This window comes from Sphingomonas sanxanigenens DSM 19645 = NX02, from assembly GCF_000512205.2.
In the GTDB taxonomy this organism is placed as follows: domain Bacteria; phylum Pseudomonadota; class Alphaproteobacteria; order Sphingomonadales; family Sphingomonadaceae; genus Sphingomonas_D; species Sphingomonas_D sanxanigenens.
On the sequence record NZ_CP006644.1, the window covers coordinates 6050001 to 6103637 of the forward strand.

Annotated in this window: 58 protein-coding genes, 1 tRNA gene and 2 rRNA genes (1 of these 61 cut by a window edge); 37 read left to right on the forward strand and 24 right to left on the reverse strand. The window is 66.9% G+C overall.

Annotated elements, in window-relative coordinates; all coding sequences use genetic code 11:
- Window positions 1-81: 81 nt before the first annotated feature.
- The 5 genes from NX02_RS27755 to NX02_RS27775 all read left to right on the forward strand — a co-directional run bounded on the left by NX02_RS27755 (window position 82) and on the right by NX02_RS27775 (window position 4203).
- Window positions 82-2871, forward strand: a 23S ribosomal RNA gene (locus NX02_RS27755).
- Window positions 2872-2972: 101 nt separating this feature from the next.
- A 5S ribosomal RNA gene (gene rrf / locus NX02_RS27760) occupies window positions 2973-3087 on the forward strand.
- Window positions 3088-3167: 80 nt separating this feature from the next.
- Window positions 3168-3244: transfer RNA gene (locus NX02_RS27765), tRNA-Met, on the forward strand.
- A gap of 135 nt (window positions 3245-3379) precedes the next feature.
- Complete coding sequence (locus tag NX02_RS27770; protein WP_025295432.1) at window positions 3380-3838, forward strand: hypothetical protein; 459 nt, start codon at window positions 3380-3382, stop codon at window positions 3836-3838.
- A 41-nt stretch (window positions 3839-3879) separates the two neighbouring features.
- On the forward strand, window positions 3880-4203 hold the full coding sequence (locus NX02_RS27775) for a hypothetical protein (protein WP_025295433.1): 324 nt from the start codon (window positions 3880-3882) through the stop codon (window positions 4201-4203).
- A gap of 9 nt (window positions 4204-4212) precedes the next feature.
- On the opposite strand, the gene NX02_RS27780 is transcribed toward NX02_RS27775, so the two are convergent.
- The 3 genes from NX02_RS27780 to NX02_RS27790 all read right to left on the reverse strand — a co-directional run bounded on the left by NX02_RS27780 (window position 4213) and on the right by NX02_RS27790 (window position 6762).
- A complete protein-coding gene (locus NX02_RS27780) occupies window positions 4213-5430 on the reverse strand; it encodes a sulfotransferase family protein (RefSeq protein WP_025295434.1) in 1218 nt (405 codons plus the stop codon).
- Window positions 5431-5488: 58 nt separating this feature from the next.
- The gene (locus tag NX02_RS27785) at window positions 5489-5710 is read right to left on the reverse strand and encodes a hypothetical protein (protein ID WP_025295435.1); all 222 of its coding nucleotides are present in this window, start codon (window positions 5708-5710) and stop codon (window positions 5489-5491) included.
- Window positions 5711-5847: 137 nt separating this feature from the next.
- Window positions 5848-6762, reverse strand: coding sequence for an alpha/beta hydrolase family protein (locus NX02_RS27790; RefSeq protein ID WP_025295436.1), 915 nt, complete (start codon window positions 6760-6762; stop codon window positions 5848-5850).
- Window positions 6763-6825: 63 nt separating this feature from the next.
- Between NX02_RS27790 and NX02_RS27795 the strand changes: the two genes are divergently transcribed.
- The gene (locus NX02_RS27795) at window positions 6826-7761 is read left to right on the forward strand and encodes a glutaminase (protein ID WP_025295437.1); all 936 of its coding nucleotides are present in this window, start codon (window positions 6826-6828) and stop codon (window positions 7759-7761) included.
- A gap of 7 nt (window positions 7762-7768) precedes the next feature.
- Here the strand turns inward: NX02_RS27795 and NX02_RS27800 are convergent, their stop codons facing one another.
- On the reverse strand, window positions 7769-7951 hold the full coding sequence (locus tag NX02_RS27800) for a hypothetical protein (RefSeq protein WP_025295438.1): 183 nt from the start codon (window positions 7949-7951) through the stop codon (window positions 7769-7771).
- Window positions 7952-8076: 125 nt separating this feature from the next.
- Here NX02_RS27800 and NX02_RS27805 point away from each other — a divergent pair, with 125 nt between their 5' ends.
- The 8 genes from NX02_RS27805 to NX02_RS27840 all read left to right on the forward strand — a co-directional run bounded on the left by NX02_RS27805 (window position 8077) and on the right by NX02_RS27840 (window position 17326).
- Window positions 8077-9003 (forward strand): LysR substrate-binding domain-containing protein, encoded by a 927-nt coding sequence (locus tag NX02_RS27805; protein WP_025295439.1) that lies wholly within the window; start codon window positions 8077-8079, stop codon window positions 9001-9003.
- Between the two features lie 74 nt (window positions 9004-9077).
- On the forward strand, window positions 9078-9692 hold the full coding sequence (locus NX02_RS31060) for a hypothetical protein (RefSeq protein ID WP_025295440.1): 615 nt from the start codon (window positions 9078-9080) through the stop codon (window positions 9690-9692).
- A 46-nt stretch (window positions 9693-9738) separates the two neighbouring features.
- Window positions 9739-12000: a DNA topoisomerase IV subunit A gene (gene parC / locus NX02_RS27815; protein WP_025295441.1), complete on the forward strand. Its 2262-nt coding sequence runs from the start codon at window positions 9739-9741 to the stop codon at window positions 11998-12000.
- Window positions 12001-12134: 134 nt separating this feature from the next.
- Entirely contained in the window at window positions 12135-13784 is a 1650-nt protein-coding gene (locus NX02_RS27820; protein WP_025295442.1) for a putative bifunctional diguanylate cyclase/phosphodiesterase, read from the forward strand.
- Between the two features lie 114 nt (window positions 13785-13898).
- Complete coding sequence (gene lptB / locus NX02_RS27825) at window positions 13899-14678, forward strand: LPS export ABC transporter ATP-binding protein (protein WP_025295443.1); 780 nt, start codon at window positions 13899-13901, stop codon at window positions 14676-14678.
- A 10-nt stretch (window positions 14679-14688) separates the two neighbouring features.
- Complete coding sequence (rpoN, locus tag NX02_RS27830; protein WP_025295444.1) at window positions 14689-16245, forward strand: RNA polymerase factor sigma-54; 1557 nt, start codon at window positions 14689-14691, stop codon at window positions 16243-16245.
- 177 nt (window positions 16246-16422) lie between these two features.
- Window positions 16423-16629, forward strand: coding sequence for a 30S ribosomal protein S21 (rpsU, locus tag NX02_RS27835; RefSeq protein WP_025295445.1), 207 nt, complete (start codon window positions 16423-16425; stop codon window positions 16627-16629).
- A gap of 88 nt (window positions 16630-16717) precedes the next feature.
- Window positions 16718-17326 (forward strand): FKBP-type peptidyl-prolyl cis-trans isomerase, encoded by a 609-nt coding sequence (locus NX02_RS27840; protein ID WP_025295446.1) that lies wholly within the window; start codon window positions 16718-16720, stop codon window positions 17324-17326.
- 150 nt (window positions 17327-17476) lie between these two features.
- On the opposite strand, the gene NX02_RS27845 is transcribed toward NX02_RS27840, so the two are convergent.
- Both NX02_RS27845 and NX02_RS27850 read right to left on the reverse strand, forming a co-directional pair.
- Complete coding sequence (locus NX02_RS27845; RefSeq protein WP_039996886.1) at window positions 17477-18241, reverse strand: TIGR02186 family protein; 765 nt, start codon at window positions 18239-18241, stop codon at window positions 17477-17479.
- Window positions 18235-19149, reverse strand: coding sequence for a sulfite exporter TauE/SafE family protein (locus NX02_RS27850; RefSeq protein WP_025295448.1), 915 nt, complete (start codon window positions 19147-19149; stop codon window positions 18235-18237). Before NX02_RS27850 ends, NX02_RS27845 begins: the two co-directional genes overlap by 7 nt.
- 137 nt (window positions 19150-19286) lie before the next feature.
- Here NX02_RS27850 and NX02_RS27855 point away from each other — a divergent pair, with 137 nt between their 5' ends.
- The 3 genes from NX02_RS27855 to NX02_RS27865 are packed head-to-tail and all read left to right on the forward strand — an operon-like array spanning window position 19287 to window position 20658.
- Complete coding sequence (locus NX02_RS27855) at window positions 19287-20186, forward strand: SPFH domain-containing protein (protein ID WP_025295449.1); 900 nt, start codon at window positions 19287-19289, stop codon at window positions 20184-20186.
- Window positions 20187-20195: 9 nt separating this feature from the next.
- Entirely contained in the window at window positions 20196-20402 is a 207-nt protein-coding gene (locus tag NX02_RS27860) for a type II toxin-antitoxin system antitoxin (RefSeq protein WP_025295450.1), read from the forward strand.
- Window positions 20403-20415: 13 nt separating this feature from the next.
- Entirely contained in the window at window positions 20416-20658 is a 243-nt protein-coding gene (locus NX02_RS27865; RefSeq protein ID WP_025295451.1) for a hypothetical protein, read from the forward strand.
- Between the two features lie 57 nt (window positions 20659-20715).
- On the opposite strand, the gene NX02_RS27870 is transcribed toward NX02_RS27865, so the two are convergent.
- Entirely contained in the window at window positions 20716-21573 is an 858-nt protein-coding gene (locus tag NX02_RS27870; RefSeq protein WP_025295452.1) for a S1/P1 nuclease, read from the reverse strand.
- Window positions 21570-22514, reverse strand: coding sequence for an isoaspartyl peptidase/L-asparaginase family protein (locus tag NX02_RS27875; protein ID WP_025295453.1), 945 nt, complete (start codon window positions 22512-22514; stop codon window positions 21570-21572). Before NX02_RS27875 ends, NX02_RS27870 begins: the two co-directional genes overlap by 4 nt.
- 110 nt (window positions 22515-22624) lie before the next feature.
- Between NX02_RS27875 and ispG the strand changes: the two genes are divergently transcribed.
- The 5 genes from ispG (at window position 22625) to ruvB (ending at window position 26520) form a co-directional block, all read left to right on the forward strand.
- Window positions 22625-23752: a flavodoxin-dependent (E)-4-hydroxy-3-methylbut-2-enyl-diphosphate synthase gene (gene ispG, locus NX02_RS27880; protein WP_025295454.1), complete on the forward strand. Its 1128-nt coding sequence runs from the start codon at window positions 22625-22627 to the stop codon at window positions 23750-23752.
- On the forward strand, window positions 23749-24069 hold the full coding sequence (locus tag NX02_RS27885; protein ID WP_025295455.1) for a hypothetical protein: 321 nt from the start codon (window positions 23749-23751) through the stop codon (window positions 24067-24069). The genes ispG and NX02_RS27885 overlap by 4 nt, the downstream gene beginning before the upstream one ends.
- Window positions 24070-24963 (forward strand): DMT family transporter, encoded by an 894-nt coding sequence (locus tag NX02_RS27890; protein WP_025295456.1) that lies wholly within the window; start codon window positions 24070-24072, stop codon window positions 24961-24963.
- Complete coding sequence (locus tag NX02_RS27895; protein WP_039996888.1) at window positions 24960-25430, forward strand: GNAT family N-acetyltransferase; 471 nt, start codon at window positions 24960-24962, stop codon at window positions 25428-25430. The genes NX02_RS27890 and NX02_RS27895 overlap by 4 nt, the downstream gene beginning before the upstream one ends.
- Before the next feature lie 64 nt (window positions 25431-25494).
- A complete protein-coding gene (gene ruvB / locus NX02_RS27900) occupies window positions 25495-26520 on the forward strand; it encodes a Holliday junction branch migration DNA helicase RuvB (RefSeq protein WP_025295457.1) in 1026 nt (341 codons plus the stop codon).
- A gap of 143 nt (window positions 26521-26663) precedes the next feature.
- Here ruvB and NX02_RS27905 read toward each other — a convergent pair whose 3' ends face one another.
- From NX02_RS27905 to hflK, 3 genes are all read right to left on the reverse strand, one after another.
- Entirely contained in the window at window positions 26664-28190 is a 1527-nt protein-coding gene (locus tag NX02_RS27905; protein WP_025295458.1) for a Do family serine endopeptidase, read from the reverse strand.
- A gap of 112 nt (window positions 28191-28302) precedes the next feature.
- On the reverse strand, window positions 28303-29160 hold the full coding sequence (hflC, locus tag NX02_RS27910; protein WP_025295459.1) for a protease modulator HflC: 858 nt from the start codon (window positions 29158-29160) through the stop codon (window positions 28303-28305).
- A complete protein-coding gene (hflK, locus tag NX02_RS27915; protein WP_025295460.1) occupies window positions 29157-30278 on the reverse strand; it encodes an FtsH protease activity modulator HflK in 1122 nt (373 codons plus the stop codon). Before hflK ends, hflC begins: the two co-directional genes overlap by 4 nt.
- Window positions 30279-30415: 137 nt before the next feature.
- On the opposite strand from hflK, the gene NX02_RS27920 reads away from it, so the two are divergent.
- Together NX02_RS27920 and NX02_RS27925 are read left to right on the forward strand one after the other, a co-directional pair.
- Window positions 30416-31384 (forward strand): Mrp/NBP35 family ATP-binding protein, encoded by a 969-nt coding sequence (locus NX02_RS27920; RefSeq protein WP_025295461.1) that lies wholly within the window; start codon window positions 30416-30418, stop codon window positions 31382-31384.
- Window positions 31385-31419: 35 nt separating this feature from the next.
- Complete coding sequence (locus NX02_RS27925) at window positions 31420-31848, forward strand: CoA-binding protein (protein WP_025295462.1); 429 nt, start codon at window positions 31420-31422, stop codon at window positions 31846-31848.
- Window positions 31849-31884: 36 nt separating this feature from the next.
- Here the strand turns inward: NX02_RS27925 and NX02_RS27930 are convergent, their stop codons facing one another.
- Window positions 31885-32916, reverse strand: a complete 1032-nt coding sequence (locus NX02_RS27930; protein ID WP_025295463.1) for a cation diffusion facilitator family transporter — start codon at window positions 32914-32916, stop codon at window positions 31885-31887.
- Between the two features lie 87 nt (window positions 32917-33003).
- Here NX02_RS27930 and NX02_RS27935 point away from each other — a divergent pair, with 87 nt between their 5' ends.
- Together NX02_RS27935 and NX02_RS27940 are read left to right on the forward strand one after the other, a co-directional pair.
- Complete coding sequence (locus NX02_RS27935) at window positions 33004-33234, forward strand: hypothetical protein (protein WP_025295464.1); 231 nt, start codon at window positions 33004-33006, stop codon at window positions 33232-33234.
- Between the two features lie 152 nt (window positions 33235-33386).
- Window positions 33387-34922 (forward strand): amino acid permease, encoded by a 1536-nt coding sequence (locus NX02_RS27940; protein ID WP_245648719.1) that lies wholly within the window; start codon window positions 33387-33389, stop codon window positions 34920-34922.
- Between the two features lie 92 nt (window positions 34923-35014).
- Here NX02_RS27940 and NX02_RS27945 read toward each other — a convergent pair whose 3' ends face one another.
- Window positions 35015-36013 (reverse strand): adenosine kinase, encoded by a 999-nt coding sequence (locus NX02_RS27945; RefSeq protein WP_025295466.1) that lies wholly within the window; start codon window positions 36011-36013, stop codon window positions 35015-35017.
- A 134-nt stretch (window positions 36014-36147) separates the two neighbouring features.
- Here NX02_RS27945 and NX02_RS27950 point away from each other — a divergent pair, with 134 nt between their 5' ends.
- Together NX02_RS27950 and ppa are read left to right on the forward strand one after the other, a co-directional pair.
- The gene (locus NX02_RS27950) at window positions 36148-38055 is read left to right on the forward strand and encodes a M61 family metallopeptidase (protein ID WP_025295467.1); all 1908 of its coding nucleotides are present in this window, start codon (window positions 36148-36150) and stop codon (window positions 38053-38055) included.
- A 140-nt stretch (window positions 38056-38195) separates the two neighbouring features.
- On the forward strand, window positions 38196-38741 hold the full coding sequence (gene ppa, locus NX02_RS27955; protein ID WP_025295468.1) for an inorganic diphosphatase: 546 nt from the start codon (window positions 38196-38198) through the stop codon (window positions 38739-38741).
- A gap of 12 nt (window positions 38742-38753) precedes the next feature.
- Here the strand turns inward: ppa and NX02_RS27960 are convergent, their stop codons facing one another.
- Window positions 38754-39119, reverse strand: a complete 366-nt coding sequence (locus NX02_RS27960) for a TfoX/Sxy family protein (RefSeq protein ID WP_025295469.1) — start codon at window positions 39117-39119, stop codon at window positions 38754-38756.
- The gene (locus tag NX02_RS27965) at window positions 39119-39433 is read right to left on the reverse strand and encodes a DMT family transporter (RefSeq protein ID WP_025295470.1); all 315 of its coding nucleotides are present in this window, start codon (window positions 39431-39433) and stop codon (window positions 39119-39121) included. Before NX02_RS27965 ends, NX02_RS27960 begins: the two co-directional genes overlap by 1 nt.
- 65 nt (window positions 39434-39498) lie before the next feature.
- On the opposite strand from NX02_RS27965, the gene NX02_RS27970 reads away from it, so the two are divergent.
- Window positions 39499-40149, forward strand: a complete 651-nt coding sequence (locus NX02_RS27970; protein ID WP_025295471.1) for a DUF1345 domain-containing protein — start codon at window positions 39499-39501, stop codon at window positions 40147-40149.
- Here the strand turns inward: NX02_RS27970 and ruvA are convergent.
- The 6 genes from ruvA to NX02_RS28000 form a co-directional block, all read right to left on the reverse strand.
- Window positions 40146-40751 carry a Holliday junction branch migration protein RuvA gene (ruvA, locus tag NX02_RS27975; RefSeq protein WP_025295472.1) on the reverse strand — a complete coding sequence of 202 codons (606 nt, stop codon included), beginning with the start codon at window positions 40749-40751 and terminating at the stop codon, window positions 40146-40148. The genes NX02_RS27970 and ruvA overlap by 4 nt on opposite strands.
- The gene (ruvC, locus tag NX02_RS27980; protein WP_025295473.1) at window positions 40748-41239 is read right to left on the reverse strand and encodes a crossover junction endodeoxyribonuclease RuvC; all 492 of its coding nucleotides are present in this window, start codon (window positions 41237-41239) and stop codon (window positions 40748-40750) included. The genes ruvA and ruvC overlap by 4 nt, the downstream gene beginning before the upstream one ends.
- Entirely contained in the window at window positions 41236-41979 is a 744-nt protein-coding gene (locus NX02_RS27985; protein WP_025295594.1) for a YebC/PmpR family DNA-binding transcriptional regulator, read from the reverse strand. The genes ruvC and NX02_RS27985 overlap by 4 nt, the downstream gene beginning before the upstream one ends.
- A gap of 33 nt (window positions 41980-42012) precedes the next feature.
- Window positions 42013-42333 (reverse strand): heavy metal-binding domain-containing protein, encoded by a 321-nt coding sequence (locus tag NX02_RS27990; RefSeq protein ID WP_039998172.1) that lies wholly within the window; start codon window positions 42331-42333, stop codon window positions 42013-42015.
- Window positions 42334-42364: 31 nt separating this feature from the next.
- Window positions 42365-42604 (reverse strand): DUF2312 domain-containing protein, encoded by a 240-nt coding sequence (locus NX02_RS27995; RefSeq protein WP_025295474.1) that lies wholly within the window; start codon window positions 42602-42604, stop codon window positions 42365-42367.
- A gap of 67 nt (window positions 42605-42671) precedes the next feature.
- The gene (locus NX02_RS28000) at window positions 42672-42974 is read right to left on the reverse strand and encodes a DUF1244 domain-containing protein (protein ID WP_025295475.1); all 303 of its coding nucleotides are present in this window, start codon (window positions 42972-42974) and stop codon (window positions 42672-42674) included.
- Window positions 42975-43067: 93 nt separating this feature from the next.
- On the opposite strand from NX02_RS28000, the gene pyk reads away from it, so the two are divergent.
- From pyk to NX02_RS28025, 5 genes are all read left to right on the forward strand, one after another.
- Entirely contained in the window at window positions 43068-44525 is a 1458-nt protein-coding gene (gene pyk, locus NX02_RS28005) for a pyruvate kinase (RefSeq protein ID WP_025295476.1), read from the forward strand.
- Between the two features lie 87 nt (window positions 44526-44612).
- A complete protein-coding gene (locus NX02_RS28010) occupies window positions 44613-45536 on the forward strand; it encodes a bifunctional helix-turn-helix transcriptional regulator/GNAT family N-acetyltransferase (protein ID WP_025295477.1) in 924 nt (307 codons plus the stop codon).
- A gap of 118 nt (window positions 45537-45654) precedes the next feature.
- Window positions 45655-46776 carry a tRNA guanosine(34) transglycosylase Tgt gene (gene tgt / locus NX02_RS28015; RefSeq protein WP_025295478.1) on the forward strand — a complete coding sequence of 374 codons (1122 nt, stop codon included), beginning with the start codon at window positions 45655-45657 and terminating at the stop codon, window positions 46774-46776.
- Window positions 46777-46849: 73 nt separating this feature from the next.
- On the forward strand, window positions 46850-47278 hold the full coding sequence (locus NX02_RS28020) for a hypothetical protein (RefSeq protein WP_158014202.1): 429 nt from the start codon (window positions 46850-46852) through the stop codon (window positions 47276-47278).
- A 48-nt stretch (window positions 47279-47326) separates the two neighbouring features.
- On the forward strand, window positions 47327-48031 hold the full coding sequence (locus NX02_RS28025; RefSeq protein ID WP_039996890.1) for an alpha/beta fold hydrolase domain-containing protein: 705 nt from the start codon (window positions 47327-47329) through the stop codon (window positions 48029-48031).
- Window positions 48032-48104: 73 nt separating this feature from the next.
- Here NX02_RS28025 and NX02_RS28030 read toward each other — a convergent pair whose 3' ends face one another.
- Together NX02_RS28030 and NX02_RS28035 are read right to left on the reverse strand one after the other, a co-directional pair.
- Complete coding sequence (locus NX02_RS28030) at window positions 48105-49520, reverse strand: DEAD/DEAH box helicase (protein WP_025295481.1); 1416 nt, start codon at window positions 49518-49520, stop codon at window positions 48105-48107.
- Window positions 49521-49613: 93 nt separating this feature from the next.
- Window positions 49614-50048 carry a hypothetical protein gene (locus tag NX02_RS28035; RefSeq protein ID WP_025295482.1) on the reverse strand — a complete coding sequence of 145 codons (435 nt, stop codon included), beginning with the start codon at window positions 50046-50048 and terminating at the stop codon, window positions 49614-49616.
- A gap of 79 nt (window positions 50049-50127) precedes the next feature.
- On the opposite strand from NX02_RS28035, the gene NX02_RS28040 reads away from it, so the two are divergent.
- The 3 genes from NX02_RS28040 (at window position 50128) to NX02_RS28050 (ending at window position 52967) form a co-directional block, all read left to right on the forward strand.
- Entirely contained in the window at window positions 50128-51549 is a 1422-nt protein-coding gene (locus tag NX02_RS28040; protein WP_025295483.1) for an FAD-binding oxidoreductase, read from the forward strand.
- 88 nt (window positions 51550-51637) lie between these two features.
- Complete coding sequence (locus NX02_RS28045; RefSeq protein ID WP_025295484.1) at window positions 51638-52426, forward strand: SapC family protein; 789 nt, start codon at window positions 51638-51640, stop codon at window positions 52424-52426.
- A 4-nt stretch (window positions 52427-52430) separates the two neighbouring features.
- Window positions 52431-52967: a cytochrome b gene (locus NX02_RS28050; RefSeq protein WP_025295485.1), complete on the forward strand. Its 537-nt coding sequence runs from the start codon at window positions 52431-52433 to the stop codon at window positions 52965-52967.
- Between the two features lie 258 nt (window positions 52968-53225).
- Here NX02_RS28050 and NX02_RS28055 read toward each other — a convergent pair whose 3' ends face one another.
- Window positions 53226-53637 carry the 3' portion of an N-formylglutamate amidohydrolase gene (locus tag NX02_RS28055; RefSeq protein ID WP_025295486.1) on the reverse strand. 455 nt of this gene lie beyond the right edge of the window, so only the last 412 of its 867 coding nucleotides appear in the window; the start codon falls outside the window, past its right edge — the gene reads right to left on this strand; the stop codon is at window positions 53226-53228.

Consider the following 53637-nt stretch of genomic DNA (forward strand, 5'->3'; position numbering starts at 1 on the left):
TGAACCGCGGCGGCGCACTGCCGAGTGGCATGAGGTCCGCAAGGATCGAAGCCCAGCGCTGTCGTTGGTGGTGTGGACTCTCAAGCGTGAGGTAAGGGCATTTGGTGAATGCCTTGGCATGCACAGGCGATGAAGGACGTGGCACGCTGCGATAAGCGTCGGTGAGGTGTGAGCAACCTTTGACCCGACGATTTCCGAATGGGGAAACCCACCCTCACCATTTAATCTTGCGATCGGGCGACCGGTCCCAGGGTTAAGTGGGAAGGGTATCACCGAAGTGAATACATAGCTTTGGTGAAGCGAACCCGGCGAACTGAAACATCTCAGTAGCTGGAGGAAAAGACATCAACCGAGATTCCGTAAGTAGTGGCGAGCGAACGCGGACCAGGCCAGTGCCTGGATGTGAGTTAGCAGAACGGTTTGGAAAGGCCGGCCATAGCGGGTGACAGCCCCGTATGCGAAAGCGAACATTCAGGACTTGAGTAGGGCGGGACACGTGTAATCCTGTCTGAACATGGGGGGACCACCCTCCAAGCCTAAATACTCGTGCATGACCGATAGTGAACCAGTACCGTGAGGGAAAGGTGAAAAGCACCCCGATGAGGGGAGTGAAACAGTACCTGAAACCGAATGCCTACAAGCAGTAGGAGGGTCCTTGAGGCCTGACTGCGTACCTCTTGCATAATGGGTCTGTGACTTAATCTGTCAAGCAAGCTTAAGCCGTTAGGTGTAGGCGCAGCGAAAGCGAGTCTGAATAGGGCGACAGAGTTTGACGGATTAGACCCGAAACCCGGCGATCTAGGCATGACCAGGATGAAGGTGGGGTAACACCCACTGGAGGTCCGAACCGATTAACGTTGAAAAGTTACCGGATGAGTTGTGTTTAGGGGTGAAAGGCCAATCAAGCCGGGAAATAGCTGGTTCTCCGCGAAAACTATTGAGGTAGTGCCTCGGACGAATACCAATGGGGGTAGAGCACTGGATGGGCTAGGGGGTCGCGAGATCTACCAAACCTAACCAAACTCCGAATACCATTGAGTACTATCCGGGAGACAGACGGCGGGTGCTAAGGTCCGTCGTCAAAAGGGAAACAGCCCTGACCTACAGCTAAGGTCCCCAAGTCACGTCTAAGTGGGAAAGCATGTGGGATTTCCAAAACAACCAGGAGGTTGGCTTAGAAGCAGCCATCCTTTAAAGAAAGCGTAACAGCTCACTGGTCTAAACAAGAGATCCTGCGGCGAAGATGTAACGGGGCTCAAGACGTGCACCGAAGCTTAGGGTGTGGATTTGTCCACGCGGTAGCGGAGCGTTCCGTAAGCCGGTGAAGCGGTCTGGTAATGGACCGTGGAGGTATCGGAAGTGCGAATGCAGACATGAGTAGCGATAAAGAGGGTGAGATGCCCTCTCGCCGAAAGCCCAAGGGTTCCTGCGCAAGGCTAATCCGCGCAGGGTGAGTCGGCCCCTAAGACGAGCCCGAAGGGGGTAGTCGATGGGAATCAGGTTAATATTCCTGAACCTGGTGGTGTGTGACGGATCTCGTGTGTTGTCATCCCTTAACGGATTGGGATGGCCTCGAAGAGGTTCCAGGAAATAGCCCCACCGTATAGACCGTACCCGAAACCGACACAGGTGGGCTGGTAGAGTATACCAAGGCGCTTGAGAGAAGTGTGCTGAAGGAACTCGGCAAATTGCCTCCGTACCTTCGGAAGAAGGAGGCCCTCACATTGCGCAAGCAGTATGAGGGGGCACAGGCCAGGGGGTAGCGACTGTTTAGCAAAAACACAGGGCTCTGCTAAGTCGGCTTCAAGACGACGTATAGGGTCTGACGCCTGCCCGGTGCCTGAAGGTTAAGTGGAGGGGTGCAAGCTCCGAAATGAAGCCCAGGTAAACGGCGGCCGTAACTATAACGGTCCTAAGGTAGCGAAATTCCTTGTCGGGTAAGTTCCGACCTGCACGAATGGCGTAACGACTTCCCCACTGTCTCCAGCACATGCTCAGCGAAATTGAATTCTCCGTGAAGATGCGGAGTACCCGCGGTTAGACGGAAAGACCCCGTGCACCTTTACTGCAGCTTCAGAGTGGCATTAGGAAAGAACTGTGTAGCATAGGTGGGAGGCTTTGAAGCATCGGCGCCAGCCGGTGTGGAGCCATAGGTGAAATACCACCCTGTTGTTTTCTGATGTCTAACCTCGCACCGTCATCCGGTGCAGGGACCCTCTGTGGCGGGTAGTTTGACTGGGGCGGTCGCCTCCCAAAGAGTAACGGAGGCGCGCGAAGGTTGGCTCAGGACGGTTGGAAACCGTCTGTTAGAGTGCAATGGCATAAGCCAGCCTGACTGCGAGACTGACAAGTCGAGCAGAGACGAAAGTCGGTCATAGTGATCCGGTGGTCCCTCGTGGAAGGGCCATCGCTCAACGGATAAAAGGTACGCCGGGGATAACAGGCTGATAACCCCCAAGAGCTCATATCGACGGGGTTGTTTGGCACCTCGATGTCGGCTCATCACATCCTGGGGCTGGAGCAGGTCCCAAGGGTTTGGCTGTTCGCCAATTAAAGTGGTACGTGAGCTGGGTTCAGAACGTCGCGAGACAGTTTGGTCCCTATCTGCCGTGGGCGTCGAAATTTGAGAGGAGTTGACCCTAGTACGAGAGGACCGGGTTGAACATACCTCTGGTGGACCTGTCATCGTGCCAACGGTGCAGCAGGGTAGCTATGTATGGACGGGATAACCGCTGAAAGCATCTAAGCGGGAAGCCTCCCTCGAGATAAGATTTCACAGAGCCGTGGAAGACCACCACGTTGATAGGCCGGATGTGGAAGTGCGGTAACGCATGGAGCTAACCGGTCCTAATTGCTCTATTCGCGCTTGAGAGTCGCACCATCAACGACAGCCCTGGGCTGTCCGGTTATGACCCCCAGCCTTCAAAACATCGATCACCCGAACACCGCAAAACATTGCGCTGGCTCCATAGCTTGGTGGCCATAGCGTCTGTGACCCACCCGATCCCATCCCGAACTCGGACGTGAAACCAGACTGCGCCGATGGTACTATCGCTTAAGCGATGGAAGAGTAGGGCGCCGCCAGGCTTTGAAGCCAGCGCAATCACACAACGGTGCATCCAGAACCCATTCACACCCTATCCTCCTTTCAGGAGGTTCGACATTGGCGCGGGATGGAGCAGCCCGGTAGCTCGTCAGGCTCATAACCTGAAGGTCGTAGGTTCAAATCCTACTCCCGCAACCAATGTCCAAAGCAATCAGCCGCTGGCCTCCCGCCGGCGGCTTTTTTGCGTCCGGCGATGTCGACGACGCTCGACGCGATCGGCTTTCGCCCGCACTATCACCGCACCGGTTCGATTCTCCGTGCAAAGAGGTGCAGATGAGCGACTCCCCATCGTCCGACCCGTGGGGCGACATGATGCGTCCGTGGACCGACCTCGCGCTCGCGCCGCAGAAGCTCTGGCAGTCGATCAACCAGGGCTGGAGCTTCGGCAACATCATCGTCAACGAACAGAATTCGAGCGCGCCGCAGACCGAGCAGGCGATCCTCGCGCGCGAAAGCTATGGCCGGCAGATCGGCAAGCTGCTCGACGCGGTGAACGAACTCGTCGCGCTGCAGCCCGACGCTGGCGCGGGCAAGGCGGCGTTCACCGAGGTCAAGGATCTGAAGGCGCGGATCGACCGGGTGAAGACCGACGTCGCCCTCCAACGCATCCGTCAACTCCGGAGCGATCTCGACCGCCTCCGGCGCTCGGATGAAGCGAAGGACCAGGAAGCCTATGCTGCGGCGATGAAGGCGCTCCGCACGGTGCTGGACGCGCCGCCGGCACGCCGCTGATCGCATGACAGCCGCCCGCCGACCCGTTAGGAGGCTGGCGCATGGATTTCGATCAGCTCCTCATCCGCTTCTTCGGAACCGCGGACATCACCGACCTCGAAGAGCCGGCGCTCATCGCCGGCGTCGATCGTCTGCGGCTCCAGTTCGGGCTGGAGCGTGACCGCGGCCGGCGCTTCGCGCTCTGGTCGCTGATGTACCTGCTGGGCGTCGCGCCCGACCTCGACGTCGCGTTCGCCGAGGAGGAGGATCGCGAGGCCGCGCGCGACTTCATGGACCAGGCCGAACGCGAGATGCGCGAGGAAGAGGACGACGGGGAAGAGCGCGCCGGAGAACAGGGCGCCGGGGAACAGGGCGACAGGGCCTGATCCTCCGCCTCATCCCGTCCGCGCCGTCGCCAGCGCCGCCCTGCGCTGCCGTTCCAGCCGCCGGTGCGGCACGCTGTTGACGTAGCGCCGCATGCGCGCGCGCACCGTATCGTCGAAGCCGAGGCCGAGCAGCGGATAGACCCGCGCCATCTGCGCCTCCCAGTCCGCCTCCATCGCCGCGAAATCGACCATGATCTGCGGCAGCCCGCATGCGGCGGCATCGATCGCCATCCGTTCCTCGCGCAGCCGGACCTTGCGCGTCCATTCGGCGGTGATCCAGCCGCGATCGGCGACCGACGATTGCAGCGCCACCTGATTGCCCACCAGCGACACCGCCGACGCGACCGTCGCGGGCTCGTCCCGCCGCAGCAGGATCAGCCGGGCGTCGGGAAAGGCGGCGGCGACCGCGGCGAGATCCTGGCTGAACTGCGGCGTCTTGAGGATCCACGGGCGGTCGCTGCGCTGCGCCGGCCCGCGCAGCCAGCGGATCGTCTGCACCATGCGGCGGAAACTGGCATAGACGGGCTGGCGATCGGTGGTTTCGCAGTGCCGCGCGAAGAAGGGCACGCGCCACTGCGCCTCGAACGCCGAGCCGAAGATCGAGGGGCTGTAGAAGCCGATCTCCTCGTCGGGCTGCGCGATGCCGGTCGGATGGATCGCGGCGAAGCCCGGATTGAGCAGCCGCGCGCACGACAGGCCGGCGAAGGTGCGCAGTTTCCGGTCGTCCGGCCGCCCGCCCGGGCGGCGCGGCACCGGGTTCCAGCTTTCGTAGAAGCGCGTGAAGTCGAGCCGCGGATCGCAGGCGAGCAGCCGCTGCATCCGCGTGCTGCCCGAGCGCATCTGCCCGACGATGATGATCGGCGCGGGCAGCGGCGCCGCCAATATCTCGGGATGCCGGCGCCACAGCGCCTCGGCGCGCAGCCGCGTGGCGAGCGCGGCGACGATCTGGCCGTGCGCGATCGTGCGGCCGAGCGCGGTCAGCCGCGCCGTGCCGGCCAGCTCGCCGCTCAGCAACGCCAGGCGCCGGCGCCAGCCGTCGTCGAAGCGCGGATCCCAGGTCTGGTCGGCGAACGCCGGGCCGGCGGAGCGGCGCGCGGCGGCTTCGAGCGCATCCGGATCGAGCGGCGGGTCGGTCGCGAGGCCGCCCGCCCACAGCGCCTCGAGCAGGCGGTTGATCGTGGCGATGCGCCGCGAGGCATGGGCCGATGTGGGTTTCGCTTCGGTCATCCGGCGATGCCCCCGTCGATCGGTGTCAGCGGCAACGGATCGCGCCGGCGCCGATTCGTCAACCGCGGCGCGCGCGGCTTTCGCGCACCGCGGTCCCGACCAGAACACTCGTCGACAGCAGGATGCAGGACACCATCACGCCGATCGCCAGAATGCCGCCTGTCGTCACCCTTACGCTTGCGACCATCCGCACATGCCCGGTCGCGCGCGCGGCGAACCGCGTATGCTGCGGTTCCGACAGCAGGGTGCGGGCGGCGGCGGGCAGGGACGGTGTAGGCATCGGCGGAAGTCTAGGCGTTGGCGTCGCGCACCGCAATCCAGCCGAAGGTCGTGCACGGCGCGCGCGTCGGCGTTGAGCGCCGGCGTCCGCCGATCGCCGGTCTCGCCAGTGTCTCCTGCTGTGGGGAGGCGGTGGCGCTACCGCGCCAATGCCGCGGTGATGATCTTCACCTGCTCGGCCCACGCCCTGCTGTCCGGCGCGATCAGTTCGACATGCCCGGTCCCCGCCACCGTCACCGACCGCACGTGCTGGCCCTTCGCCTTGCGCCGTGCGGCATAGTCCGCCGCGAACGCCGGCGGCGCGATCGTGTCGCGATCACCATTGATCTGCACTTCGGCGATGCCGGAGGCCGGCATCGCCGGCGGCGAGGTATCGGCATAGATGTCCGTCCGCGCCGGTGACGCAGTCCCCGCCATCGCCACCGCGCCCTCGGTGCCGCAGCCATGATCGGGCAGCCCGGCGATCATCTTCAGGTCGGGAATGCCGCCCTGGCTGATCGCGGTGCGGGCGCGGAAGGGGGCCTCGGCATGGAACGGGCTGGTTGCGGGCAGCGCCGGCCGCGCCGCCAGCCACAGCGCCAGATGGCCGCCCGCCGAATGGCCGATGACGACCGCGCGATCGGTGGCGAGGCCGAGCCCCGGTCCGTCGCGCGCCAGCAGGTCGGCCGCCGCCGCGACATCCTCGAACGTGCCCGGATAGCCGCCGCCGGGCCGGTCGATCCCGCGATATTCGACGTTCCACACGGCGATGCCGCGCTTGGCGAGGTCGTCCGCGATCCAGTTCATGATGCTGCGGTCTGCGACGTCGGTCTGCCAGCAGCCGCCATGGATCATCAGCACCACCGGGTGTGGCGCCTTGCCGGCGGGCAGCCACAGGTCGACGATCTGCAGCGCGTCGCCGCCATAGGCGATCGTCCGGCTCGGCATCGGCTTCGGCCGGTCGAGCAGGTCCGGCCAGCCCATCAGCGCCGCGGGTATGGCGGGGGCTGAGCTGGCGGTGGAGAAGGGGGCGGTCATGGCGGCGATCATCATCAGCAGGTGGGCGGTGCGCATGGCGCGATGCTAGGCGATGGCGCGGGGGCTGGCGAGCGGCTATGCGCGGGGCGGGAGGGGCCTATGGCGGACATCGCGAACATCGTCGCCGATATTGCGGCGGAAATGGCGGCGGCGCCGCACCGCGGCAAGGTGGCGGACTATATTCCCGCGCTCGCGCGCGTCGATATCGGCCGCTTCGGCATCGCCGTGATCCTCGCCGACGGCACCGTGCATGTCGGCGGCGATGCCGACATCCCCTTTTCGATCCAGTCGGTCTCCAAGGTGTTCATGCTGACGATCGCGCTCGGCCGCGTCGGCGATGCGCTGTGGCGGCGGGTGGGGCGCGAGCCCTCCGGCTCGGCGTTCAACTCGATCGTCCAGCTCGAAAGCGAACATGGCATTCCGCGCAACCCGTTCATCAACGCCGGCGCGATCGTGGTGTCCGACATCGTCCTGCAGGGCAGCGACGTGCGCTCGGCGGCGGGCGACCTGCTGCGCTTCCTGCGCTTCCTGGCCGATGACGACAGCATCGTGATCGACAGGGAGGTCGCCGAATCCGAAGCGCAGACCGGCTTTCGCAACTATGCCCTGGCCAATTACATCAAGGCGTTCGGCAACCTCCGCAATCCGGTGGAGGACACGCTGCAGCTCTATTTCAACCAGTGCGGCATCGCGATGAGCTGCCGCCAGCTCGCCGCCGCCGGCCGCTACCTGATGCTCGACGGCCGCCACCCCGCCACCGGCCAGCAGGTGGTGACGGCGCGGCGCGCGCGCCGCATCAACGCGGTGATGCTGACCTGCGGCCATTATGACGGATCGGGCGAATTCGCCTATCGCGTCGGCATTCCCGGCAAGTCGGGGGTCGGCGGGGGCATTCTGGCGGTGGTGCCGGGGGAGGCCTCGATCGCGGTCTGGTCCCCCGGGCTCAACGAGCGCGGCAATTCGCAGCTCGGCAGCCTCGCGCTCGAACGGTTGTCGGAGGCGACCGGCTGGTCGATCTTCAACCCGCCCGTCTAGGCCGCGATCAGCAACGCTCCTTCCCGCGCCGTGCCGCGTCCACCCGCCACGGCGCCGCGAATTCGATCTCGGTCAGCTTGCGCATCGCCTGCGCATAGATGCGGCCGAAGGCGCGCAATCCATCAGTGACGCTGTTGGTAAAGCTCTCATGGTGATCGGCCCAGAGCCGGCCGTCCAGTTCGTCGCGCATGCCCTTGTTCCTAAAATGATTGGGGTTGAAACGATCGTCCCGTGGGCATCGAACTACCGGCTGCGGAGATCGCGCGCCAACAAAAGGCTCGACCTGATCCACAAGCATGGCTTATCAATAGCGCCATGCGCCAGATCCCGCCTCTCGCTGCCGTCCGCGTGTTCGAGGCGGCCGCGCGTCTCGGCAATTTCACCCGCGCCGCCGAGGAACTGGGGATGACCCAGGCGGCGGTCAGCTATCAGGTGAAGCTGCTGGAGGAACGGTTGGGGCTGGGCCTGTTCCACCGCGTCCGCCGGCAGGTGGTGCTGACCGAGGCGGGGCAGCGCATCGCGCCGCTGGTGTCCACCGCGTTCGACACGCTGCACGATGCCTTCGCTCGCGCCCGCACCGAGAATGAGGCGGTGCTGACGATCAGCTGCTCCAACACCTTCGCCTCGAACTGGCTGGCGGTTCGGCTCGGCGGCTTCCAGGTCGCGCGGCCGGGGCTGGCGGTCAGGCTGCACACCGACGACAATGTCGTCGACTTCACCGCGTCCGACGTCGATGTCGCGATCCGCAACAGCCCCGCGCCCTGGCCGGGGCTGGTCAGCCATTTCCTGATGCGCGTGCCGATCGTGCCGCTCGCCAGCCCGGCCTTCCTCGCGCAGCATCCGCCGATCCGCGAGCCGGTGGACGTGTTCAGCGTGCCCCGCCTCTCGCCCGACGATGTCTGGTGGACCGCCTGGGCGGAGGCGGTGGGGGTGTCCCCTGCGGCGGAGCGCAGCAGCGGGCTGCGGCTCGATTCGCAGATGATGGAAGGGCGCGCCGCGATCGCCGGGCAGGGGATCGCCATCCTCAACCCGGCGCTCTGGCGCGCGGAGCTGCGCGATGGGCTGCTGGTGCGTCCGGTGCCGGGGCTTGCCTATGGCCGGCGGCATTATTGGCTCGTCTATCCCGAGGCGCTGCGCCACACCGCCAAGGTTCGCGCCTTCCGCGACTGGCTGATCGCCGAGGTGCGCCGGGAATTCGCCGACGATCCCGACCATGTGCTGGTCGAACCGGACCGCGCCTAGCGCGCGACATCGGGGCTTGGCCCATCGTCGAACTCGGCTAGAACCCCGCTGAACCAGATGAGGGCGAAGCGCGTATGGCGTCCAACCGGGGATCGATGCTGATCGGCGCGGCGATCGCGACCGGCGTGCTGCTGCTGCTGGCGGGCGGCGTGCTCGCCTGGCTGCTGCTCTCAGCCGACGACAAACGCGATACGCCGGCCGGCGCGGACGTGGCGGCGACGCAGCCGCGCACCGATGCCACGCCCGCCGGCAACGCGGTCAACATCGTCGAGACACCGCAAGCCACGCCGACCATCGCGCCGGGTTCGATCCCGATCCCGACGCCATCCCCATCCTCGAGCGCATCGCCCAGCCCCGCTGCGTCCGGCCTCATCCCGGCCGGATCCTATGCCGGCACCTATCTGTGCGCGCAGGGCTGGACCGACGTGACGCTGGACTTCACCCCGCCCTCGGGCGGCAGCCAGCGCGCACGGACGCGCTTCGGCGGCAATCTCGGGGTGCCCCGCGGATCCTACACGCTGACGGTCGAGCCGCAGGGCAATGGCCGCTTCTACCTGCGCCCGCTGCGCTGGGAACAGCGGCCGCCGGGCTATGTGATGGTCGGGCTGACGGTGTCGGTGGATGGCCGGCGGATCGGCGGCAAGGTCGATCCGCCGTGCGGCGAAATCCGCGTCGAGCGGGTCGGGTGAGCCTTGCCCTCGCCAGCGCCGGATGGCGCTGCTATTCGCGGGAACGATGACCGCCGATCCCAACGACCCCTTCACCGCCATCATCGACGCGCCGTTCGATTCCGCCCTCTCCGAGCGTTATCTCGTCTACGCGATGTCGACGATCACCGCGCGGTCGCTGCCGGACCTGCGCGACGGGCTGAAGCCGGTGCATCGCCGGCTGCTGTGGGCGATGCGGCTGCTGCGGCTCGATCCTGCGAGCGGCTACAAGAAATGCGCGCGCGTCGTCGGCGACGTCATCGGCAAATATCACCCGCATGGCGACCAGTCGGTCTACGACGCGATGGTCCGCCTGGCCCAGACCTTCTCGCTGCGCTACCCGCTGGTCGACGGCCAGGGCAATTTCGGCAATGTCGACGGCGATAATGCCGCGGCGATGCGCTATACCGAGGCGCGGCTGACCGCGGCGGCGACCGACCTGATGGCCGGGCTCGACGAGGGCACGGTCGATTTCCGCCCGACCTATAACGGCGAGGAGGAAGAGCCGGAAATCTTCCCCGGCATCTTCCCCAACCTGCTCGCCAACGGCGCCAGCGGCATCGCCGTCGGCATGGCGACGAGCATTCCGCCGCACAATGTCGCCGAGATCATCGGCGCCGCGACATTGCTGATCGACCAGCCCGAGGCGAGCGACGCGGACCTGCTGGAGCATGTCACCGGCCCGGATTTCCCCACCGGTGGCGTGGTCGCGGACAGCAAGGCGGCGATCGCGGAGGCCTATGCCACCGGCCGCGGCGGTTTCCGCGTCCGCTCGCGCTGGGAAAAGCAGGATGAGGGCCGCGGCACCTGGACGATCGTGGTTTCGGAGATTCCCTATGGCGTCCAGAAATCCAAGCTGATCGAGCAGATCGCCGCGCTGGTGAACGACAAAAAGCTGCCGATCCTCGCGGACGTGCGCGACGAATCGGACGAGCAGATCCGGCTGGTGCTCGAACCGCGCAGCCGCACCGTCGATCCGGACGTGCTGATGGACAGCCTGTTCCGCCTGACCGAGCTGGAAACGCGCGTGTCGCTGAACCTCAACGTGCTCGATGCCACGCGCACGCCGCGGGTGATGAGCCTGCGCCAGGTGCTGCTTGCCTGGAACGCGCACCAGATCGAGGTGCTGATCCGTCGCTCGCAGCACCGGCTGGGCAAGATCGACGACCGCATCGAACTGCTCGACGGCTATATCATCGCCTATCTCAACCTCGACCGGGTGATCGAGATCATCCGTACCGAGGATGAGCCCAAGCCGGTGATGATGGCGGAATTCGAACTCAGCGACCGGCAGGCGGAGGCGATCCTCAACATGCGGCTGCGCTCGCTGCGCCGGCTGGAGGAAATGGAACTGAAGCGCGAGCGTGCGCGACTGGCCGACGAGCGCAAGTCGCTGGTGGCGCTGATCGACAGCCCCGCGCGCCAGCGGACCCGGCTGAAGCGCGACCTTGCCGGGCTGCTCGTGAAATATGGGCCGGAGACCGAACTCGGCCGCCGCCGCACGTCGATCGAGGAAGCGGGCCCGGCGCGGGAGATCCCGCTGGAAGCGATGATCGAGCGCGAGCCGATCACCGTCATCCTCTCGCAGCGCGGCTGGATCCGCGCGATGAGCGGCCATCGCGATCTCGCCGCCGCGGACACGCTGAAGTTCAAGGAAGGCGACGGTCCGGCCTTCGCCTTCCATTCCTATACCACCGACAAGCTGCTGCTCGTGCTCGACAATGGCCGCTTCTTTACGTTGGGCGGGGACAAGCTGCCCGGCGGCCGCGGCTTCGGCGACCCGGTCGGGCTGATGGTCGATCTCGATCAGGGGGCGGAGATACTGACCTTGCTGCCCGCCCGCCCGGACACGCGCTTGTTGCTCGCGGCGTCGGACGGTCGCGGCTTCATCGCGCAGACGAGCGAGGTGATCGCCGAAACCCGCAAGGGCCGGCAGGTCGTCAATCTGAAGGACAAGGCGAAGCTCAAGATCGTCCGGTCCATCCCGACCGGCATCGAAGACAAGGAAATCTACGTCGCGGCAATCGGCGACAACCGAAAGCTTGTCGTGTTTCCGCTGAGCGAACTGCCCGAAATGACCCGCGGGCAGGGCGTCGCGCTGCAGCGCTATCGCGACGGCGGGCTCAGCGATGCCATCGCCTTCCGCTTCGCCGACGGGTTGAGCTGGCCGATGGGGGGCGAAACCGGCCGGACGCGCACCGAAAGCGATCTTACCGCATGGCGTGTCGCGCGGGGCGCCGCGGGGCGGATGCCGCCCACCGGCTTCCCCCGTTCGAACCGTTTTGACTGATAATTCCCGAAATAAGAAACGAACAATTTACATCTTTTAGAGCAAGCTGGGCCTTGATGCGTGTCCCCAGCGAGAAAGCGCCTTTGCCGGCGAAGGATGTTATCGTCCCAGCCGATTTGGCGGCTGCGGCACGCATGCCGTCGGCGCCGGAAGGCATCGAGGCCTGGCTGGAGGCGCTGCCGATCCCGGCGGCGGTGGTCGAGCTCACCGATGGCCGCATCGCCGAGGCGACGTCCAATGCGCTGTTCCGGAACGTCACGGGGCGCGGGCGCGGCTCGCTTTTCGATCCGGCGCGGCTCGGCGATCGCGCGCTGGCCTTCCTTGCCTCGTCCGATCCGATCAGCCAGTTCGGTTGGCTGGACGATCAGGGGGTCGATCGCCGTCATTATCGCGTGCGGTTCGCGCGGCTGGCCGATGGCCGTGCGGCCGGTGTTCCGTGCGCATTGGTTTCGCTGGTCGATCGCACCGTCGAGGCGGAGACCGCGATCCATCGCCGTGGCGACATGATGCGCGATCCGCTGACCGGGCTGCTCAATCGCGCCGGTTTCGCCGAGGCGGTCTCGCTGCTCCAGCGGGAGGATCGCGCGGGCGAACTGGCGGTGCTGGTGGTCGACCTCAGCCGGTTCAGCCGCATCAATGTCTGCATGGGCGCCGATGTCGGCGACGCGCTGATCGTGACCGTGGGCAGGCGGCTGCGCGGGGCGCTGCGCGTCTACGACCAGCTCGGGCGGATCGGCGGGGACGAGTTCGCGATCCTGCTGCATCTGATCGACGGACCGGGCGATGCCCTCCATGTCGCGCGGCGCATCGAGGAGATCCTTGCCGAGCCGGTCGGCCTGTCCGACTTCGAGATCCGCGTCGATTGCGCGATCGGCGTCGCAATCTCGACCGAGTCGGATGGCGAGGACGAGGATATCGTCCGCCACGCCCAGTTCGCGTTGCGCCGCGCCAAGGAATCGGGCCGGATCGAGATCTACCGCAACCGGGCCTTCACCGAGGCGCGGCGGCGCTTCAGCATCGAGACCGAACTGCGCCGCGCGATCGAGAACGACAAGCTCTCCCTCGCCTTCCAGCCGATCGTCAGCCTCGGCGAGGACCGGCTGGTCGGGTTCGAGGCGCTGGCACGCTGGCGAACCGAAGCCGGCGAAGAGATTGCGCCGGGCGATTTCATTCCCGTCGCGGAGGAATCGGGGCTGATCATTCCGCTCGGGCGCTGGGCGCTCGATGCCGCCGGCCGCATGCTCGCCCGGTGGGAGGCGGAGACCGGCCAGGTCCTGCCGTTGTCGCTCAGCGTCAACCTCTCGGCGATCCAGCTCATCCGCGACGATGTGCCGCGTCAGCTCGAAGATGTCCTTCACCGGCATGGTCTTGGTGGGCATCGCTTCACGCTCGAACTTACCGAAAGCGCGATCATCAACGACCCCGATCGGGCGGCGCGGGTGATGGGCGCGCTGAAGGATCTCGATGCGCGGCTGGCGATGGACGATTTCGGGACGGGCTATTCGAACCTCGCGATGCTCCAGAGCCTGCCGGTCGATATCCTCAAGATCGATCGCAGCTTCGTGACGACGATGCTCGCCGATCGCGACAAGGTGGCGATCGTGCGTGCCGTGCTCAGCCTCGCCCATGCGCTCGGGATGGAGACCACGGCGGAAGGCGTCGAGACGATCGAATTGTCGCAGACGCTTGCGGCGCTCGGTTGCACCTATGGCCAAGGCTTTCATTATGCGCCGCCGCTCGATGCGGCAACCGCGCTGGCGTTCTGGAGCCGGTGGCAGCCGTGAGTTGAATCGGCGCACCCGCCTCATGCGGTCGCTGCATGCATAAATCCTGCCAAAAGCCGGTTTGCTTGATCGGCCTGGCACGATACATGGCGACGAAGCGTCGAAAGGACCGCCATGAACGATGTCGCCACGATCGAGCCGCCGATCGCACCGCCGGTGCCCGACATGGTCGCGCGCGGTCTGTCGGTTGTCTCGATCGCCAAATCCTATGAAAAACGCACGGTGCTTGCCGATGTGTCGCTGTCGGTCGGCCGCGGCGAGGTCGTCGGCCTGCTCGGGCCCAACGGCGCGGGCAAGACGACCTGCTTCTATTCGATCATGGGGCTGGTGCGCCCCGATGCCGGCCGCATCATGCTGGATGGCGACGATATCACCGGCCTGCCGATGTATCGCCGCGCGATCCTGGGCCTCGGCTATCTTCCGCAGGAAACCTCGATCTTCCGGGGCATGAGCGTCGCGCAGAACATCTCCGCCGTGCTCGAACTGGCCGAGCCGGACAAGACGGCGCGCGCCGTGCGGCTGGAAACGCTGCTCGACGAGTTCGGTCTCACCCGCCTGCGCGATTCGCCGGCGATGGCGCTGTCGGGCGGCGAACGGCGGCGCTGCGAGATCGCGCGCGCGCTGGCCGCCGATCCGTCGATCATGCTGCTCGACGAGCCGTTCGCCGGCATCGATCCGCTGTCGATCGCCGACATCCGCGATCTCATCAAGGACTTGAAGAAGCGCGACATCGGCGTGCTGATCACCGATCACAATGTCCGCGAGACGCTCGATATCGTCGATCGCGCCTGCATCATCTATGATGGCCGGGTGCTGTTCGCGGGCAGCCCGCGTGACCTTGTCGCCGATCCCAACGTGCGCCGTCTGTACCTTGGTGAGGGCTTCGAACTCTAGGGGCTGATCCATGGCGCTCGGACCCCGGCTCGATCTCAGGCAGAGCCAGTCGCTGGTGATGACGCCGCAGTTGCAGCAGGCGATCCGCCTGCTGACGCTGTCGAATCTCGAGATCGAAAGCTTCATCGCCGAGGAGATCGAAAAGAACCCGCTGCTGGAATCCGGTGGCGGCAGCGATGAGGAGCGGACCGGCGATCGCGACAGCGCCGACGGCGCCGACGACGATGGAGACTGGGGCGATCCGGACGGCTTCGATCCGCCCGAGCCGCTCACCGCGGATCGGCTGATCGCGGGTGGCGATGCCGGCAACGATGCGCCGCTCGACGTCGATTATGCCGCCGAGACCTTCCATCATGACAGCGCCATCGACAGCATGGCCGGCGGCCCGGGCATGGATGGTGCGCTCGGCCTCGATGGCGGCGGCAGTGTCGGCGGACCGGGCGAGGATGGCCCGGATTTCGATGCGATGGCGGCGGATGCGCCGTCGCTGCACGATCATCTGCTGGGACAGGCCGGGGCGGTGCTTTCGGGCATCGATCTGCTGATCGGTGAGCATCTGATCGATCAGATCGACGAGGCCGGCTATCTCGCCACGACCGTCGCGGAGATCGCCGACCGGCTCGGCGTGGCGGCCATGCGGGTGGAAGCGGTGCTGGGCGTCGTCCAGGGCTTCGATCCCACCGGCGTCGGCGCGCGCAGCCTCGCCGAATGCATCGCGCTGCAGGCGCGCGAGGCCGATCGCTACGATCCGGCGATGGCGCGGCTGATCGACAATCTCGACCTGCTCGCGCAGGGCAAGATCGCCCAGCTTCGCCGGATCACCGGCGTCGACGAGGAAGACATGGCGGACATGATCCGCGAGCTGCGCGGCTATGATCCCAAGCCGGGGCTGCGCTTCGGCGGGGAGCGCGTGCAGGCGGTCGTCCCCGACCTGTTCGTCGCGCGCCGCCCCGGCGGCTGGGCGGTGGAGATCAACGCCGCGACCCTGCCGCGCGTGCTCGTCAACCGCAGCTATTATGTCGAGCTTTCCGCCGGCGGGCAGGATCGCGACTCGCGCGCATGGCTGGCGGAAAAGCTGGCGAGCGCGAACTGGCTGGTGAAGGCGCTCGACCAGCGCCAGCGCACGATCATCAAGGTGGCGACCGAGCTGGTGACGCATCAGGAAGCCTTCTTCCTGAAGGGCGTCGCGCATCTGAAGCCGCTGACGCTGAAGACGATCGCGGACGCGATCGGCATGCACGAATCGACCGTCAGCCGCGTGACCAGCAACAAATATCTGAGCTGCGCGCGCGGGCTGTTCGAGCTCAAATATTTCTTCACCAGCGCGATCCAGGCCGCGGATGGTGGCGATGCGGTATCGGCGGAGGCGGTGAAGAGCCAGATCAAGGCGCTGATCGCCGCGGAAGATCCGAACAAGATTTTGTCCGACGATACGCTGGTCGATCTGCTCCGCGCCAAGGGATTCGATATCGCGCGGCGCACGGTCGCCAAGTATCGCGAGGCGATGGGCATCGGTTCGTCGGTGCAGCGCCGGCGCCAGAAGGCGTTGGGCGCGCGCGCGGCCTGACCGGCCGCAGCATTTCAACGCCTTCGGCCTTGAAGAATCGCTGATCCGCTGCTACGTGCGCCGCTTCCGTCGCGGATGCCCTGCTCCGCGGCACCCAATTTGCACGCATCGCGATCGTGTCGTCCGGCCCTTCGGGTGGATGTTGCGGCGCCACGAGAGACTGGAGACTGACGGTTTATGCAAATCATTGTTCGCGACAATAATGTCGACCAGGCGTTGCGCGCCCTGAAGAAGAAGCTGCAGCGTGAGGGCGTCTATCGCGAGATGAAGCTCCGTCGCCACTACGAGAAGCCCTCGGAAAAGCGCGCCCGTGAGCGTGCCGCGGCGATCCGCCGCGCGCGCAAGCTGGAACGCAAGCGCGCCGAGCGCGACGGCGTCAAGTAAGATGCCTGTCGGGCCGCTTCGGCGGCCCGATTGCTTTTCGCCGGTGATTCACTAGACCGGCGCGGTCCACTGCCCGCGAGGTTGCTTCATGTCGTCCGTTACCGCCGTTCCGCTTCGTCCGATCGCCAAGGGTTCGCTGACGAAGCTGTGGGTTGGGGTAGCGGCGCTGGTGCTCGTCGCGGGCGGCCTTGCCTATGTGGGCGAGTATAAGCTGGGCGCGAACGCCACGCCGGAGCAGTTCATGGCGTGGAACGCCGGCCAGGATGGCGTGGTCACCACGGAATCGGGCCTGCAGTACAAGATTCTCAAGCCGGGCAGCGGCCCGACGCCGACCGACGAGGATGTCGTCACCATCGCCTACAAGGGCTCGCTGCGTGACGGCACCGAATTCGATAAGGCGCCGAGCATCCAGCTGCCCGTCGCGCAGATGGTGCCGGGCTTCTCCGAAGCGCTGAAGCTGATGCCGCGCGGCTCCAAGTTCCAGCTCTGGCTGCCGCCGAAGCTCGGCTATGGTGAGCAGTCGCCGTCGCCGCAGATTCCCCCGAATTCGGTCCTCGTCTTCGAGGTCGACATGCTCCAGTTCGCCAGCATCGCCGAACTGCGCCGTCAGATGATGATGGGCGGCGGCGGCGGCATGGGCGGTGCCGGGGGCGCGCCGGACATGGGCGGCGCCGGCGATCCGCGCGCGGGGCAATAAGCGCCGCGGTATCCGCCACGCGGGTGCGATCGATCTGAAAATAGAGCTCTGCCGCTACCCCCTCCGCCGTTCGCCCCGAGCGAAGTCGAGGGGGCTGTCGAGCGCAGCCGGGACGGCTTGGAGCGTCGCTCCCCGGCGGCAATGCACGCCTTACATCCGCCGGAACAGCGCCCCCGCGGCCCAGCCCAGCGCCAGCGACAGCGCCACCGCGACCAGCCCGTAGACGAACGACCACCGCTCGGCCGCATCGGCGATGAAGCGCTCGAACCCCGATTTCCGGATCTCGATCGGCCGTACCGCTGCCGCCAGCACCTTGCCGTCCTGGATCAGGAAGGTCTCGGCGGTGAAGGTGCCCACCGGCACGCGCGCCGGGATGCGCAGCCGCGCGCGATACAGCACGTCGTCGGTGATCTCGACCTCGCCGACCACCTCGCCGTAAAGGCCGACGCGCTTGTTGAGATCGACCAGCCCGGCGGTGAAGCGCCGCTGCTCGTCGGTCGGCCGCGCGCTGGCGGGGGAGAGCTGGAGATTGTCGAGCCCCAGTTCGTAGATCGCGGCGGTGCGCTCGTCGACCAGCGCCTTGATCGGCCGCGATGCGGCGACCGCATAATAGCTGGGCGCGGAACGGAAGCGGGCGCTGTCCGCATTCATCCAGATGCCGGCGATCTTCTGCTTCTCGCGCACGATCACCGATTCGGTGGGGCCCTTGAGCACCACGACGATGTCCGCGCGCTTCTCGGGCGCGCGGCCGCCCGGATAGATGATCGCGCCGAACAGCAGCAGTTCGGCGCCGGTGAAGCTGTAGCGGATCTCCACGTCGCGCTGCGACACGTCCGGCACCAGCCGCGGCTTGTCCTGCGCCATCAGCAGCGGGGCCGCCATCGCGACCAGGCCCAGCGCGCCCAGCCTCACCATGGCTGGACCGTGTAGATCTCGTCGGGCCGCCAGCCGAGCCCCAGCGCCATGCGCAGTGCCACCGCCAGCACGATGAACGCGAGCAGGAAGCGCAGATATTCGGGCTTGAGCTTCTGCGCGAGGCGCGCGCCGATCTGCGCGCCGATGACGCTGCCGATCAGCAGCAGCGCGGCGAGCAGGATATCGACCGACTTGGTGGTGGAGGCGTGCACCATCGTCGCCGCCGCGGTCACGAACAGGATCTGGAACAGCGAAGTGCCGACCACGACCTGCGTCGCCATGCCGAGCAGGTAGATCATCGCCGGCACCATCACGAAGCCGCCGCCGACGCCGAGCAGGATCGTCAGCACGCCGGTGACGAAGCCCAGCAGCAGCGGTGCCAGCGGCGAGATGTAGAGGCCCGAGCGATAGAAGCGCCAGCGCAGCGGCAGCGCCGCGACCAGCGGGTGGTGGCGCCGGGTGCGCGCGGGGAGCGCCTCGCCGCGGCGCGCGGCGCGGATGCTCAGCCAGCTTTCCTTCGCCATCAGCCAGCCGACGCTGCCCAGCAGCACCACGTAGAGGATGCCGATCACCGTATCGATCTGCCCGGTGCTCTGCAGTTCGCGAAAGATGAAGGCGCCCGCGAGCGACCCGACGACGCCGCCGGCGACGAGCACCAGCCCCATATGCACGTCCACGCCGCCGCGGCGGTAATGCGCGAGCGCGCCCGACACGCTGGCGCCGGTCACCTGCGTCGCGGCGGAGGCGGCGGCAACGGTGGGCGGGATGCCGTAGAAGATCAGCAGCGGCGTCGTCAGGAAGCCGCCGCCGACCCCGAACATGCCGGACAACAGCCCGACCAGCCCGCCCAACGAGATGATGACGAGCGCGTTCACCGACAGATTGGCGATCGGAAGATAGAGATCCATGGCCAGCGCCACGCCTAAACCCAAATGGATGCAGGGGAAAGGCTGAGCGGGCGCATCGGGCGCGGGTGCGGCCCCGCTTTCCCTTGCCTCCGTATGAAAACAATATAATGATGATATCATAATTATGGAGGATGACGATGATCGATTCGCTGCGCGGCCCGGGCTTCAACGCCAGCCGCGAACGGCCCGCGCAGACCCGCAACGGCTATCTGATGCTCCTGCTCCTGCTCGTCGTGCTGGTGGCGGCGCTGTTCGGCTTCGTGGCGGCGACGCTGGACGCGCTGGTCGGCGTCGCGGTGATGGTCGTCTCGGTGGCGCTGCTGGCGCTGATCGCGCCGGGCTTCTTCATGCTCCAGCCCAACCAGGCGGTGGCGGTCACCCTGTTCGGCGATTACCGCGGTACCGAGCGGGCCACCGGGCTGCGCTGGACCTGGCCGTGGATGGGCAAGCGCAAGATCTCCGCGCGCGCCAACAACCTCGTGTCGGACAAGCTCAAGGTCAACGACCTGCGCGGCAACCCGATCGAGATCGCGGCGCAGGTGGTGTGGCGGGGGACCGACAGCGCCCAGGCCCTGTTCGACGTCGACGATTATCGCGAGTTCGTCGAGGTGCAGATCGAGGCGGCGGTGCGCACGATCGGCTCGCGCTACGCCTATGACGATATCGCCCAGGCCGAGGTCACCTTGCGCGGCAATCATGAGGTGGTGAACAGCGAGCTGCGCGCCGAGCTGATCGACCGGCTGAAGGTGGCCGGCATCACCATCGACGAATGCGGGCTGACCCACCTCGCCTATGCGCAGGAGATTGCCGGCGCGATGCTGCGGCGCCAGCAGGCGGATGCGGTGATCGCGGCGCGGCAGAAGCTGGTCGAGGGCGCGGTCGGCATGGTCGAACTCGCGCTGGAGCAGCTCTCGCAGAAGAATGTCGTCGAACTGGACGACGAGCGGCGCGCGGCGATGGTCTCCAACCTGATGGTGGTGCTGTGTTCGGAGCGCGATACCCAGCCGGTGGTCAACGCCGGATCGCTCTATCAGTAAGGCGCCGGCGTGACGGTGCCCCCCAAGAAGGCGTTCGCGCTGCGGCTCGATCCGGCGCTCCATGCCGCGATCGAGCGCGCGGCGGCGGCCGACCTGCGCAGCGTCAATGCCGAGGTGGAAATCCTCCTGCGCGAGGCGCTGGCGCGCCGCGGCGTGAAGCTCGCCCCGCCCGAGCATCGCCCGCGCGGACGTCCGCCGGTTTCGAAAGACGATTGAACGGAGGTTTCGGATGGACGAGTTCGGCAAACCCTGGTTCGCGCCCAAGCGCTTCGGCTATGGCGCCGGCCTGCCGATCGCGACGGCGGGCTGGGTCTTCCTTTCGGCGCATTTTCTGCTGATCGGCCTCGGCCTCCTCTTCCTCCACGGCGTCGCGCGCTGGGCATGGCTGGCGACGATCATCCTCGTCGCGCTGCCGATCTATGCCGCGAAGACGCGAGGCGGCTGGCGGTGGCGCTGGGGCGGGGAGGATTGAGGGCGAAAGCGGGGAGAAAAGGGGGAGACAAAGGGGAGAAAAGGGGGGTGTTTCGCGTCACCCCAGCGCCTCGTCCAGCAGCCGCGCCAGCCGCACGCCGCCGCGCTCCACCTGCTTGCGCACGACCGGAATCGCCGCCTCGATCGCGGCATTGCTCAGCACCGGCTTGGCCTCGGGCGCGGGCAGGCAGGGATCGCCGCCATAGAGCCCGCCATAGGCGACATCGTGCGCGATCTGCCAATTTTCGCGCGACCAGTCCTCGGTGCTTCCCGCCGCCTCGGCGGCGCGGCCGGCCGGCGCGATTTCCGATATCAGGCCGGCCACGCCCGCTGGCGGCGTGCTGATCGCGCGCTCCGCCAGATAGCCGTCCCAGATGCTGTGCAGGTTGATGCGGCCCTGCGCGATGCCATAATCGGCCTTCACCCGGTTGCCGCCGAGATCGCCATGGTCGCCCGCGTGCATCGGCTGGTGAAGATCGCCGACGAAATGGACGAGGAAGGCCAGCGCCATCAGCCGCTCGCGCGCCGGCAGGCTCTTGTCCGCCAACAGCTTCCGGTTGCGGTCGATCTGCGCGGAGACGCAATTGCCGTCGCGGCAGGGCGTCTTGATGTCGAACGGCTTGCAGATGTCGATGTTCTGATAGTGCCAGGAATAGGCATAGCTGAACCGCTCGCCCAACTGCTTGATGCAATCCGGCCAGACGCTGGCATCCTCGATCGTGCGCAGCTTGCAGGTGGGCGTCGCCAGTTCGGGCGCGTGGCGCAGCAGCTGGCGGATCGCCGCCCGGGTCCCGGGCCGCACTTCGTGCATGGCGATGCCGGCGATGGTCTCATGACCCCACTCCCACCAGGCCGATGCCGGCGCAGCCGCCAGCACGGAAGCAAGCAGGGCGAATGCAAGGCGCAGCAGCTTCATGCCTCATCTCCATAGATCGCGACGATCCGCGCGCCGTCGCTCGACGACCGGCCGCGATACAGTGCGGGTGTGGTGAAACTCCAGCCGCCGCTGCCGTCGGGCGCGACATGGATGAGCCCGCCGACGCCGCCAAGCGCCTTGACCTCGGCCATCACCGCCGCGGATGCCGCCTGCGGATCCTCGTTGCCGATCCGCACCCGCGCGCAGATCTCGTGCGCCACCGCGGCGCGGATGAAAAACTCGCCGGCACCTGTGCAGGATATTGCACAGGCCCGATCGTCGGCATAGGTGCCCGCGCCGATCACCGGCGTATCGCCGATCCGGCCCCAGCGTTTGCCGGTCAGCCCGCCGGTCGAGGTCGCCGTGGCGACATGCCCCGCCCTGTCGACCGCGACCGCGCCGACCGTGCCGTATTTCATGTCGACATCGTACCAGCCCGACTCGCGCGCCTTCAGTTCATCGAGCTGGCGGCGACGCTCGGGGGTGGCGAACCAGTCGGGCGTGGCCTGTTCCAGCCCCTGCTCCAGCGAGAAGCGGTCGGCGCCCCCGCGGCTGAGGATCACATGCGGGCTCTTCTCCATCACCGCGCGCGCCAGGCTCACCGGGTTGCGCGCGGTGGTGACGCTGGTGACCGCGCCGGCGTCGCGCGTCGCGCCGTCCATGATCGCGGCGTCCATCTCGATGGTGCCCTCGAAGGTGAACACCGAACCGCGGCCGGCGTTGAAATGGGGATCGTCCTCCAGCACGCGCACCGCCGCCTCGACCGCATCGAGCGCGCTGCCGTCGGCGGCAAGGATCGCCTCGCCGGCATCGAGCGCGGCAGCGAGACCGGCGCGGGCGCCCTGATCCTCCGCAGCCGTCAACCGGTCGCGGCGCATCGATCCGGCGCCACCATGGATGACGAGCGTCCAGCGGGGCGTGGTGGGTTCGTCCAGGGGCATGCGACCGGCTCCGACTGCTTTTTTGGGGGAGTGCACCTCCAGCGCTGCCCTATCGGCTGCGGCGGAACCGCGCTATAGGCGCGGGCATCGCTTAGCCCGAGAGTAAGTTCATGTCCTCGATCCGTCCGTGGCGCGACATCATGCGCCGCAAGTCCCGCCAGATCATGGTCGGCACCGTGCCGGTCGGCGGCGACGCGCCCGTCACCGTGCAGACGATGACCAACACGCCGACCTCGGATGCGAAGGCGACGATCGACCAGATCCGGCGCTGCGAGGAGGTGGGTGCGGACATCATCCGCGTCTCCTGTCCGGATGTCGAATCGACCGCGGCGTTCCGCCAGATCACCCGCGCCGCGCGCGTGCCGATCGTCGCGGACATCCATTTCCACTACAAGCGCGCGCTCGAAGCCGCCGATGCCGGCGCCGCCTGCCTGCGCATCAACCCCGGCAATATCGGCTCGGCAGATCGCGTCGCCGAAGTCGTGCGGGCGGCCAAGGCCAATGGCTGCTCGATACGCATCGGCGTGAACGGCGGCAGCCTCGAGCGCGACCTGCTCGAAAAATATGGCGAGCCCTGCCCGGAAGCGCTGGTCGAAAGCGCGCTGGACCATATCAAGCTGCTGCAGGACCATGATTTCCACGAGTTCAAGGTCGCGGTGAAGGCCAGCGACCATTTCCTCGCGGTCGCCGCCTATCAGCAACTCGCCGAGGCGGTAGATTGCCCGCTGCACCTGGGCATCACCGAGGCCGGCGGCTTCGTCGGCGGTACCGTCAAGTCGGCGATCGGCATCGGTTCGCTGCTGTGGTTCGGCATCGGCGACACCATCCGCGTCTCGCTCTCCGCCGAGCCGGAGGACGAGATCCGCGTCGGCTACGAGATCCTCAAGACCTTGGGCATCCGCACCCGCGGCGTCCGCGTGGTTTCCTGTCCGAGCTGTGCACGGCAGGGCTTCGACGTGATCCGCACCGTCCAGACGCTCGAAGACCGGCTGAAGCACATCGCCACGCCGATCTCGCTTTCGGTGCTGGGTTGCGTCGTCAACGGCCCCGGCGAGGCGCGCGAGACCGACATCGGCATCACCGGCGGCGGCAACGGCAAGCATATGGTCTATCTGTCGGGCGTCACCGACCATCATATCCAGGACGGCGACATGGTCGACCATATCGTCAAGCTGGTCGAGGCGAAGGCCGCCGAGATCGAGGCGGCCAACGCGGGCGTGGCGCAGGCGGCGGAATGAAGCCGCTTCCTGCGCTGGCTCTGCCGGTGCTGCTGGTGGCTTGCGCCGACACTCCGCCGGAATTGGTGATGCGAATCGAGGATGGTGCCGATGACCGGGCCGATTGCCGGCTCATCGTTGAAGACGCGAAAATAGATCCTCGCGTCGCGGCGGATATCGATCGGCTCGTGAAGCGCTATCCGCCTGCCGATACTGCGATCAGGATCGAAGCGAACGAGGCGCGCTATCGCTGCATCGGTAGTGTGATCTTCGCCTTGCAGCGCGCAGGCTATCAATCCGCGCGCGTGGATGGCGGGGAACGGAGCGGCGCTGAGTAAGTGACCAGATCCAATCCAGCGATCGCGTTCGCGGTCGCCGTCCTCGGTATCGCCATCTTCTCGGCGATGGACGCGATGATGAAGCAATTGTCGATCGAGATCGGTGCCTACAACGCGATGTTGTGGCGCACGGTGATCGCGTTCGGCATCAGCGGCGTGCTGTTCCTCGGCTCCGGCCGGCGCTGGCCGAGCCGCAGCGTGTTCCGCCTGCATCTCTGGCGCGGCATCGCCGCGGCGGCTTCGGTGCTGATGTTCTTCTGGGGGATCGCGCGGATGCCGATCGCGCAGGGCGTCGCGCTGTCGTTCATCGCGCCGCTGATCGCGCTCTATCTGGCGGCGGTGGTGCTCAAGGAGAAGGTGGGGAGGGCGGCGGTCGCCGCTTCGCTGCTCGCATTCGCGGGCGTGATCGTGATTCTCATCGGCCAGTCGCGCGAGGCGATGGGGCCGGAGGCGTTTCGCGGGGCGATCGTGATCCTCGTCGCGGCGATCCTCTACGCCGGCAGCCTGATCCTCGGCCGGCAGCAGAGCCAGGTGGCGAGCCCGATCGAGGTCGGCTTCTTCTTCAACGTCATCGCGATCGGCATGTACGGCATGGCATCGCCCTGGCTGGCGGTGGTGCCGAGCATCGATCAGCTGCCGCGGCTGCTGCTGTGCGCGGTCTTTTCGCTGGTCTCGATCATGCTGCTCGCCTGGGCCTATGCGCGCGCCGAGGCCAATTATCTGCTGCCGGTCGAATATACCGCCTTCATCTGGGCGGCGCTGCTCGGCTGGTGGGCGTTCGGCGAGACGGTCTCGCCCTTGACGTCGGTCGGCGCGGCGATGATCGTGGCCGGCTGCCTCTGGGCGGCCCGCCGCCGCCCGCCACCCACACCGACCACGGAAGCTGCCCTATGACCCTGACGATCCGCCCCGCCGTTCCGGGCGACGAAGCCGAAATTCTCCGTCTCGTCCAGGCGCTTGCCGATTATGAGCGGGAACCCGACGCGGTGAAGGCCACGGCGGAGTCGCTCAGCGCCACATTGTTCGGTGAGCCGGCGCGCGTCTGGGCGCATCTCGCCGAACTGGACGGCAAGGCGGTCGGCCTCGCCCTGTGGTTCCTCACCTATTCGACCTGGACCGGCAAGCCGACGCTCTATCTCGAGGATCTGTTCGTCGCGGAAAGCGCGCGCGGCTCCGGTGCGGGGCTGGCGCTGTTCCGCGCGCTGGCGGAAGCCGCGCGGGGCCTCGGCTGCGGCCGGATCGACTGGGCGGTGCTCGACTGGAACGAAAAGGCCAAAGGCTTCTACAGCCATATCGGCGCCAAGCCGACGACGGGCTGGGAGGCCTGGCGCCTGGAGGGCGAGGCGCTGGACGCGCTGTGATCCGCGCGCGCGATGCGCGCGTCGCGCTCGACATCCGGCGGGTGGCGGCGCTACGGAACATAGTGTGACCGACGCCGAACGCCTCATCACCCCCGCCCGCCGGCCCGAGGATGTGGATGCCGCGCTGCGCCCGCGCTCGCTCGACGAGTTCGTCGGCCAGCAGGCGGCGCGCGAGAATCTGCGCGTGTTCATCGATGCCGCGAAGTCGCGCGGCGACGCGCTCGACCATGTGCTGTTCTTCGGCCCGCCCGGCCTCGGCAAGACGACGCTGGCGCAGATCATCGCGCGGGAGATGGGGGTGGGGTTCCGTTCCACCTCGGGCCCGGTGATCGTCAAGTCGGGCGACCTCGCGGCGCTGCTGACAAATCTCGAGGATGGCGACGTCCTCTTCATCGACGAGATCCATCGCCTCAACCCCGCGGTCGAGGAGGTGCTGTATCCGGCGATGGAGGATCGCGCGCTCGACCTGATGATCGGGGAGGGCCCCTCCGCGCGCTCGGTGCGCATCGATCTGCCGCGCTTCACATTGGTCGGTGCGACCACGCGGCAGGGCTTGCTGACGACGCCGCTGCGCGACCGGTTCGGCATTCCGGTTCGGCTCAGTTTCTACACGGTGGATGAGTTGGAGAAGGTGGTGAGCCGCGCCGCCCGGCTGCTCGACCTCCATATCGCGACCGACGGTGCCGCGGAGATCGCGCGGCGTGCGCGCGGAACCCCGCGCATCGCCGGCCGGCTGCTGCGCCGCGTGCGGGACTTCGCCAATGTCGCGGGCGTGATGACGGTGGATCGCAAGGCCGCCGATCTCGCCCTGACCCGGCTGGAGGTGGATGCGCTTGGCCTCGATGCGATGGACCGGCGCTACCTCCACATGATCGCCGACATCTATCGCGGCGGTCCCGTCGGCGTCGAAACGCTCGCCGCCGGGCTCAGCGAGCCGCGTGACACGATCGAGGAGGTCATCGAGCCCTATCTGATCCAGCTCGGCCTGATCGCCCGCACCGCGCGGGGCCGCTGCCTCAATGCGCGCGGCTGGAAGCATCTTGGCCTCAACCCGCCCGCGGGTTCGCAGGATGGTCTGTTCGACGTCTGATCGCACCGGGCGCGTGTGCTGATCCGCGGCGCGCGGCTGTCGACATCCCTCGAATACAACGCAAACGGGCCACGAACCTCAGAGGTTCGTGGCCCGCTTTCCTGCTCTGGATCCCGGCCGGTCCGGCGGGGATCCGGGATTTACTACTGCTTGATCGGCACGCCGACATAGGTCGACTGGTTGCCGCGCGTAACCAGCAGCAGAACGCTGTTGCGGCCAGCGCGGCGGGCCGCGCTGATGGCGTTGTCGAGGTCGGCGGGGGTGCGAACGGCGACGCGGGTCACCGAATTCACCGCACTGATCACGTCGCCGCGACGCAGGCCCTTGGCGGCCGCCTCGCTCGACGGGTCGACCGAGCTGACGACCACGCCCTGCATCGCGGGATCGAGGCCCAGTTGCCGAGCGATCACTGGCGTCAGCGGCATCACCGCTATGCCGAGCGCGCCGCGCGTCGCCTGTTCGCTGTCACCGGGGGCCGAATCATCACCAAAGCCCTCATCGTCCTCGCCGCGCGCAAAGCCGGCAAGCTGGTCTTCCGGCGGACGCTTGCCGACAGTGGCGGTCAGCGTCATGCGCTTGCCATCGCGGATCAATTCGATCGGCACACGCGTGCCCACCGGCAGGTTGGCGACGATGAAGGACAGCGTCTGGTCCGGATTGACGGTGCGGCCGTTGACCTTGACGATCACGTCGCCCTGGCGGATGCCCGCCTTGTCCGCGGCTTCGCCCGGTACCGTGCGCGCGATCAGTTCGCCCTCGTTCTTGTTGAGGCCAAGGGCGCCGGCGCTATCGTCGTCGAGCTGCTGGATCTCGACGCCCAGATAGCCGCGCTCCACCGAGCCGCCCTTCATCAGCGTGTCGACGATCGGCTTGGCCTGTTCGGCCGGGATGGCGAAACCGATGCCGACGTTGCCGCCGGTCGGAGAAAAGATTGCGGTGTTGATGCCGATCACATTGCCAGCCAGATCGAACATCGGTCCGCCGGAATTGCCCTGGTTGATCGAGGCGTCGGTCTGGATGTAGCGGTCATACGCGCCGCCCGAACCGGTGTTGCGGTGGAGCGCGGAGACGATGCCGGCGGTCACGGTGCCGCCGAGGCCGAACGGGTTGCCGATCGCCATCACCCAGTCGCCAACCCGCGTGCGCGTCGAATCGCCGAACCGCACGAAGGGCAGGTTCGCTGCTTCGATCTTTAGAACCGCGAGGTCGGATTGCGGATCGCGGCCGATCAGCCTGGCCTTGTATTCCTTGCGATCCGGCATGATCACGGTGATCGCCTCGACGGTGCCGTTGCCACGGCGATCGGGTGAGATCACATGGTTGTTGGTGACGATGTAGCCATCCGGCGAAACGATGAAGCCGGAGCCAAGCGAGGTCGCCTGGCGGGTTACCGGCCGGCCGCCCTGCAGGCCGCCGAACAGGTTGCCGAACGGCGTGCCTTCGAACGGATTGGTGGCAACCTGCACGCGCTGGGTGGTGGAGATGTTGACCACTGCGGGCTGGAGCTTCGCGGCGAGGTCCGCGAAGCTCAAGGGGGCGCCGGCGCGCGGCGCCGATGCGAGGGCCTGCGGATCATTCTGTGCAACCTGCGCGCCGAGCGGGTTGGTTACGAGGGTCGCTGCCGTTCCCCCGAGCAGCAAGGCGGTGGTCAAGGCATAGGCGTAACGCACTGAGATCTTCCTCCATTGGGCGCGCCGAAAGGCGCTGGCGACGCTGTGAGCCTGCGCCTGAACGCAGCTTTAATGGTTCTGCGCAGGCCATCTGCCGCGGCCATCCGCCGTGTCAGGGCCGGCCGCGGAACTCACGCAGATAATCGTTCTGTGGCGACAGGATGATCGACGAACGGCCCTCCGGCTGGGTTCCATCGGTGCCGAACGTGTGTTCATAGGATTTCATCGCCCGGTAGAAATCGTAGAAGCCCGGATCCTTGCCGAAGCTGGTGGCATAGGTCCGCGCCGCCGCCGCATCGGCTTCCGCCCGGATGATCTGCGCGTCGCGCGCGCCGTTGGCGCGGATCGTCAGCGCCTCCTGGCGACGCGCGGTGCGCATCCGTTCATAGGCCGATTCCAGCGGCGTGCCGTCCGGCAGGTCGGCGCGCTTGATCCGCACGTCGACGATCTCGGCGCCATATTGGCGGGCGACGCGGTTGAGGCCGACCTGGATATTGTCCATCACCTGGCTGCGCTCGGCGGTGAGGAGCGCTGCGAACTGGACCTTGCCCAGTTCGTTGCGGAGCTGCGATCCGAGGATCGGGCGAAGCTGGTCCGACACGCGCTCCTCGGTTCCCGCCGAGATGTACATCTGCAGCGGATTGACGATGCGGTAGCGCGCATAGGCATCGACGTTCAGGCGGAGCTGGTCGGTCGAGAGCACCTGCTGGCGGTCCATCTCGATGTCGAGCACGCGCTTGTCGATCCACACGACCTGGTCGATGAACGGCACCTTCAGGATCAGCCCGGCGCCCGAGCGGCCGAAATCCTGGTTGGCGCGATAGGGGTTGATCAGCTTTTGGGGCTCACCGAAACGGACGATGACGCCCTGCCGGTCTTCCGGCACGATGACCAGCGAACTCAGCAGCAGGATCAGCAACAGCAGCGATCCGACGGCGATCGCGATGAGCTGGCGGGGCACGCCGGTCATCGCTGCGCCTCCGGGGCCGGAGCCGGAGCGGGTCGCCTGGCGACTTCGGGCAGCGGCAGATAGGGCGTCACGCCCGGGACCTCGACGATCGTCTTGTCAACCTTCGACAGAACACGCTCCATCGTCTCATAGTACATGCGCCGGCGCGTCACTTCGGGTGCCAGCTTATATTCGCTATAAACCTGGTCGAACGCAGCGGCTTCGCCCTGGGCCTTGGCGCTGAGCTGCTGCGCATAAGCGCGCGCCTCGTTCAGATAGGTCTGCGCGGTCTGCTGCGCCGCCGACACCTCCTTGAACGCGTCGTTGACGGCGGCGGGCGGATCCGCCTGCTTCACGGCCACGCCCTGGATGCGCACGCCGGCGCGATAGTCGTTGAGCAATTCCTGCGTGCGCTGCTGGACGCGTGCCTCGATCGCATTGCGGCCCGATCCGATCGCGTCGTTGAGCGACACGTCGGCGATCACCTCACGCATCGCGCTTTCGGCCGCTTCGCTGATCGTCTCGTCGGGATCCTTGAGCTGAAACATGTAGAGCACCGGATTGCTGATGTTCCAGCGCACCGAATAAGCGAGGTCGATCACGTTCTGGTCGCCGGTCAGCATCAGATTTTCCTGCTGCGCGGCGGTGGTGCCGATATCGACGGTGCGGATTTCCTCGACGTCGATCTTCCGCACCGTGACGATCGGCGCCGGCGGGGTGAAGCTCACGCCCGGGTTCAGCGTGTACCAATAGCGGCCGAACAGCGAAACGACGCCGCGTTCCTGGGGGCCGATGCGGTGGATGCTGGTGAACAGCAGCCAGATCACCACGAACAGCGCCAGCACGTAGCGCCAGATGCGTGCGGGATTGAATGCAGGGGGCAGGCCGCCGCGACCGCCGCCACCACCACCCGCGCGCATGCGCCGGATCAGTTCGTCGAGCTGGGTCGGCCCGCGCCGGCCCCCGCCGCCGCGCGGCCGGCCGCCGTCGGGGGGCTGGTTCCACGGATTGCGCGGACCGCCACCGCCGCCGCTTCCGCCGCCCTCTCCGCCATCACCACCACCGCGGCCGCCCCAAGGGCCGCCAGCGTCGGCCTTGAGGATTCCGATCGACGCTATCCACTCCGGAAATCTGCTCATTCAACCTTTATAGGTAGACGAACGGGGAAAAACAGTGCCGACAGTCGAATTGCCACTGCGGCAGGCATTACCGGACTTGTCGGCAATAAATCGAAACTGTTTCCCAGCGTCGGCTGCTTTGCTCTATGGCCGCGGCGATGACCGATATCGATGCGATCCGCCTGGCGCTTGAGCCGATTGCCGGCAAGCGCGCCGCCGCCCCCCGCTTCACCGATGGCCGGGTCAGCCTGATTCTCGACGTGACCGGGCTCGACGGCGATCGCCGCGCGCTGCTGGAAGCGGATATCCACCGCGTGCTCAAGGCGCTGCCGGGTGTGGACGAGGTGCGGATCGCCCAGACCAGCGAGAAACAGGGCCGCCGGCTGATCGCGGTGGGCAGCGGCAAGGGCGGCGTCGGCAAATCGACGCTCGCCGCCAATCTCGCGGTCGCGCTGCGCCGCGTCGGCCGAAACGTCGGGCTGATCGACGCCGACATCTATGGCCCCTCGCAGCCCCGCCTGATGTCCGCCGAGGGCCGTCGCCCGACCGCGGAGGGGCAGAAGCTGATCCCGGTGCAGACCGATTTCGGCGTGCCGATGCTGTCTATGGGGCAGTTGCTCAAGCCCGGCCAGGCGGTTGCGTGGCGCGGGCCGATGGCGGGCAACGCGCTCGGCCAGCTTATCGACGCCGACTGGGGCTCCACCGACCTCATCATCGTCGATCTGCCGCCCGGCACCGGCGACGTCCAGCTCTCGATGATCCAGAAGCACAAGCCGGCGGGCGCGGTCATCATTTCGACACCCCAGGATCTGGCGCTGATCGACGCGACCCGGGCGATCGACCTGTTCAACCAGTCGGGCGTGCCGATTATCGGCCTCGTCGAGAATATGGCGGGCTATGTGTGCCCGCATTGCGGCGAGGTTTCCGACCCGTTCGGCAATGGCGGCGCGGAGGCGGCGGCGGCGGCGATGGGCCATCCCTTCCTGGGCCGCGTGCCGCTCGACATCGCGATCCGCCGCGCGTCCGACGCGGGCCATCCGCCGGCGGCGATGGATGTGGCGGAGGGCGATGCCTTTCGTGCCATCGCGGCGAAGCTGGGCGACTGGCTGGATCGACCTGCCGCCTGACGGGTTGAAGCGGATGAAAGAAGGATCCAACCGAGATGCCGCTGACCTCTGACGACGATATCCGCACCTTGCTGCAGGAAACCCGCACGATCGCGATGATCGGCGCCTCCGACCGGCCGGACCGGCCCAGCTATGGCGTGATGAAGGTGCTGCAGGATCATGGCTATCGCGTGATCCCGGTCAATCCGCAGATCACCGGCGAACATGTCCATGGCGAATTCGTCTGGCGCGCGCTCTCCCAGCTGGGCGATCCGATCGATCTCGTCGACATCTTCCGCAATTCTGCCGCGGCCGGCGACGCGGTCGATCAGGCGATCGCGGCGGGCGCGAAGGCGGTGTGGATGCAGCTTGGCGTGATCAACGAGGACGCAGCGGTACGCGCGGAGGCGGCGGGGCTCAAGGTGGTGATGGATCGCTGCCCGGCGATCGAATTGCGCAGGTTGGATGTGGCCGGGCCGGCCTGACTTTTTCCTCTCCCGGCTTCGCTGGGGAAGGAATTGCTAGCCGCAGTTGATCTGGCTGCCGGCGATCACGCGCGGTGCCACCTCCACCTGGATCGTGACGTGCCCGATCCCGAACCGCCGCTTCAGCCGCACCCGGATATCTTCGAGGAAGCCGTCCCCCGGATGGCCCGACGGCACCAGCAGGTGTGCGGTCAGCGCGGTCTCTGTCGTGCTCATCGGCCAGATGTGGAGATCGTGGACGCGGGTGACGCCGGGCGAACAGAGCAGTTCCGCCTCGACATTGTCGCGGTCGAGGTCGCTCGGCACCGCGGCGAGCAGCATGTTTACGGCCTCGCGCAGCAGCGCCCAACTGCTCCAGAAGATCAGGGTGACGATCGTCAGGCTGACGAACGGGTCGATCCACACCGCCCCGGTGAGCATGATCGCGATGCCCGCGATCACGACGCCGGCCGAGACCGCGGCGTCGGCGATCATGTGCAGCCAGGCACCGCGGATGTTGATGTCATGGTCCCGGCCGGACATGAACAGCAAAGCGGTGGCGCCGTTCACGAGGATGCCGATGGCGGCGACGATGATCACCGGCAGGCCGTCCACCGGCTGCGGATGGCCGATGCGGTCGATCGCGCCCAAGGTGATCGCGCCCAGCGCGAACATCAGGAACAGGCCGTTGAACATCGCGGCGAGGATCGTCGATCCCTTGTAGCCGTAGGTGAAGCGCTTGTTCGGCGGCCGCCGCGCCAGTGCCGCGCCGCCCCAGGCGATCAGCAGCCCCAGCACGTCGGACATGTTGTGGCCGGCGTCCGCCAGCAGCGAGAGCGACCCGGTGATCAGCCCGGCCCCCGCCTCGGCGATGACGAACGCCAGGTTCAGCGCGACGCCGATCGCGAAGGCGCGGCCGAAATCGGCGGGCGCGTGGCTGTGGCCGTGATGGCTGTGCGAATGATGATGACCGAAGGCCTGGCGGCCGGTCTCCTCATGCGCGTCATCGTCGTGGGGATGGCGATGCGCGTGATCGTGCGCATGCTCCTCGACATGGTCGTGTTCGTGATGCGCATGATCATGGGCCATTGCGGGAACTTAGGCCAAGCATGGCGCGATATGCTAGAACATCGATACGGTTCGATGCCGAGGGGATTTGGAGGAGGAACTCAGGATATGCTGCGACGGATCATGGGCGCGATGGTGGGTGGCGCGATCGACCGGAACGACGGCAAGGGCGGCCTGAAGGGTGCCGTGATCGGCGCGGTGGCCGCGCGCGCGGTGAGCCGCGCCGGGCCCGCGGGCCTCGCCGCGGTCGGTGCGGCGGTGGCGGGCAAGATGCTGTGGGACCGGCGCAAGAAGCGCAAGGCGGCCGAAGTCGCGGCGCGGGGCCCCGAAACCCGCTGAATTCGGCTGAACGATTCGGCCTGGCCGGGGCGATTGCGCTCCGGCCAACCGCTCGTTAGGCTCGCCCCCCATCTGCAAATCCAGCATGCGTCCTTCAAGGGACAGCAGGGGGGTCGATGGCATCTCAATCAAATTCGAGCATTCTGGCTCGAATGATGGCGCGTAAAAGCGTAGCGCAAGTCCAGCGCGAAACCGCGACGAGCGAACTCAAACGGACATTGGGCAAGTGGAATCTGCTGCTGCTGGGGGTCGGCTGCATCATCGGTGCCGGCATCTTCGTACGCACGGGTTCGGCCGCGGCGCTGCATGCGGGACCCGCGGTTCTCCTCTCCTTCGTCGTCGCCGGCATCGTGTGCGCCTTCGCCGGCCTTTGCTATGCCGAGCTTTCCTCGACGCTGCCGGTTTCCGGCTCCGCCTATACCTACAGCTATACGACGCTGGGCGAGTTCGTCGCCTGGATCATGGGGTCGCTGCTGCTCCTCGAATATGGCCTCGCCGCGTCGGTCGTGGCGGTCGGCTGGGGCGGCTATGTCGTCAGCCTGCTGGGGGATGTCGGCCTTGCGATCCCCCCCGCACTGACGGGGGCCAGCGGCTATGCGATCGTGCGCGACGGTGCGCCGCTGGTGGTCGATGGCACGCCGGTGATCGGCATCTTCAACCTGCCGGCCTTCCTCATCTGCGTCACCCTCTCGATCCTGCTCGTGGTCGGCGTGTCCGAATCGGCCAAGGTCAACAACGCGATCGTCGCGATCAAGGTGAGCGTGATCGTCGCCTTCATCGTGATCGGCGGCTATATGGTGCTCAGCAACCTGCCGACGCTGACCGCCGCGAACTGGACGCCGTTCATTCCCGAGCCCACCGGCAAGCCCGGCGAGTTCGGCTGGGGCGGCATCATGCGCGCCGCCTCGATCGTGTTCTTCGCCTATATCGGCTTCGAGGCGGTCTCCACCGCCGGCCAGGAAGCCAAGAACCCGCAGAAGGACATGCCGTTCGGCATCATCGGTTCGCTGGTGGTGTGCACCGTGCTCTACATGCTGGTCGCCTCGGTGATGACCCTGATCGTCAACTACAAGGGCCTCAACGTGCCTGATCCGGTGGCGGTCGCGGTCGACAGTTTCGGTCCGCAATGGGCGTGGTTCGCCAAGCTGATCAAGGTCGGCGCGATCATCGGCCTCACCTCGGTGGTGCTGGTGCTGATGTACGGCCAGACCCGCATCTTCTACACGATGGCGCGTGACGGCCTGCTGCCGCGCGTCTTCGCCACCGTCCATCCGAAGTTCCAGACGCCGTGGATCAACACGCTGGTCGTCGGCCTCGTCACGGCCTGTGCGGCCGGTTTCTTCGACATCAACACGCTGGGCGACATGACCTCGGTCGGCACGCTCGCGGCGTTCGGCATCGTCTGTCTGACGGTGATCTGGCTGCGCGTCAGCGAGCCGGGTCTGGCGCGGGGCTTCAAGGTGCCGCTCTATCCGGTGCTGCCGGTGCTCGGCATCCTGTCGTGCGCCTATCTCATCACCACCGTCGAATGGCGCGTGCTGATGTTCTTCGTCTGGTTCATGCTCGGCGCGATCATCGTCTATTTCTGCTTCGGGATCTGGAATTCCCGCCTGCAGCATGGCGACGACACCATCCCGGCGCCTGACATGGGCGAGTTCCCGGCGCCGGTCGGCCACCAGGAACAATAAGCCTGAGGCACAAAGGGAAAGGGGGGCGGCACCGGTGGTGCCGCCCCCCTTTTGCTATCCGGCGACGGCGCCGGGGATCACAGCGCCCGGGATCACAGCGCCCTGGCGATCAACGCCTTGAGATCGACCTGCGGCCGCGCGCCGACGTGCGAGATGATCTCGGCGGCGCACACCGCGCCCATCGTCAGGCTCGCTTCCACCGAACGGCCCTGCGCCTGGCCGGCGAGGAAGCCGGCGGCGAACAGGTCGCCCGCGCCGGTGGTGTCGACCACCGCGTCCACCGGCTGCGCCGGCACCGTGAAACGCTCGCCGTCCTTCACCGCGATCGCGCCATGTTCGCTGCGCGTGCAGACCAGCACCGGCAGCTTGGCGGCCACCTGCGCCACCGCCTTGTCGAAATCGTCGAGCAGGGTCAGCGACAGGATCTCCGCCTCGTTGGCGAACAGGATGTCGATGTCGCCATCCGCGATCAGCTTGAGGAAATCGTCGCGGTGACGCGAGATGCAGAACGTGTCGGAGAGCGTGAAGGCGACCTTGCGGCCGGCTTCGCGCGCGATGCGGATCGCCTCGCGCATCGCCGCGCGCGGCTCCTCCGGATCCCAGAGATAGCCCTCGAGATAGAGGATCGCGCCGGCGGCGATCATCTCGCGGTCGAGCGCGGCGGCCGGCAGGAACTGCGACGCGCCGAGATAGGTGTTCATCGTGCGATGGCCATCGGGCGTGATCAGGATCAGGCAGCGCGCGGTGGTGGGATCCGCCTCGGTGCGCGCGGTGGTGGTGAAGGTGACGCCCTGCGCGCGGATGTCGTGACTGAACACCTTGCCGAGCTGATCGTCCGCGACCTGGCCGATGAAACCGCATTTGCCGCCCAGCGCGGCGATGCCGGCGACGGTGTTGGCGGCGGAGCCGCCGCTCACCTCGATGCCCGGCGCCATCTTGGCATAGAGCGCTTCGGCCGCCTCGGTGGAAAAGAGCAGCTGCATCGTGTTCTTGACCAGCCCTTCCTGGGCGATGAAGGCATCATCGGCCTTCGACAGGACATCGACGATGGCGTTGCCGATCGCGACAACGTCATAGGTGGCTGCGGACAAGACGGATTCTCCCGAGAATAAGCAAAAGCGCCGCATACCGGCGATTCGCCGACGCGCCAAGCGGGGTGGACGTAGGCCACCGCACCCGCCTATCCAGCCATCCATCCGATATGTCGTGAAAGGGTTCGCGTTCGATGAAATCCGCGTTGCTGCCGGTCGGGCTGCTGCTTGCCTCCGCTTCCCCTGCCATCGCCCAGAACAGCGCGCCGCAGCCATTGCCGATCGTCGACACGATCCCGGCGCCGCGTGACGTCGATTATCCGGGCACGATGCTGCTCGAGGTCGATGCGACCGACACCCAGCGCGGCATTTTCGATGTGAAGCAGACCATCCCCGTCGCCGCCGCGGGTCCGATGGCGCTGCTCTTCCCCAAATGGCTGCCTGGCAACCACGCGCCGCGCGGCGAGATCGAGAAGCTGGCCGGGCTGGAGATCTCCGCGAACGGCAAGACGCTCAACTGGGAGCGCGACGATGTCGACGTGTACGCGTTCCACATCGACGTGCCGGAGGGCGCGCGCACGCTCGACGTGCGCTTCCGCTTCATCTCCGCCACCAATTCCGATCAGGGCCGCGTGGTGATGACGCCCTCGATCATCAACCTGCAGTGGGAAAAGGTCTCGCTCTATCCCGCCGGCTGGTACACGCGCCGTATCCCGGTGAAGGCCAATGTCCGCTATCCGAGCGGCTGGAAGGCGGCTTCGGGCCTCCCCTCGCGCGTGGTCGGCGGCGTCTATCAATATGAGACGACCAGCTATGAGACGCTGGTCGACTCGCCCGTGTTCGCCGGCCGCTACATGCGGCAGGAACAGCTCTCGCCCAAGGTGCGGCTCAACATCGTCGCGGACGAGGCGCGCTATCTCGCCGCCAAGCCCGAGCAGATCGAGGCGCACCGCAAGCTGGTCGACCAGGCGGTGAAGCTGTTCGGCGCGCAGCATTACGACAATTACGAATTCCTGCTGTCGCTCAGCGACGAGCTTGGCGGCATCGGGCTGGAGCATCACCGCAGCTCCGAAAACGGGGTGAAGCCCGGCTATTTCACCGATTGGGATGCGGGCCCCGGCAGCCGCAACCTGCTGCCGCACGAATTCACCCATAGCTGGAACGGCAAGTATCGCCGCGGCGCCGACCTGTTCACGCCGGACTTCCGCACGCCGATGCGCAACAGCCTGCTGTGGGTCTATGAAGGCCAGACGCAGTTCTGGGGCTATGTGCTGCAGGCGCGCTCGGGCCTCGTCAGCAAGCAGGACACGCTCGATGCCTATGCGGTCATCGCCGCCCAGCTCGACAACCGCCCGGCGCGCGGCTGGCGCGACCTGGAGGATACCACCAACGATCCGATCATCAGCGCGCGGCGGCCGAAAGGCTGGGTGAGCTACCAGCGTTCGGAGGATTATTACAACGAGGGGCTGCTGGTGTGGATGGAGGTCGATTCCATGCTGCGCGCGCAGACCAGGGGTGCACGCGGGCTCGACGATTTCGCCAGCGCCTTTTTCGGCCAGAAGGATGGCGACTGGGGCGTCGCGCCCTACACGATCGAGGATGTCGCGGCGACGCTCAACGGCATCGCGCCCTATGACTGGCTGGCCTTCCTGCAGCAGCGGCTGAACGAGAATGCCGCAGGCGCGCCGCTCAAGGGCTTCACCAACAGCGGCTACACGCTCGTCTATACCGAGGAGCCGACGCCCGTGATCAACAACCAGCAGAAGACCGGCGACTATGCCGACTTCTTCTATTCGCTGGGCTTCAATGTGGGGAAGGGCAACAAGGTCAACGCCGTGCTGTGGGACAGCCCTGCGTTCAAGCAGGGCATCACCGTCACCAGCGAACTGGTCGCGGTCAACGGCCATGCCTATTCGGCGGAAGAACTGAAGGCGGCGATCACCGCGGCCAAGACGGGCAGGGATCCGATCCGGTTGCTCGTCCGCGCGGGCGACCGCTTCCGCGAGGTCGCGATCGACTATCATGGCGGGCTGCGCTACCCGCGCTTCCGCAAGACCGGCACGCAGGCGAGCGCGCTCGACAAGCTGCTGGAAGCGCGGTGATAAAGGGCTGATCGCGCCGCCGTAGCGATGGCCTTCGGCCGTAATGAAGGTCATCGACGCGGCGCACGCGTTCCGCTATCGCGACGCAGCAAACCACAACTCCAGGGAGAGGCCGAGACTTCGTCGGAGCCGAAATCAACATGAACATCGATCTGATTCCCGTTGGTGATGATCCCCCTCACAGCCTGAACGTCATCATCGAGGTGCCCGTAGGTGGCGAACCGGTGAAGTATGAGTTCGACAAGAAGTCGGGCGCGCTGTTCGTCGATCGAATCCTGCATACGCCGATGCGCTACCCGGCGAACTACGGCTTCGTGCCGCACACGCTGTCGCCCGATGGCGACCCGCTCGATGCGCTGGTCGTCGCCCGCTCGCCCTTCGTTCCGGGCTGCGTCGTCCGCGCGCGTCCGATTGCGGTGCTGAAGCTGGAAGACGAGGCCGGCGGCGACGAAAAGCTGCTGACCGTGCCGGTGGATTCGACCTTCCCCTATTATTCGAAGGTCGACGAGAAGGACCATCTGCCCGAGATCGTGATGCAGCAGATCGAGCATTTCTTCACCCACTACAAGGACCTCGAGGCCAAGAAGTGGGTGCGGATCGGCAACTGGGGCGATGCCTCGGAAGCGCGCCAGATCCTGCTGGAAGCGATCGACCGCTACGAAGCGGACAAGGCGAACCGCGCCTGATCCCGCGGCGGCTCAGCCCTTCGGGGCTGGGCCGCGCTTGCGGCGGGGTGGCGGCGCACGCCGCCCCGCTTCGACCGCCAGCAATGCCCATTCGCGCATCGTATCGGCATCGTCATGCACCGCATCGGGCGCGGCGCGATAGTTGAACGTGTTGACCTTGCCCTTCGCCTCGTAGGTGAAGCGCGCGCAGCCCGCGGCGTCCCACCGCGCATCGCTTTCGGCATCCGCCTTGAAATAGAGCCCGTCGCCGACGACCAGCGCGAAGATCGTGTCGTCCAGATAGAGCGTGGCGCCGCCCATCATCCGCCGCTGCGAAACGGTGCCCAGCGGCTCCAGCGCCTCGACCACCCAGTCCACCAGCCCGCTGTCATACGCCATCAGTGCACCAGCTTCAGGCCGGCGATGCAGCCGACCAGCCCGCCGATCAGCGCCAGCCGCGCCACGTTCACCGGCTCACCGAACCAGATCATGCCGACGATCACCGTGCCGAACGCACCGATGCCGCCCCAGACGGCATAGGCGGTGCCCATCGGGATCGATCGCGATGCGAGTTCGAGCAGCCCCATCGACAGCGTGACGGAAACGAGGAACCCGACCGTCCAGGGCAGGTTGCGGAAGCCATCGACATAGCGCAGGCAAGTGGTGAACCCCACTTCGAAACAACCGCCCAGAATCAGCAACAGCCACGCCATCGGCGACCCCTCTTTTCGTGAAGGGGGTGCATAGCCTAGGCCGCGCCGCTGCTCTAGCATGCGCCATGCGCTTGGTGTCCGGCATCGGCAATCGCGTGGCGCCGCCGCGCTTCCTGGCATTCGTGCTGCTGTTCGCGCTGACGACGGTGGGGCTGAAAGTCTGGCTGGACTGGCGAGAGAGCGTGATGATCGGCTTCGACATCGCCGCCGCCGTCTTTTTGCTATCCTGCATTCCGTTGTTGGGCCGGGAGGCTGGTGCGATGCGCGAATCGGCGCGCCGCAACGACGCCAACCGCAGGACGATGCTCGTCGTGACCGGCGCGGTCTCGATCGCGATCCTGACCGCGGTCGCCAGCGAACTGCTGCAGCGCGGCAGCACCGCGCCGCAGACAGCGGCTATCATCGTCGCCACGCTGGCGCTGAGCTGGCTGTTCAGCAACCTCGTCTATGCGCTGCATTATGCGCATCTCTTCTACCGCCCCGGCAACGGCAACGGCGGCGGCGATAGCGGCGGGCTGAGCTTTCCCGGCACGGAGGAGCCCGATTATTGGGACTTCGTCTATTTCGCCTATTGCCTCGGCATGACGTTCCAGACCTCGGACGTCACGGTCGGCAACGGCCTGATGCGGCGCGTTGTCACGCTGCATTGCCTGGCGGCGTTCGTGTTCAACCTGGGCGTGATCGCCTTCACGATCAACGTACTGGGCGCCGGCTAGGCCTTCGACGCCTTGCGCAGGGCGAGGCGGACCAGCGCGTCGAGCGTGGCGCCGGGTTCCAGTTCCTCGCTGGCCGCGGCAACCGCGCTGCTCGCCTCGCCCGGGCGGAAGCCGAGATTGATGAGCGCGGATACGGCGTCCGCCCCGGCGCCGCCGGCTTTCGCCACCGGCGCGGCCGCGCCGCCGGGCCCCAGCACGAGACCGCCGGCCTTGTCCTTCAACTCGTTGACGATGCGCATCGCCAGCTTGGGGCCGACGCCGTTGGCGCGCGCGATCATCGCCTTGTCGGCGTTGGCCACGGCGCGCAGCAGTTCGGCGGGGTCGAGCACGGAGAGAATCGCCAGCGCGACGCGGCCGCCAACGCCTTGGACGCTCGTCAGCAACCGGAACCAGTCGCGCTCGTCCGCCGATCCGAAGCCGAACAACGTGATCGCATCCTCGCGCACCTGCATTTCGGTGAACAGCACCACATGCCCGCCCACCGCGCCGATCGCGGTCAGCGTCCGCGACGAGGCCTGGACGAGATAGCCGACGCCGCCAACGTCGATCACCGCATGGTCGGCGGTGGTCTCGGCGAGCGTTCCGGTCAGTCGTGCGATCATCGGCCCCCCAATATCCGGTTCGATGCGAGATGATGGGCGTGCGTGATCGCCACCGCAAGCGCATCCGCGGCGTCGGCCCCGGCGATCGCGGCCCCGGGCAGCAACCGCTTCACCATGGCATGGACCTGCGCCTTGTCCGCGCCGCCCACGCCCACCGTCGCCTTCTTGACGACGCTCGCGGCATATTCGCCGACCGCAATGCCGGTACGCGCCGCCGCGAGCAGCACGACGCCGCGTGCCTGGCCGAGCTTGAGCGTCGAGCGCGGATTGGCGTTGACGAACACCTCCTCGACCGCTGCCGCATCCGGACGGTGGAGGAGCAGCAGGTCGGTCAGCGCGGCGTCGAGCGCCACCAGCCGCTCGGGCAGGGGTGCCTTGGTGTCGGTGGAAATCTGGCCGTTGCCGATATGGCTCAGCCGGTTGCCGACCGCGGCGATGATCCCCCAGCCGGTCGTGCCCAGCCCGGGATCCAGGCCGAGGATGATCAGCCCAGTTTCTCCATCACCTCGTCGGACACTTCATAATTGCCCCACACGGTCTGGACGTCGTCATCGTCGTCGAGCGCGTCGAGCAGCTTGAAGAGCTGTTCGGCATCGCCTTCCTCGACCGCGACCATCGTTTGCGGGCGCCAGGCGAGCTTGGTGCCTTCGGCTTCGCCGAGCACCGGCTCCAGGGCCCTGGCGACCTCGTGCAGCGCTTCCTGGGCGGTCCAGATCTCATGGCCTTCGTCGGACGACTGCACGTCTTCCGCGCCGGCTTCCAGCGCCGCTTCGAACAGCGTGTCGGAATCGCCGGCGCTGGCCGGATAGCTGATCAGCCCCAGCCGGTCGAAGCTGTGGCTCACCGCGCCCGGCGCGCCGAGATTGCCGCCATTCTTCGACATGGCGAGGCGCACATTGGTCGCGGTGCGGTTGCGGTTGTCGGTCAGGGTCTCGATGATCAACGCGACGCCGCCAGGGCCGAAGCCCTCGTAGCGGATCTCCTCGAAGATCGCGCCGTCACTGCCCTCGGCCTTCTTGATCGAACGCTCGATATTGTCCTTGGGCATGCCGCCGGCGCGGGCGGCGATCACCGCGGCGCGCAGGCGCGCGTTCATCGCCGGATCGGGCATGCCCATCTTCGCGGCGACGGTGATTTCGCGGCTGAGCTTTGAGAACAGCGAAGCGCGCTTCTTGTCCTGCGCGCCCTTGCGCCGCATGATGTTCTTGAACTTGCTATGGCCGGCCATGGCCGCTCCTCCAAAATCGCTGGCGGGTTCCGCTCAGGCGAGCTTCACCGCGGTGCCGGAGGCGGTGACCATCAGCATCGACCCGTCCTTGCCCAGCACTTCATAATCGATGTCGATGCCGACCACGGCGTCGGCACCCTTGTCGTGCGCCTCGCCCTCGAGCTCGCGGAACGCCTGCTCGCGCGCCTGGCGGAGCTTGCTTTCATAGGCGCCCGAACGCCCGCCGACGATGTCGGTGATCGAGGCGAAAAGATCGCGGAAAATGTTGGCGCCGACGATGACCTCGCCGGTCACGATACCGCGATATTCGGCGATCACCCGTCCCGAGATGGTCGGCGTGGTGGTGAGGATCATCGACATTTCCTTCCGGATCGGGCGAGACGGCTCAGTCGAGGCCGAGCGCCGCCTTGTAGGTTTCGAGAAGCGCTTCGGCTTCGTCGCGGGCATTCTTTTCCATCCGCCGCAGGCGGACGATCGACCGCATCGTCTTCACGTCGAAGCCGGTGGACTTGGCTTCGGCATAGACGTCGCGGATATCGTCGGCGATGCCTTTTTTCTCTTCCTCCAGCCGCTCGATGCGCTCGATGAAAAGACGTAGCTGTTCTGCGGCGACGACGTCGCTCATTCTGGTACTCCCGGATGAATCAAGGGGAGGCGTCTAGGCCAGCAGGCGCCGCGGCTCAAGCCGGCGTTCAGGCTTCCCGGGCATTCTTTGCGACGCTTTCGTCCATCCGGCGGAGCTGTTCCGCCGTCGCCGGCTGCTGGTGCAGGGCTTTCCATTCGGCATAGGGCATGCCGTAAACCGCCGCGCGCCCCTCGTCGCGGGTCAGCGTTCCGTCCGATGCCTCTGCCAGCCAGTCGCCCAGGCAATTGCGGCAAAACCCGGCCAGCCCCATCAGATCGACATTCTGCGCATCGGTGCGGTGCTGCAGATGGGCGACCAGGCGACGTAATACCTTTGCCGCGGTTGCGTCATCGATCGCTTCTATGGCCATACTTCTTCATCCTTCCACGGTTGATCTCGACGGATTAGCCGCTATCCAGCCGAGGCCCAAAGCATGAGTGAAAACGGGCAGAGGAGCACCGTGATGTCGCGTTATCTGGCCCCGCGTTCGCGCAAGGTTCGTGTTCTTGCAACGCTTGGTCCCGCCAGCCGCTCGCCGGACATGATCAAGACGCTGTTCCGCGCCGGTGCCGACGCCTTCCGCGTCAATATGAGCCATGGCTCGCATGAGGATCATGCCAAGGTCATCGCCGCGATCCGCGAGATGGAGGCCGAGTTCAACCGGCCGACGACGATCCTCGTCGACCTGCAGGGCCCCAAGCTGCGCGTGGGCCGTTTCGCCGAGAGCATGGTGACGCTGAAGCCGGGCGCCACCTTCGTGCTCGATCGTGATACCGCTCCCGGCGATGCGACCCGCGTCAATCTGCCGCACCGCGAATTGTTCATGGCGATGGAGGAGGGCGCGCGCCTCCTGCTCGACGACGGCAAGCTGGTGCTGCGCGTGACCACGGCCGAGCCCGACCGGATCGTCACCACGGTGGAGGTCGGCGGTGCGCTGAGCAATAACAAGGGGCTGAACGTCCCCGACGTGGTCGTGCCGATGGCGGCGCTGACCGACAAGGATCGCAAGGATCTCGATTTCGCGCTCGAACAGGATGTCGACTGGATCGCGCTGAGCTTCGTCCAGCGCGCCGAGGACGTCGCCGAGGCGCGGCGGCTGATCGCCGGGCGTGCGGCGCTGCTCGCCAAGATCGAGAAGCCCGCCGCGGTCGAGCGCCTGGACGATATCCTCGGCATCGCCGACGCGGTGATGGTGGCACGCGGCGATCTCGGCGTCGAACTGCCGCCGCAGAGCGTGCCGCCGCTGCAGAAGCGCATCGTCGAGACCGCGCGCCGGCTGGGCAAGCCGGTGGTCGTGGCGACGCAGATGCTCGAATCGATGATCAAGTCGCCCAGCCCGACGCGTGCGGAGGTGAGCGACGTCGCGACCGCGGTCTATGACGGTGCCGACGCGATCATGCTTTCGGCGGAAAGCGCCGCGGGCGACTGGCCCGAGCAGTCGGTGTCGATGATGAACGCGATCGCCGACGCGGTGGAGCGCGATCCGGGCTATCATGCCCGCGTCCACTTCACCGAGACCTGGCCCGATCCGACGACCGCCGACGCGTTGTCGGAGGCGGCGGCGAGCATCGCGCAGACCGTTTCCGCCGCCGCGATCGTGTGCTTCACCATCTCGGGCTCCACCGCCCGCCGCGTCGCGCGCGAACGCCCGGCAGTGCCGCTGATGGTGCTGACGCCCAGCCGTGAGACCGCGCGCCGCCTGGGCCTGCTGTGGGGCGTCCATGCGGTGCGCACGCGCGACGTCGGCTCGTTCGAGGAAATGGTCGCCAAGGCCAAGCGCATGGCGCTGCGCCACGGCATCGCCAAGGCCGGCGACGCGATCATCGTGATGGCCGGCGTTCCGTTCGGCGTGGCCGGCTCAACCAACGTGCTGCACGTCGTAAAGCTCGTCGGCGACGAACTGACCGGCTTCGAAGACTGAGTCCGATCCCCCGCCGGTCGCGCGCCGGCGGGTGATTTTTTGCCTATATGGTTGACATCGTCAAGTATATCGCTGCATCGTGCGGCCATGGCCATCGAGACCGACGATACGATCCGCGCGGTGCGCGCGTTCAACCGCTTCCACACCCGCTTCGCGGGTGCGCTGGCGCCGCGCTACATGGGCAGCGATCTCAGCCTGATCGAGGCGCGGCTGTTCTACGAGATCGTCAATCAGGATGGCGTGCTCGCCGCCGAACTGCAGGCGCGGCTCGATCTCGATGCCGGCTATGCGAGTCGCATATTGCGTCGGTTCGAGGCGGAGGGCTGGATCGAGCGGCGGCGTGGCGCCGATGCGCGTCAGCGGCCGATCCATGTCACCCCCGCCGGCCGCGCCGAGTATGAGGCGCTCGACGAAGTGACCCGCGCCGATGTCGCGGCGCGGCTGGCGCCGATCGGCGCGCCGGGCCGCAAGGCGCTGGTCGAGGCGCTGGGCACGGCGCGCATGCTGCTTGCCGATGGCGATCTGCCGCCGTGGACGATGCGGTCCTTCGCAACCGGCGACATGGGCCGCATCGCCACGCGCCAGGCCGAGCTCTATGCCGTCTCGCACGGCTGGGGGCGGCCGATGGAGGCCCTGTTGCTGGACGTCACCGGCCGGTTCCTGCGGGATTTCCAGCCGGGGCGCGAGCAATGCTGGATCGCCGAGCGCGGCGGGCGGATGGTCGGCTCGGTGTTCGTCTGCGATTCGGGGGAGTGGGGGGCGCAACTCCGGCTGCTCTATGTCGAGCCCGAGGCGCGGGGCCTCGGCATCGGCGAGGCGTTGGTCAACACCGCGATCGGCTTCGCGCGCGACGCCGGTTACGACCGGATCTGGCTGTGGACGCACAGCGTGCTCGAAAGCGCACGGCGGCTCTATGCCGGCTGCGGCTTCGAGCGGACCTCGGTGACGATCCACGACGCCTTCGGCACGCCCGAAGAGGGCGAGGATTGGGAATTGCGCTTTCGCGATTGAAGGAACGGGGCGACGGGCACCGCCGTTCCGCCCCTGTGTTCATATCGCGCGGCATCGCCCGCCATTGCCGCGACGGGGCCTGACTCCTGCCGCACAGCCCGCTATAGCGCCGCGCTTCATGACCGAACGCTTTTCCTTCTCGATCACCGCCACCGACGGTGCGGCGCGCACCGGCAGCATCCAGATGCTGCGCGGCGAAATCCGCACGCCCGCTTTCATGCCGGTGGGCACCGCCGCCACCGTCAAGGCGATGAAGCCCGAGGCCGTCCGCGCGATCGGTGCGGACATCATTCTCGGCAACACCTATCATCTGATGCTCCGCCCCGGCGCGGAGCGGATGGATCGACTCGGCGGGCTGCACGATTTCATGCAGTGGGACCGGCCGATCCTCACCGACAGCGGCGGCTATCAGGTGATGAGCCTGTCGGCGTTGACCAAGAAGACGGAGGAGGGCGTCGCCTTCCGCAGCCATCTCGACGGCTCGCGTCACATGCTCACGCCCGAGCGCTCGATGGAGATCCAGCGGCTGCTGGGATCCGACATCGTCATGGCGTTCGACGAGTGCACCAGCTTCCCGGCGACGTGGGAGGAGGCGAAGGCATCGATGGAGCGATCGATGCGCTGGGCGCAGCGGTCGCGCGACGGGTTCGACAGCGGCGGGGCGCATGCCGCGCGTTCGGCGCTGTTCGGCATCCAGCAGGGCTCGATGTTCCGCGACCTGCGGCAGATTTCTTCCGACGCGCTGATGGCGGTCGGGTTCGATGGCTATGCCGTCGGCGGCCTCGCGGTGGGCGAGGGGCAGGAGACCATGTTCGGCGTGCTCGACTATGCGCCGGCGATGCTGCCCGCGGACCGTCCGCGCTATCTGATGGGCGTCGGCAAGCCCGACGACATCGTCGGCGCGGTGGAGCGCGGCATCGACATGTTCGATTGCGTGCTGCCCACGCGCAGCGGCCGCAACGGGCAGGCCTTCACCTGGGATGGGCCGGTCAACATCCGCAATGCGAAATATGCCGAGGATCGGACGCCGATCGATCCGGATTCGCCGATCGGCGGCTGGTCGCGCGCCTATCTGCACCACCTCGTGAAGTCGGGCGAGATGCTCGGCGCGATGCTGATGACCGAACATAATCTGTGGTTCTACCAGCAGGTGATGGCGGGGCTGCGCGGCGCCATCGCCGAAGGGCGGCTGACGGCATGGGCGGACGCGTTCCGCCGGCGCTATCGCGGCGGGAAATAGGCTTTCCGAAACGGGCGCCGGCCTGTGCGTTCCGGCACTGCGCGCCGCCCCGCGACTCGCTAGTCCTGCGGGCATGACGAAAACCAGCACCTGCTTCTCGCTGACCTGCGGCCATGTCGTACCGGGCAGCGTCGCGATCTGCCCGAAGTGCGGATCGAAAATGCGCACCTCGAAGGCGATCCGCATCCTCGGCGGGCTGATGCTGGCCTGCGGGCTGTTCCTGATCGGGTTGATGGGCATCATCGCGGTCAACATCGCGCCGCAGATGCTCCACCCCGGGCAGGAGATCGGCGGCAGCACCTGGACCGGAACCGCCGAACAGGGGCGCATGGCGCTGACCTTGTTCAGCATGGTGATCGCGTTCGGCCTCGTCGCCACGCTGACCGGATTGTGGCAGATCGCGACCGGACAGCGCAGCCGTGTCGTGCTGGTCGTGGTGATCCTTCTCGCCTTCGCGCTGTTCGCCTATGCGCGCTATCTGACCGGCGCGCTCGACGGCTGAGCGGCTTGCCGCTCGCCGCTCGCCGCTGCGGATGCGAGAGACACAGGCATGACGGCAACGCCTCCACGCGGGAGCGTGATCCTCCTCCACGGCATCTGGGCGCTGCCGGTGATGATGGCGCCGATGGCATGGGCGCTGCGGCGGCGCGGCTATCGTACGTTCAACCCGATGTACCGGTCACGCGCGCACAGCCTCGACCGCATCGTCGCGGCGCTCCACCCGCGCTTCGAGCGCTTTGCCGCCGCCAGCCCCGGCCCGGTCCATTTCGTTACCCATTCGATGGGATCGCTGGTGCTGCGCGCCTACGTCACCCGCCACCGCCCGCCATGGATCGGCCGTGCGGTGATGCTGGGGCCGCCGCATGCGGGCAGTCCGTGGGTGGATCTCGCCCGCGGTTTGCGCGTCTCCGGCCTCTGCCTGGGCCCGTCGGCCGATCTGCTCGATTGCCGCCGCAACGCGGTGCTGGAACGTGCGCTGGGGGCGATCGACTTTCCGGTCGGCATCATCGCCGGCACGCAATCGATCCTGCCGTTCGTCACCAGCCGGCTGATGCGCGAGCCAAATGACGGCAAGGTGGCGGTGAGCGCGACGCATCTCGCGGGTCAGAGCGATCATATCGTCCTGCCCGTCGGCCACAGCGCAATGCCGCATGACCGCGAGACGATCCGCCAGGCGCTGGTGTTTCTCGAAACCGAGCGGTTCGACCGTGCCGGTGCGGACAATGATCAGCGCGCGATCGCGAACCGCGCATAGCCCCTGTCGATCGGCAATCGGGCTCGGCAACAGCGCCGGACGCGGCGATGCATGATCGCCGCTGCCCGGGCCTTCAGCTGCAGAGCTTGACGTCGAGGAAGCTCGGGATCGGGCCGTTCCAGCCGCCATCGTCGGGGCCGTCGTCGCGCGATGCGCCACGGCTGCGGCGCTGGTCGCGCGGTGCGGGCCGTGGGGCTTCGGGCTGCGGTGCGCGGGGTTGCGGCGCCTCGGGCTGCCGCGCCTCGGCCGGGGCGGGCGTGGCCTCGCGCGGCGCCTTGGCCTTGCGCGCACGACTGCGCGGCTTTTCCGACGCCGCCTTTTCAGGCTTGGCAGGGGCTGCTTCGGCTTCGACCGACTCCGCCGCGGGCTCAACCGTTTCGGCGGCGAGGCGCGGGATCTTCAGGCCGGTCAGCTTCTCGATATTCGCCACGGATTCGGCGTCATCGGGCGTTGCCAGCGTGTAGGCGGTGCCTGTCGCGCCCGCGCGGCCGGTGCGGCCGATGCGGTGGATATAATCGTCCGGATGCCACGGCACGTCATAGTTGAAGACGTGGCTCACGCCCTTCACGTCCAGCCCGCGCGCGGCGACGTCGGAGGCGACGAGGATGTTGATCTCACCCGTCTTGAACCGGTCCAGCTCGCGCAGCCGCTCGGGCTGCTCCATGTCGCCATGGATCTCCCCGGCGTTGAAACCGTCGCGCTTCAGGCTCCGCGCCAGTTCGCGCACCGTCGTCTTGCGGTTGGAGAAGATGATCGCGGTGTTGACGCCCTCGATTCGCAGCAGCGTGTCCAGCATGCGCCGCTTGCCGCGCGACGACACCTCGACCAGCTTCTGGTCGATATTGATGTTGGCGCTGGCGGGCCGCGCAACTTCGATCTGCTTGGGGTTCGAGAGGAACTTGTCAGCCAGCTTCTTGATCGGCGGCGGCATCGTCGCGCTGAACAGCAGGGTCTGGCGGGTCTTGGGAAGTTTGGTGCAGATCTGTTCGATATCGGGGATGAACCCCATGTCGAGCATCCGGTCCGCCTCGTCGATCACCAGCATGGAGCAGCCGGTGAGCAGGATCTTGCCGCGCTCGAACAGGTCCATCAGCCGGCCCGGCGTGGCGATCAGCACGTCGACGCCCTTTTCCAGCGCCTTCACCTGATCGCCCATCTGCACGCCGCCGATGAGCAGCGCCATCGAGAGCTTGTGATACTTGCCGTATTTCTCGAAATTCTCGGCGACCTGCGCGGCGAGTTCGCGCGTCGGCTCGAGGATCAGCGAGCGCGGCATCCGCGCGCGGGCGCGGCCATGCGCCAAGATGTCGATCATCGGCAGCACGAAGCTGGCCGTCTTGCCGGTGCCGGTCTGCGCGATCCCGATCAGGTCGCGCATCATCAGCACGGGCGGGATCGCCGCTGCCTGAATGGGCGTGGGTGAACTGTAGCCCGAATCATCGAGCGAGCGGAGCAATTCGTCTGAAAGGCCGAGGTCGGCGAACGTCATTGGCGATCCGGTTAAGAGTGCGAACTCATGCCGCGTCGCACGATTGCCCCGCGATTGGTCGTTGCGGACGGCAATGTCAAGCGAATCGGGTGTTTATCGCCTCACGCGGAGCTTGCGAAAGCGTTCGATTTCGCAGGAACCGCCCGATCGGGCGTGGATCGCATCGCGATCCGCGCAGATCATGCGGTCTTCATCGAGATGGACATAGATACCGGACCGGAAGTCGGGCCCGCCACAGTCTCCGTCGAAGCGGGCGCGCAGGCGGCTGCCGTCCATCAGCACCATGTCCAGGCTGCGCTTGGCCGAGATCGCGAAACCGCGGATCGCGCGCGACGGCACGCAGCGCGGTCCCTTGCTTTCCTTCCATTCCACGGGCGGCGCCGGGCGCGCGGTGCGCGGCAAAGGGGCGATCGCCGGCACCCGGATCACCACGCGCGAACGGAACTGGATAACGGGCTTGCCGCGGCCGGGCGGCGGCGGCGCATCGCCGCCCTGCATGAAGAACAGCAGGAACGTCGTGAAAATCACTGGCGGTTATCCATGTCGGGCGCAGGCGATGCCCTTAAGCGGTTGAACGGTGGATTAATCCCGTACTAGTTGCGCGGCCATGGCCAATCCGCAACCCGCCCGTCTCATCGACCAGCTGCGCGAGCGGCTGGGGCCGAAGGGCGTCGTCACCGATGGCGATGCGCTCGCACCCTGGCTCAGCGACTGGCGGGGGCGCTATCACGGCACCAGCCCGGCAATCGTCGCGCCCGCGGATACGGAGGAGACCGCGGTGGCAATGGCGATGGCCGCCGCCGCCGGCGTGCCGCTGGTGCCGCAGGGCGGCAACACCTCGATGGTCGGCGGCGCGACCCCGCCCGCGGACGGATCCGCGCTGATTCTCTCGACTCGGCGGATGAACCGGCTGCGCGCGCTGGATGCTGCGGCGGGCACCGTGATCGCCGAGGCGGGGGTGATCCTGTCCGACCTGCACGATGCCGCGGCCTCTGCCGGCTGGCGCTTCCCGCTGTCGCTGGCGGCCAAGGGATCGGCGACGATCGGCGGGCTCATCTCCACCAACGCGGGCGGCACCCAGGTGCTGCGCTTCGGCACGATGCGCGCGCTGGTCGCGGGGCTGGAGGCGGTGCTGCCGGATGGCTCCGTCTATCATGGCCTGTCGGCGCTCAAGAAGGACAATCGCGGCTATGATCTCCGCCATCTGCTGATCGGCGCCGAAGGTACGCTCGGCATCGTCACCGCCGCGACCTTGACCCTGGTTCCCGCCGCCGCAGATCGTGCAGTGGCGTGGGCGGGCGTGCCCGATCCGCAGACCGCGCTCGATCTGCTGCGCCGGCTCGAATCGGAAACGGGCGATGCGATCGAGAGCTTCGAGATCCTGCCCGCCGATTCGCTGGCGGCGGTGCTCCGCCACATTCCGGGCACGCGCGCGCCGCTCGCCGGCGAACATGGCTGGCACGTGCTGATCGAGGTGGTGGGCAAGGCCGCGGGCGGCGCGCGGCCGCTGATCGAGCCGTCGCTTGTCCGTGCGATCGAGGCGGGGCTGATCGAGGATGCGGTGATTGCGACGAGCGAGGCGCAGGCCGAGGCGTTCTGGAAGCTGCGCGAATCGATCTCGGAGGCGGAGCGCGCGTCGGGGCCTGCCGTGCAGCATGATATTTCGGTGCCGGTCGCGGCGATGCCGCGCTTCATGGTCGAGGCGGCGGCCGCGGCGGAGCGGGCATTTCCCGGCACCCATGCCAGTGCGTTCGGCCATCTGGGGGATGGCAACGTCCATTTCCACGTCCGCGCGGGCGAGGGCGCGCCGCCCGACTGGGTTGCGCGCAATGGCGCCGCGATCAGCGATTTCGTCTATGATCTGGTGGATGCCGCGGGCGGATCTCTCTCCGCCGAACATGGCATCGGCCAGATGAAGCGCAAAGCCTTCGGCCGGCTGACCGAACCGAGCCGCATCGCCGCGCTGCGCGCCATCAAGTCGGCGCTCGATCCGCACGGCCTCCTGAATCCGGGCAAGCTGCTGCCCTGACGGGCTTGCGTCCATCCGCAGGCGGCCATACAGCCTGCCCCACGCGCGCGGGGGGCCCGGGCGCAGCATATTCCACTGGAGTCTTTTCATGGCGACCGCGCCGGCGAACAATCTTCCGCTCTTCTACAACGGCCTGCAGCCGCTCTCGAGCACCGAGCATGCAACCTGGAAGGCGCGCAATATCGATACCGCGCCCTGGCTGGTTTCGCAGCACGCCATTCCCGTGACGATCGACGAGTTCGCCGCTGCGCAGCGTTTCTTCCCGATCGTCTTCACGCAGGGCAAGGATGCCGTGCCGATCGCGCTGATGGGCATGAACGAAGGCATCAACACCTTCGTCGACGAAACCGGCAAGCTGATCGACAATGTCTATGTGCCGGCATGGGTGCGCCGCTATCCGTTCATGCTCGCCCGGCTGCGTCCGGACAGCGATGAGCTGTCGCTGTGCTTCGATCCCACCGCCGAGGCGATCGGTCCGTTCGAGGACGGCCAGCCGCTGTTCGAGGATGGCAAGCCCAGTGCCGCGACCAACGCGATCCTGGAATTCTGCCGCCAGTTCGAGGAAGCCGGCCAGCGCACCACCGCGTTCATGAAGGAACTGTTCGAGCTCAACATCCTGATCGATGGCGAAGTCTCGATCCAGCCCGAAGGCAGCGAACAGCCCTTCGTCTATCGCGGCTTCCAGATGGTTTCCGAGGAAAAGCTGCGCGACCTGCGCGGTGACCAGCTCCGCAAGATGGCCCGCTCGGGCATGCTGCCGCTGCTCTACGCGCATCTTTTTTCGCTGCAGGTGATGCGCGAGATCTTCGGCCGCCAGGTTCAGCAGGGCAAGGGGCCGCGTCTCGGCCAGCCCGCGCCGGCCGTGATCGAGGCCTGATCCGATGGTCCGGGCAGGCCGCTCCACCTACTCCAGCGTGGCGATCACGCTGCACTGGGTGATCGGCCTGCTCATCATCGCCAACATCGCGCTCGTCCTCGCGGGCGGGCCGATGACCTGGCACAAATCGATCGGGATCACGGTCCTCGTGCTCAGCCTGCTGCGCTGGGCGTGGCGGCTGGGCCACCGGCCGCCGCCACTGCCTGCCAGCGTGCGGTCCTGGGAGAAGGGGCTGGCGCACGCGTTGCACTGGACCTTCTACCTGCTGATCGTGCTCATCCCGCTTTCGGGCTGGGCGATGAGTTCCGGCTCCCCCAAGGTCCGGCCGCTGCAATGGTTCGGCCTGTTCGACATTCCCTTCCTGCCGGTCGAGCGCGGCGGCGCGCTCTATGCCGCGTCGCATGAGTTCCATGAGATCATGGGATTGGCGATGATCGGCCTGATCGCGCTGCATATCGCCGGTGCGCTGAAGCATCAGTTGATCGATGGCGACGCCACGATGCACCGGATTCTGCCGATCGTTTCGCCGCCGAAAGGCTAATTCGTTTCCAAATCGGATGAATTGAATGGCATGGCCTTGAAAGGCCGTGTTTTGCGGCCTATCTCATTCTTTGACACCGGATGTGTTTCCCCCTTTCGCATCCGTGTCCACGCCTTCGGGCGTGTTTCCTCCCTGAACCTTGGCCACCTCGTGCTTGCACGAGGTGGTTTTTTCTTGATGTGTGCTGGCCGTGCCGGAGCGGCGTCTTGCCGGCCCGGTCGCAAGTCGCATCGGCTGCGATTGGCGTTCGGCGTCGAATCACTCGGCGGCCGCGGCATCCCGCCAACCGGTGACCTCTTCCGCCAGCCCCGCCGCGAGCGCCGCGACGAACCCGGCGATTCGCGGCAGCCCTTCGCCCGGCTCGCGCAGTCCGGGCGCGAGATAGAGGCTACGGTCGATTTCAAGCTGGATCGCATGGATGCCGCGCCGCGGATCGCCATGGCGGTCGAGCATGTGGGCACCCGCATAGGGGGTGTTGATCGCCACCGGCAGCCCCGCCACACGTGCCTCCGCCACCGCGCGCGCGGTGATGCGCGCTGCCGCCGACCGTCCGAAACGGTCGCCGATCACGACACGCGCGGTCGGCTGGCCGGCGGCTTGCCGGATGGGCGGCATCGAATGGAGATCGATCAGCACCGCCACGCCGAACCGCATCCGCGCCTGCGCCAGC

Excerpts from the sequence above, each read along its gene's own strand:
- NX02_RS27770 (WP_025295432.1), top strand. The coding sequence starts at position 3,380 with ATGAGCGACTCCCCATCGTCCGACCCGTGGGGCGACATGATGCGTCCG.
- NX02_RS27775 (WP_025295433.1), top strand. The coding sequence starts at position 3,880 with ATGGATTTCGATCAGCTCCTCATCCGCTTCTTCGGAACCGCGGACATC.
- NX02_RS27780 (WP_025295434.1), bottom strand. The coding sequence starts at position 5,430 with ATGACCGAAGCGAAACCCACATCGGCCCATGCCTCGCGGCGCATCGCC.
- NX02_RS27785 (WP_025295435.1), bottom strand. The coding sequence starts at position 5,710 with ATGCCTACACCGTCCCTGCCCGCCGCCGCCCGCACCCTGCTGTCGGAA.
- NX02_RS27790 (WP_025295436.1), bottom strand. The coding sequence starts at position 6,762 with ATGCGCACCGCCCACCTGCTGATGATGATCGCCGCCATGACCGCCCCC.
- NX02_RS27795 (WP_025295437.1), top strand. The coding sequence starts at position 6,826 with ATGGCGGACATCGCGAACATCGTCGCCGATATTGCGGCGGAAATGGCG.
- NX02_RS27800 (WP_025295438.1), bottom strand. The coding sequence starts at position 7,951 with ATGCGCGACGAACTGGACGGCCGGCTCTGGGCCGATCACCATGAGAGC.
- NX02_RS27805 (WP_025295439.1), top strand. The coding sequence starts at position 8,077 with ATGCGCCAGATCCCGCCTCTCGCTGCCGTCCGCGTGTTCGAGGCGGCC.
- NX02_RS31060 (WP_025295440.1), top strand. The coding sequence starts at position 9,078 with ATGGCGTCCAACCGGGGATCGATGCTGATCGGCGCGGCGATCGCGACC.
- parC (WP_025295441.1), top strand. The coding sequence starts at position 9,739 with ATGACCGCCGATCCCAACGACCCCTTCACCGCCATCATCGACGCGCCG.
- NX02_RS27820 (WP_025295442.1), top strand. The coding sequence starts at position 12,135 with ATGCCGTCGGCGCCGGAAGGCATCGAGGCCTGGCTGGAGGCGCTGCCG.
- lptB (WP_025295443.1), top strand. The coding sequence starts at position 13,899 with ATGAACGATGTCGCCACGATCGAGCCGCCGATCGCACCGCCGGTGCCC.
- rpoN (WP_025295444.1), top strand. The coding sequence starts at position 14,689 with ATGGCGCTCGGACCCCGGCTCGATCTCAGGCAGAGCCAGTCGCTGGTG.
- rpsU (WP_025295445.1), top strand. The coding sequence starts at position 16,423 with ATGCAAATCATTGTTCGCGACAATAATGTCGACCAGGCGTTGCGCGCC.
- NX02_RS27840 (WP_025295446.1), top strand. The coding sequence starts at position 16,718 with ATGTCGTCCGTTACCGCCGTTCCGCTTCGTCCGATCGCCAAGGGTTCG.
- NX02_RS27845 (WP_039996886.1), bottom strand. The coding sequence starts at position 18,241 with ATGGTGAGGCTGGGCGCGCTGGGCCTGGTCGCGATGGCGGCCCCGCTG.
- NX02_RS27850 (WP_025295448.1), bottom strand. The coding sequence starts at position 19,149 with ATGGATCTCTATCTTCCGATCGCCAATCTGTCGGTGAACGCGCTCGTC.
- NX02_RS27855 (WP_025295449.1), top strand. The coding sequence starts at position 19,287 with ATGATCGATTCGCTGCGCGGCCCGGGCTTCAACGCCAGCCGCGAACGG.
- NX02_RS27865 (WP_025295451.1), top strand. The coding sequence starts at position 20,416 with ATGGACGAGTTCGGCAAACCCTGGTTCGCGCCCAAGCGCTTCGGCTAT.
- NX02_RS27870 (WP_025295452.1), bottom strand. The coding sequence starts at position 21,573 with ATGAAGCTGCTGCGCCTTGCATTCGCCCTGCTTGCTTCCGTGCTGGCG.
- NX02_RS27875 (WP_025295453.1), bottom strand. The coding sequence starts at position 22,514 with ATGCCCCTGGACGAACCCACCACGCCCCGCTGGACGCTCGTCATCCAT.
- ispG (WP_025295454.1), top strand. The coding sequence starts at position 22,625 with ATGTCCTCGATCCGTCCGTGGCGCGACATCATGCGCCGCAAGTCCCGC.
- NX02_RS27885 (WP_025295455.1), top strand. The coding sequence starts at position 23,749 with ATGAAGCCGCTTCCTGCGCTGGCTCTGCCGGTGCTGCTGGTGGCTTGC.
- NX02_RS27895 (WP_039996888.1), top strand. The coding sequence starts at position 24,960 with ATGACCCTGACGATCCGCCCCGCCGTTCCGGGCGACGAAGCCGAAATT.
- hflC (WP_025295459.1), bottom strand. The coding sequence starts at position 29,160 with ATGACCGGCGTGCCCCGCCAGCTCATCGCGATCGCCGTCGGATCGCTG.
- hflK (WP_025295460.1), bottom strand. The coding sequence starts at position 30,278 with ATGAGCAGATTTCCGGAGTGGATAGCGTCGATCGGAATCCTCAAGGCC.
- NX02_RS27920 (WP_025295461.1), top strand. The coding sequence starts at position 30,416 with ATGACCGATATCGATGCGATCCGCCTGGCGCTTGAGCCGATTGCCGGC.
- NX02_RS27925 (WP_025295462.1), top strand. The coding sequence starts at position 31,420 with ATGCCGCTGACCTCTGACGACGATATCCGCACCTTGCTGCAGGAAACC.
- NX02_RS27930 (WP_025295463.1), bottom strand. The coding sequence starts at position 32,916 with ATGGCCCATGATCATGCGCATCACGAACACGACCATGTCGAGGAGCAT.
- NX02_RS27935 (WP_025295464.1), top strand. The coding sequence starts at position 33,004 with ATGCTGCGACGGATCATGGGCGCGATGGTGGGTGGCGCGATCGACCGG.
- NX02_RS27940 (WP_245648719.1), top strand. The coding sequence starts at position 33,387 with ATGATGGCGCGTAAAAGCGTAGCGCAAGTCCAGCGCGAAACCGCGACG.
- NX02_RS27950 (WP_025295467.1), top strand. The coding sequence starts at position 36,148 with ATGAAATCCGCGTTGCTGCCGGTCGGGCTGCTGCTTGCCTCCGCTTCC.
- ppa (WP_025295468.1), top strand. The coding sequence starts at position 38,196 with ATGAACATCGATCTGATTCCCGTTGGTGATGATCCCCCTCACAGCCTG.
- NX02_RS27960 (WP_025295469.1), bottom strand. The coding sequence starts at position 39,119 with ATGGCGTATGACAGCGGGCTGGTGGACTGGGTGGTCGAGGCGCTGGAG.
- NX02_RS27965 (WP_025295470.1), bottom strand. The coding sequence starts at position 39,433 with ATGGCGTGGCTGTTGCTGATTCTGGGCGGTTGTTTCGAAGTGGGGTTC.
- NX02_RS27970 (WP_025295471.1), top strand. The coding sequence starts at position 39,499 with ATGCGCTTGGTGTCCGGCATCGGCAATCGCGTGGCGCCGCCGCGCTTC.
- ruvA (WP_025295472.1), bottom strand. The coding sequence starts at position 40,751 with ATGATCGCACGACTGACCGGAACGCTCGCCGAGACCACCGCCGACCAT.
- NX02_RS27985 (WP_025295594.1), bottom strand. The coding sequence starts at position 41,979 with ATGGCCGGCCATAGCAAGTTCAAGAACATCATGCGGCGCAAGGGCGCG.
- NX02_RS27990 (WP_039998172.1), bottom strand. The coding sequence starts at position 42,333 with ATGATCCTCACCACCACGCCGACCATCTCGGGACGGGTGATCGCCGAA.
- NX02_RS27995 (WP_025295474.1), bottom strand. The coding sequence starts at position 42,604 with ATGAGCGACGTCGTCGCCGCAGAACAGCTACGTCTTTTCATCGAGCGC.
- NX02_RS28000 (WP_025295475.1), bottom strand. The coding sequence starts at position 42,974 with ATGGCCATAGAAGCGATCGATGACGCAACCGCGGCAAAGGTATTACGT.
- pyk (WP_025295476.1), top strand. The coding sequence starts at position 43,068 with ATGTCGCGTTATCTGGCCCCGCGTTCGCGCAAGGTTCGTGTTCTTGCA.
- NX02_RS28010 (WP_025295477.1), top strand. The coding sequence starts at position 44,613 with ATGGCCATCGAGACCGACGATACGATCCGCGCGGTGCGCGCGTTCAAC.
- tgt (WP_025295478.1), top strand. The coding sequence starts at position 45,655 with ATGACCGAACGCTTTTCCTTCTCGATCACCGCCACCGACGGTGCGGCG.
- NX02_RS28020 (WP_158014202.1), top strand. The coding sequence starts at position 46,850 with ATGACGAAAACCAGCACCTGCTTCTCGCTGACCTGCGGCCATGTCGTA.
- NX02_RS28025 (WP_039996890.1), top strand. The coding sequence starts at position 47,327 with ATGACGGCAACGCCTCCACGCGGGAGCGTGATCCTCCTCCACGGCATC.
- NX02_RS28030 (WP_025295481.1), bottom strand. The coding sequence starts at position 49,520 with ATGACGTTCGCCGACCTCGGCCTTTCAGACGAATTGCTCCGCTCGCTC.
- NX02_RS28040 (WP_025295483.1), top strand. The coding sequence starts at position 50,128 with ATGGCCAATCCGCAACCCGCCCGTCTCATCGACCAGCTGCGCGAGCGG.
- NX02_RS28045 (WP_025295484.1), top strand. The coding sequence starts at position 51,638 with ATGGCGACCGCGCCGGCGAACAATCTTCCGCTCTTCTACAACGGCCTG.
- NX02_RS28050 (WP_025295485.1), top strand. The coding sequence starts at position 52,431 with ATGGTCCGGGCAGGCCGCTCCACCTACTCCAGCGTGGCGATCACGCTG.